Annotated in this window: 55 protein-coding genes and 2 riboswitches (1 of these 57 cut by a window edge); of the genes, 39 read left to right on the top strand and 16 right to left on the bottom strand. The window is 74.6% G+C overall.

Annotation, left to right across the window (positions count from 1 at the left end; genetic code table 11):
* The 5 genes from eboE to CLV70_RS00775 all read left to right on the top strand — a co-directional run.
* Positions 1-488, top strand: partial view of a metabolite traffic protein EboE gene (gene eboE, locus CLV70_RS00795; protein WP_106124364.1) — the final stretch only. It extends 664 nt beyond the left edge of the window; 488 of the gene's 1,152 nt are visible here — the last part of the coding sequence; the start codon falls outside the window, past its left edge; its stop codon occupies positions 486-488.
* Positions 485-1,867, top strand: a complete 1,383-nt coding sequence (locus CLV70_RS00790) for an alkaline phosphatase family protein (RefSeq protein WP_106124363.1) — start codon at positions 485-487, stop codon at positions 1,865-1,867. The genes eboE and CLV70_RS00790 overlap by 4 nt, the downstream gene beginning before the upstream one ends.
* Positions 1,864-2,934, top strand: a complete 1,071-nt coding sequence (locus CLV70_RS00785; RefSeq protein WP_106124362.1) for a polyprenyl synthetase family protein — start codon at positions 1,864-1,866, stop codon at positions 2,932-2,934. The genes CLV70_RS00790 and CLV70_RS00785 overlap by 4 nt, the downstream gene beginning before the upstream one ends.
* 26 nt (positions 2,935-2,960) lie before the next feature.
* A complete protein-coding gene (locus CLV70_RS00780; RefSeq protein ID WP_106124361.1) occupies positions 2,961-3,647 on the top strand; it encodes an MBL fold metallo-hydrolase in 687 nt (228 codons plus the stop codon).
* Positions 3,648-3,710: 63 nt separating this feature from the next.
* Positions 3,711-4,364 (top strand): class I SAM-dependent methyltransferase, encoded by a 654-nt coding sequence (locus CLV70_RS00775; RefSeq protein WP_106124360.1) that lies wholly within the window; start codon positions 3,711-3,713, stop codon positions 4,362-4,364.
* Between the two features lie 130 nt (positions 4,365-4,494).
* On the opposite strand, the gene CLV70_RS00770 is transcribed toward CLV70_RS00775, so the two are convergent.
* Complete coding sequence (locus CLV70_RS00770; protein ID WP_106124359.1) at positions 4,495-5,211, bottom strand: nicotinamide mononucleotide transporter family protein; 717 nt, start codon at positions 5,209-5,211, stop codon at positions 4,495-4,497.
* A gap of 68 nt (positions 5,212-5,279) precedes the next feature.
* Positions 5,280-5,410: riboswitch (FMN riboswitch) on the bottom strand.
* A 257-nt stretch (positions 5,411-5,667) separates the two neighbouring features.
* On the opposite strand from CLV70_RS00770, the gene CLV70_RS00765 reads away from it, so the two are divergent.
* From CLV70_RS00765 to CLV70_RS00695, 15 genes are all read left to right on the top strand, one after another.
* The gene (locus CLV70_RS00765) at positions 5,668-7,509 is read left to right on the top strand and encodes a serine/threonine-protein kinase (protein ID WP_158277670.1); all 1,842 of its coding nucleotides are present in this window, start codon (positions 5,668-5,670) and stop codon (positions 7,507-7,509) included.
* A 195-nt stretch (positions 7,510-7,704) separates the two neighbouring features.
* A complete protein-coding gene (locus CLV70_RS00760; protein WP_106124357.1) occupies positions 7,705-8,463 on the top strand; it encodes a dihydrodipicolinate synthase family protein in 759 nt (252 codons plus the stop codon).
* Between the two features lie 315 nt (positions 8,464-8,778).
* Complete coding sequence (locus CLV70_RS00755) at positions 8,779-9,402, top strand: hypothetical protein (RefSeq protein WP_106124356.1); 624 nt, start codon at positions 8,779-8,781, stop codon at positions 9,400-9,402.
* A gap of 306 nt (positions 9,403-9,708) precedes the next feature.
* On the top strand, positions 9,709-10,095 hold the full coding sequence (locus CLV70_RS00750; RefSeq protein ID WP_106124355.1) for a hypothetical protein: 387 nt from the start codon (positions 9,709-9,711) through the stop codon (positions 10,093-10,095).
* A gap of 204 nt (positions 10,096-10,299) precedes the next feature.
* Positions 10,300-10,755, top strand: coding sequence for an SMI1/KNR4 family protein (locus CLV70_RS00745; RefSeq protein WP_106124354.1), 456 nt, complete (start codon positions 10,300-10,302; stop codon positions 10,753-10,755).
* A gap of 324 nt (positions 10,756-11,079) precedes the next feature.
* Positions 11,080-12,690 (top strand): ABC transporter substrate-binding protein, encoded by a 1,611-nt coding sequence (locus tag CLV70_RS00740; protein WP_245907938.1) that lies wholly within the window; start codon positions 11,080-11,082, stop codon positions 12,688-12,690.
* The gene (locus tag CLV70_RS00735) at positions 12,690-13,607 is read left to right on the top strand and encodes an ABC transporter permease (protein WP_106124353.1); all 918 of its coding nucleotides are present in this window, start codon (positions 12,690-12,692) and stop codon (positions 13,605-13,607) included. Before CLV70_RS00740 ends, CLV70_RS00735 begins: the two co-directional genes overlap by 1 nt.
* Positions 13,607-14,416, top strand: coding sequence for an ABC transporter permease (locus tag CLV70_RS00730; protein WP_245907937.1), 810 nt, complete (start codon positions 13,607-13,609; stop codon positions 14,414-14,416). The genes CLV70_RS00735 and CLV70_RS00730 overlap by 1 nt, the downstream gene beginning before the upstream one ends.
* Positions 14,413-15,936, top strand: a complete 1,524-nt coding sequence (locus tag CLV70_RS00725; protein ID WP_106124351.1) for a dipeptide ABC transporter ATP-binding protein — start codon at positions 14,413-14,415, stop codon at positions 15,934-15,936. Before CLV70_RS00730 ends, CLV70_RS00725 begins: the two co-directional genes overlap by 4 nt.
* Complete coding sequence (locus tag CLV70_RS00720) at positions 15,933-17,078, top strand: LLM class flavin-dependent oxidoreductase (protein ID WP_106124350.1); 1,146 nt, start codon at positions 15,933-15,935, stop codon at positions 17,076-17,078. Before CLV70_RS00725 ends, CLV70_RS00720 begins: the two co-directional genes overlap by 4 nt.
* A complete protein-coding gene (locus tag CLV70_RS00715; RefSeq protein WP_106124349.1) occupies positions 17,071-18,378 on the top strand; it encodes an NtaA/DmoA family FMN-dependent monooxygenase in 1,308 nt (435 codons plus the stop codon). The genes CLV70_RS00720 and CLV70_RS00715 overlap by 8 nt, the downstream gene beginning before the upstream one ends.
* Positions 18,375-19,406, top strand: a complete 1,032-nt coding sequence (locus CLV70_RS00710; protein ID WP_106124348.1) for an LLM class flavin-dependent oxidoreductase — start codon at positions 18,375-18,377, stop codon at positions 19,404-19,406. The genes CLV70_RS00715 and CLV70_RS00710 overlap by 4 nt, the downstream gene beginning before the upstream one ends.
* A gap of 2 nt (positions 19,407-19,408) precedes the next feature.
* Positions 19,409-20,533 carry an LLM class flavin-dependent oxidoreductase gene (locus CLV70_RS00705; RefSeq protein WP_106124347.1) on the top strand — a complete coding sequence of 375 codons (1,125 nt, stop codon included), beginning with the start codon at positions 19,409-19,411 and terminating at the stop codon, positions 20,531-20,533.
* Positions 20,534-20,636: 103 nt separating this feature from the next.
* Positions 20,637-21,746, top strand: a complete 1,110-nt coding sequence (locus CLV70_RS00700) for an RNA ligase RtcB family protein (RefSeq protein ID WP_106124346.1) — start codon at positions 20,637-20,639, stop codon at positions 21,744-21,746.
* Between the two features lie 42 nt (positions 21,747-21,788).
* On the top strand, positions 21,789-24,041 hold the full coding sequence (locus tag CLV70_RS00695) for a catalase (RefSeq protein ID WP_106124345.1): 2,253 nt from the start codon (positions 21,789-21,791) through the stop codon (positions 24,039-24,041).
* 3 nt (positions 24,042-24,044) lie between these two features.
* On the opposite strand, the gene CLV70_RS00690 is transcribed toward CLV70_RS00695, so the two are convergent.
* From CLV70_RS00690 to CLV70_RS00680, 3 genes are all read right to left on the bottom strand, one after another.
* Entirely contained in the window at positions 24,045-25,166 is a 1,122-nt protein-coding gene (locus CLV70_RS00690; RefSeq protein ID WP_106124344.1) for an FAD-dependent monooxygenase, read from the bottom strand.
* A 74-nt stretch (positions 25,167-25,240) separates the two neighbouring features.
* The gene (locus tag CLV70_RS00685; RefSeq protein ID WP_146163912.1) at positions 25,241-25,489 is read right to left on the bottom strand and encodes a hypothetical protein; all 249 of its coding nucleotides are present in this window, start codon (positions 25,487-25,489) and stop codon (positions 25,241-25,243) included.
* A gap of 185 nt (positions 25,490-25,674) precedes the next feature.
* The gene (locus CLV70_RS00680; RefSeq protein ID WP_425440100.1) at positions 25,675-26,568 is read right to left on the bottom strand and encodes a helix-turn-helix domain-containing protein; all 894 of its coding nucleotides are present in this window, start codon (positions 26,566-26,568) and stop codon (positions 25,675-25,677) included.
* Between the two features lie 367 nt (positions 26,569-26,935).
* Here CLV70_RS00680 and CLV70_RS00675 point away from each other — a divergent pair, with 367 nt between their 5' ends.
* Positions 26,936-27,727 (top strand): SAM-dependent methyltransferase, encoded by a 792-nt coding sequence (locus CLV70_RS00675; RefSeq protein WP_106124342.1) that lies wholly within the window; start codon positions 26,936-26,938, stop codon positions 27,725-27,727.
* On the opposite strand, the gene CLV70_RS00670 is transcribed toward CLV70_RS00675, so the two are convergent.
* The gene (locus CLV70_RS00670; protein WP_106124341.1) at positions 27,700-28,602 is read right to left on the bottom strand and encodes a universal stress protein; all 903 of its coding nucleotides are present in this window, start codon (positions 28,600-28,602) and stop codon (positions 27,700-27,702) included. The genes CLV70_RS00675 and CLV70_RS00670 overlap by 28 nt on opposite strands.
* A gap of 182 nt (positions 28,603-28,784) precedes the next feature.
* Between CLV70_RS00670 and CLV70_RS00665 the strand changes: the two genes are divergently transcribed.
* From CLV70_RS00665 to CLV70_RS00645, 5 genes are all read left to right on the top strand, one after another.
* Positions 28,785-29,234, top strand: coding sequence for a hypothetical protein (locus CLV70_RS00665; RefSeq protein ID WP_106124340.1), 450 nt, complete (start codon positions 28,785-28,787; stop codon positions 29,232-29,234).
* A gap of 92 nt (positions 29,235-29,326) precedes the next feature.
* Positions 29,327-30,895 carry a glycoside hydrolase domain-containing protein gene (locus tag CLV70_RS00660; RefSeq protein ID WP_106124339.1) on the top strand — a complete coding sequence of 523 codons (1,569 nt, stop codon included), beginning with the start codon at positions 29,327-29,329 and terminating at the stop codon, positions 30,893-30,895.
* Positions 30,896-30,981: 86 nt separating this feature from the next.
* Positions 30,982-32,652, top strand: a complete 1,671-nt coding sequence (locus CLV70_RS00655) for an aminotransferase class V-fold PLP-dependent enzyme (protein ID WP_106124338.1) — start codon at positions 30,982-30,984, stop codon at positions 32,650-32,652.
* Positions 32,653-32,764: 112 nt separating this feature from the next.
* Positions 32,765-33,112 (top strand): hypothetical protein, encoded by a 348-nt coding sequence (locus CLV70_RS00650; RefSeq protein WP_106124337.1) that lies wholly within the window; start codon positions 32,765-32,767, stop codon positions 33,110-33,112.
* Between the two features lie 133 nt (positions 33,113-33,245).
* Entirely contained in the window at positions 33,246-33,641 is a 396-nt protein-coding gene (locus CLV70_RS00645; protein WP_106124336.1) for an Hsp20/alpha crystallin family protein, read from the top strand.
* A 57-nt stretch (positions 33,642-33,698) separates the two neighbouring features.
* On the opposite strand, the gene CLV70_RS00640 is transcribed toward CLV70_RS00645, so the two are convergent.
* Positions 33,699-34,172 (bottom strand): universal stress protein, encoded by a 474-nt coding sequence (locus tag CLV70_RS00640; protein WP_106124335.1) that lies wholly within the window; start codon positions 34,170-34,172, stop codon positions 33,699-33,701.
* Between the two features lie 194 nt (positions 34,173-34,366).
* On the opposite strand from CLV70_RS00640, the gene CLV70_RS00635 reads away from it, so the two are divergent.
* The 5 genes from CLV70_RS00635 to CLV70_RS00615 all read left to right on the top strand — a co-directional run bounded on the left by CLV70_RS00635 (position 34,367) and on the right by CLV70_RS00615 (position 38,578).
* Positions 34,367-34,642, top strand: a complete 276-nt coding sequence (locus CLV70_RS00635; protein ID WP_106124334.1) for a hypothetical protein — start codon at positions 34,367-34,369, stop codon at positions 34,640-34,642.
* A gap of 44 nt (positions 34,643-34,686) precedes the next feature.
* Positions 34,687-35,640 (top strand): RNA polymerase sigma factor, encoded by a 954-nt coding sequence (locus tag CLV70_RS00630; protein WP_158277669.1) that lies wholly within the window; start codon positions 34,687-34,689, stop codon positions 35,638-35,640.
* A 78-nt stretch (positions 35,641-35,718) separates the two neighbouring features.
* Positions 35,719-36,840: an acyl-CoA dehydrogenase family protein gene (locus CLV70_RS00625; RefSeq protein WP_106124332.1), complete on the top strand. Its 1,122-nt coding sequence runs from the start codon at positions 35,719-35,721 to the stop codon at positions 36,838-36,840.
* 106 nt (positions 36,841-36,946) lie between these two features.
* Positions 36,947-37,945 (top strand): Acg family FMN-binding oxidoreductase, encoded by a 999-nt coding sequence (locus CLV70_RS00620; protein ID WP_106124331.1) that lies wholly within the window; start codon positions 36,947-36,949, stop codon positions 37,943-37,945.
* 60 nt (positions 37,946-38,005) lie between these two features.
* Positions 38,006-38,578 (top strand): HD domain-containing protein, encoded by a 573-nt coding sequence (locus CLV70_RS00615; RefSeq protein WP_106124330.1) that lies wholly within the window; start codon positions 38,006-38,008, stop codon positions 38,576-38,578.
* Here CLV70_RS00615 and CLV70_RS00610 read toward each other — a convergent pair.
* Entirely contained in the window at positions 38,554-39,372 is an 819-nt protein-coding gene (locus CLV70_RS00610; RefSeq protein WP_106124329.1) for an alpha/beta fold hydrolase, read from the bottom strand. The genes CLV70_RS00615 and CLV70_RS00610 overlap by 25 nt on opposite strands.
* A gap of 17 nt (positions 39,373-39,389) precedes the next feature.
* On the bottom strand, positions 39,390-40,769 hold the full coding sequence (locus CLV70_RS00605; RefSeq protein WP_106124328.1) for an APC family permease: 1,380 nt from the start codon (positions 40,767-40,769) through the stop codon (positions 39,390-39,392).
* A 123-nt stretch (positions 40,770-40,892) separates the two neighbouring features.
* Between CLV70_RS00605 and CLV70_RS00600 the strand changes: the two genes are divergently transcribed.
* The gene (locus CLV70_RS00600) at positions 40,893-41,315 is read left to right on the top strand and encodes a universal stress protein (RefSeq protein ID WP_106124327.1); all 423 of its coding nucleotides are present in this window, start codon (positions 40,893-40,895) and stop codon (positions 41,313-41,315) included.
* 9 nt (positions 41,316-41,324) lie between these two features.
* On the opposite strand, the gene CLV70_RS00595 is transcribed toward CLV70_RS00600, so the two are convergent.
* The 5 genes from CLV70_RS00595 to CLV70_RS00575 all read right to left on the bottom strand — a co-directional run bounded on the left by CLV70_RS00595 (position 41,325) and on the right by CLV70_RS00575 (position 45,833).
* The gene (locus tag CLV70_RS00595; RefSeq protein ID WP_106124326.1) at positions 41,325-41,657 is read right to left on the bottom strand and encodes an STAS domain-containing protein; all 333 of its coding nucleotides are present in this window, start codon (positions 41,655-41,657) and stop codon (positions 41,325-41,327) included.
* 82 nt (positions 41,658-41,739) lie between these two features.
* Entirely contained in the window at positions 41,740-42,573 is an 834-nt protein-coding gene (locus tag CLV70_RS00590; protein ID WP_106124325.1) for a cyclase family protein, read from the bottom strand.
* Between the two features lie 107 nt (positions 42,574-42,680).
* The gene (locus tag CLV70_RS00585; RefSeq protein WP_106124324.1) at positions 42,681-44,246 is read right to left on the bottom strand and encodes a serine/threonine-protein kinase; all 1,566 of its coding nucleotides are present in this window, start codon (positions 44,244-44,246) and stop codon (positions 42,681-42,683) included.
* A gap of 76 nt (positions 44,247-44,322) precedes the next feature.
* Entirely contained in the window at positions 44,323-44,565 is a 243-nt protein-coding gene (locus CLV70_RS00580) for a PspC domain-containing protein (RefSeq protein WP_106124323.1), read from the bottom strand.
* Between the two features lie 41 nt (positions 44,566-44,606).
* Positions 44,607-45,833: an aminotransferase class V-fold PLP-dependent enzyme gene (locus CLV70_RS00575; RefSeq protein ID WP_106124963.1), complete on the bottom strand. Its 1,227-nt coding sequence runs from the start codon at positions 45,831-45,833 to the stop codon at positions 44,607-44,609.
* Between the two features lie 87 nt (positions 45,834-45,920).
* A riboswitch (SAM riboswitch) is annotated at positions 45,921-46,037 on the bottom strand.
* A 172-nt stretch (positions 46,038-46,209) separates the two neighbouring features.
* On the opposite strand from CLV70_RS00575, the gene CLV70_RS00570 reads away from it, so the two are divergent.
* The 4 genes from CLV70_RS00570 to CLV70_RS00555 all read left to right on the top strand — a co-directional run bounded on the left by CLV70_RS00570 (position 46,210) and on the right by CLV70_RS00555 (position 49,964).
* Positions 46,210-46,440, top strand: coding sequence for a chaplin family protein (locus tag CLV70_RS00570; protein WP_106124322.1), 231 nt, complete (start codon positions 46,210-46,212; stop codon positions 46,438-46,440).
* Positions 46,441-46,615: 175 nt separating this feature from the next.
* Positions 46,616-48,220, top strand: a complete 1,605-nt coding sequence (locus CLV70_RS00565; protein WP_106124321.1) for a methyl-accepting chemotaxis protein — start codon at positions 46,616-46,618, stop codon at positions 48,218-48,220.
* 8 nt (positions 48,221-48,228) lie between these two features.
* Positions 48,229-49,266 carry a BMP family lipoprotein gene (locus CLV70_RS00560; protein WP_106124962.1) on the top strand — a complete coding sequence of 346 codons (1,038 nt, stop codon included), beginning with the start codon at positions 48,229-48,231 and terminating at the stop codon, positions 49,264-49,266.
* Positions 49,267-49,340: 74 nt separating this feature from the next.
* Positions 49,341-49,964 (top strand): DinB family protein, encoded by a 624-nt coding sequence (locus tag CLV70_RS00555; RefSeq protein WP_106124961.1) that lies wholly within the window; start codon positions 49,341-49,343, stop codon positions 49,962-49,964.
* 17 nt (positions 49,965-49,981) lie between these two features.
* Here CLV70_RS00555 and CLV70_RS00550 read toward each other — a convergent pair whose 3' ends face one another.
* Positions 49,982-50,962 (bottom strand): DUF6461 domain-containing protein, encoded by a 981-nt coding sequence (locus CLV70_RS00550; protein WP_106124320.1) that lies wholly within the window; start codon positions 50,960-50,962, stop codon positions 49,982-49,984.
* Between the two features lie 75 nt (positions 50,963-51,037).
* Between CLV70_RS00550 and CLV70_RS00545 the strand changes: the two genes are divergently transcribed.
* From CLV70_RS00545 to CLV70_RS00535, 3 genes are all read left to right on the top strand, one after another.
* Complete coding sequence (locus tag CLV70_RS00545; RefSeq protein WP_106124319.1) at positions 51,038-52,690, top strand: serine/threonine-protein kinase; 1,653 nt, start codon at positions 51,038-51,040, stop codon at positions 52,688-52,690.
* A gap of 135 nt (positions 52,691-52,825) precedes the next feature.
* Positions 52,826-53,662 carry a GAF domain-containing protein gene (locus CLV70_RS00540; protein WP_106124318.1) on the top strand — a complete coding sequence of 279 codons (837 nt, stop codon included), beginning with the start codon at positions 52,826-52,828 and terminating at the stop codon, positions 53,660-53,662.
* 41 nt (positions 53,663-53,703) lie between these two features.
* The gene (locus tag CLV70_RS00535; RefSeq protein WP_106124317.1) at positions 53,704-53,901 is read left to right on the top strand and encodes a hypothetical protein; all 198 of its coding nucleotides are present in this window, start codon (positions 53,704-53,706) and stop codon (positions 53,899-53,901) included.
* Between the two features lie 9 nt (positions 53,902-53,910).
* On the opposite strand, the gene CLV70_RS00530 is transcribed toward CLV70_RS00535, so the two are convergent.
* Together CLV70_RS00530 and CLV70_RS00525 are read right to left on the bottom strand one after the other, a co-directional pair.
* Positions 53,911-54,993, bottom strand: coding sequence for a glutamate-cysteine ligase family protein (locus CLV70_RS00530; protein ID WP_106124316.1), 1,083 nt, complete (start codon positions 54,991-54,993; stop codon positions 53,911-53,913).
* Between the two features lie 134 nt (positions 54,994-55,127).
* A complete protein-coding gene (locus tag CLV70_RS00525) occupies positions 55,128-55,835 on the bottom strand; it encodes a hypothetical protein (RefSeq protein ID WP_146163910.1) in 708 nt (235 codons plus the stop codon).
* Positions 55,836-55,852 lie beyond the last annotated feature (17 nt).

The raw sequence follows: 55,852 nt of genomic DNA, 5'->3' as shown, positions 1-55,852 counted from the left end.
TCGCCCTGGGCCGGCTGCGCGAGGCCGGGCTGCCGGTGGTCAAGACCCAGGTGTCCGCGGCGCTGGCCAGCACCGACCCGCACCGCGACGCCGCCGTCCTCGGCGAGTACGTCGAACCCCGCTTCCTGCACCAGACCCGCGGGCCGTTCGGGCTGTCCACCGACGACCTGGACGAGGCGCTGGCCACGCCGGGCGGCGACGAGCAGCCGTGGCGCATCCACTACCACGTCCCGCTGCACGAGGCGCCCGTGCCGCCGTTGCAGACCACGGTCTCCGTGCTGGCCACCGCGCTGCGCGAGCTCGCCGGCGGCGACACGGCCGAGTGCGACCACTTCGATGTCGAGACGTACACGTGGCACGTGCTGCCGCCGGCGTCGCGGCCCGCCGGTCCCGCGGAGCTCGCCTCCGGGATCGCCGCAGAGCTCTTCTTCGCCCGGGCCCAGCTCACCGCGCTCGGGCTCGCGACCGCACAGGGGGTGTCGTCATGAAACCGGTGGTGGTTCTCGACGTGGTCGGCCTGACGCCGCGGCTGCTGCGGCACATGCCCCGGCTGTCCCGGCTGGGCGAGACCGGCTTCCGCGCCCCGCTGGGCACGGTCCTGCCGGCGGTCACCTGCTCGGTGCAGTCGACGTTCCTCACCGGCGCCCCGCCGTCCGGCCACGGCATCGTCGGCAACGGCTGGTATTTCCGGGACCTCGGCGAGGTGTTCCTGTGGCGCCAGCACAACGGCCTGGTCGGCGGCGAGAAGGTCTGGGAGGCGGCGCGCGCGGCGGCCCCCGGCTACACGGTCGCCAACGTCTGCTGGTGGTACGCCATGGGCGCCGACGTCGACTGGACGGTCACGCCGCGGCCGATCTACCACGCGGACGGGCGCAAGGATCCGGACTGCTACACGTACCCGCCGGGCCTGCACGACGAGCTGACCGCCAAGCTCGGGACGTTCCCGCTCTTCAGCTACTGGGGCGCGAACGCGGGGCTCACGTCGTCGGCGTGGATCTGCCGGGCGGCCGAGCAGATCATGGCCGCCCACGACCCCGACCTCACCCTGGTCTACGTGCCCCACCTCGACTACGACCTGCAACGGTACGGGCCCTCGTCGCCGCAGGCCGCCGCGGCCGCCGCCGAGCTGGACGCCCTCCTCGGCCCGCTGCTCGCGGCGGCGACGGCCCGGGGCGCGACCGTGGTGGCCCTGTCCGAGTACGGCATCACGGACGTGTCCCGCCCGGTCGACATCAACCGGCTGCTGCGCGCCGAGGGCCTGCTGAACGTCTACACCCAGGCCGGGATGGAGTACCTCGACCCGTGGACCTCCCGCGCCTTCGCCGTCGCCGACCACCAGGTGGCGCACGTGTACGTCAGGTCGGCCGACGACGTCCCGGCGGTCGCCAAGCTGTGCGCCGCGCTGCCCGGGGTCGCCGAGGTGCTGGACCGGCCCGCGCAGGCCGCGCACGGGCTGGATCACGAACGGTCCGGGGAACTGGTCCTGGTCGCCGAGCCGGACTCGTGGTTCACGTACTACTACTGGCTCGACGACGCGGCGGCCCCCGACTTCGCCCGCCTGGTCGAGATCCACCGCAAGCCCGGGTACGACCCGGCCGAGCTCTTCTTCGACCCGGCCGGCCCGAACGCCGCCAAGGGCCGCGCGGCGCTCGCCCTGGCCCGCAAGAAGCTCGGCATGCGCTACTCGATGAGCGTGGTCGGCCTGGACGCCGGCGCGCGGGCGGTCCGGGGCTCGCACGGGCGGCTGCCCGCCGACCCGGCCGACGCGCCGGTGCTGCTCTGCTCCGACGCGTCGGCCGCCCGGGAGACGGTCGCCGCCACCGACGTGAAGGGACTCCTGCTCGAGCTGGCGGGGCTCCGCTCATGACCCTGGAGATGGCCCCGGAGACGGACGCCGCCGGGCTGGCGCGGCGGTGCGAGTCGGCGCTGATCGCGTACCTGGACCGGCAGCGTCCGCACTGGCCGGACGGCACCCCGCGCGGGGTGCTCGATGCCGTCCGCCGGTTCGTGCTGGCCGACGGCAAGCGGCTGCGGCCGATGTTCTGCTACTGGGGCTGGCGTGGCGCCGGCCAGCCCGACGGGCAGCCGATCGTCGCCGCCGCCGCCGCGCTCGAACTGTTCCACGCCTTCGCCCTCATCCACGACGACATCATGGACGGCAGCAACCTGCGCCGCGGGCAGCCGACCGTGCACCGCCACTTCGCCGACGTGCACACCCGCCATTCCTGGAAGGGCGAGGCCGTCCGGTACGGCCAGAGCGCCGCCCTGCTCTCCGGCGACCTCTGTGCCGCCTGGGCCGACCACATGTTCCACGAGTCGGGGCTGCCGATCGAGTGGATCCACCGCGGCTACAAGCTGTTCACGGTGATGCGTACGGAGGTCATCGCCGGCCAGTACCTCGACCTGGTCTCCGGGGTGGGCGACGGCTCGGTGGCCGGCGCCCTCACCGTGATCCGGATGAAGGCGGCCCGTTACACCGTCACCCGGCCGTTGCAGATCGGCGCCGCCCTGGCCGGCACGTCGCTGAACCTCCAGGCGGCGCTGCAGGCGTTCGGCGACCCGCTCGGCGACGCGTTCCAGCTCCGCGACGACGTGCTCGGCGTCTTCGGCGACCCGGTGATCACCGGCAAGCCGGTCATCGACGACCTGCGGGAGGGCAAGCCGACCGTGATGGTGGCGATGGCCCGCGACCGCGCCGACCGGGCCCAGGCCGCCCGCATCCGCGCCCTGTTCGGCAACCCCGAGCTCGACGACGACGGCGCCGCGGAACTGCGCGCCGTGATCGAGGCGACCGGCGCGCGGGAGGGGATCGAGGACCTGATCAGCCGCCGGGCCGCCGCCGCGACAGCCGCCCTCGAGCAGGCCCCGGTGACCGCGGAGGCGCGCACGGCCCTCGCGGCGCTGGCGTCCTCGGTCGTGTCCCGGCGCCGCTGACGCCCGATTTTCGGCATTATCGTGCCATGCGCGAAGTGGTGGACGGGGTCTTCGAGGTCGGCATCGGGTACGTCCACGTGCACCTGGTGGTGACCGACGACGGCGTGGTGCTCGTCGACACCGGGCTGCCCGGCCGCTCCGCGCGCATCGGGCGGGCGCTGCGCGACCTGCGCCGCTCGATCGGCGACGTGACCACGATCCTGCTCACCCACCACCACCCCGACCACACCGGCGGCCTCGCCGAGGTGCGCCGCCGGTCCGGCGCGCGGGTGGTCGCGCACCGCGACGACGTCCCGTACGTGACAGGCGAGGCGCGCGCGGTCGTCCGGCATCCGGTGGTCAGGCTCGCCGGCCTGGTCATGGGCCGCCCCGAGCCCGCCGCCGTGGACGAGGTCGTCACCGCCGACGGCACCTCGCCGCTGCCCGGGTTCACCGCGCTGCACACCCCCGGCCACACCCCGGGACACCTGTCGTACCTGCTGGACCGCGCGGGCGGGGTGCTGTTCGCCGGGGACGCCGCCGCGGGCCGCCGGGGAGGCCGGATCGGCAGTACGCCCGCCATGGTCTCGGCCGACCTCGAGGAACAGCGCCGCAGCGTGACCCGGCTCGCCGGGCTCGACTTCGCGCACGCCGTCTTCGGCCACGGCCCGGCGGTCACCGGGCGCGCGGTCGAGGCGTTCCGGGCGTACGCGTTTGCCGGAACGGCAAGATAGTTTGTCGTCCCGCCCCGGTCCCGCCGATGCTGGGAGCGACCCGGCGATGGAAGGAAACGCGTGATGAGTGGACACCAGCACCAGCTCACCGACGAGGAGGCGGCGGCCATGTTCGAGCCGCCGAGCTGGGACGAGCGCTACTCCGGCGCCGAGAAGATCTGGAGCGGGGACCCGAACCCCCAGCTGGTGGCCGAGGCGGCAAAGCTGGCACCGGGCACCGCCCTCGACGTCGGCTGCGGCGAGGGCGGCGACGTCATCTGGCTGGCCCGCCACGGCTGGACGGTCACCGGCGCCGACTTCTCCGCCAACGGCCTGGCCCGCGCCGCCCGCCACGCCGAGCAGGCCGGGGTCGCCGGCCGCGTCGACTGGTGGCAGGTCGACGCCCGCGCCTTCACCGCCGGCGACCGCTCCTACGACCTGGTCACCAGCCACTTCCTGCACGCCCCGGACGGCGGCATGGTCGACGTCACCCGCCGGCTCACCGAGGCGGTCGCCCCGGGCGGCCACCTGCTGGTCGTGGGCCACGCCCCGTCCGACATGTTCGCCCACCTGACCGCGGCGCACCGCAAAGCGATGTTCCTGGCCGCCGACCTGCTGCCGGCGCTGCCGGACACCTTCGAGGTCCTCGTCGCCGAGCAACGCCCCCGCACCACCGTCCGCGACGGCGTGACCTACGACATCGACGACTCCACCCTCCTGGCCCGCCGCCGCGCCTGAGGTCTCAGCGCGCCCGGACGCCGGCGAGGGCGGCGAGGCTCGGCCGCACCGTCGTCGGCGCCCGCGTCCCGGAGGCCGGCCGGCTCGTCGACCGCCGCGGCGAACTCGCCTGGTCCTGACCGCCGGGTGCTCAGCCGGCCGGCTGGACGGCGGCGGTGCTGAGCCGCGGCGGCGGTGCCGTGCGGGAGATCCGCAGCCACACCACGAAGCCCCAGATCACGAACGCCGCGTAGACGGCGTACAGGATCGCCGAGGGGTAGTAGCGGAAGTGCAGGAGTTCCGGCACGCCGACCAGGTCCACCGCGATCCAGCAGAGCCAGAACTCCACCCAACCCCGGGCCATCGCGTACGTGGCCAGGATCGACCCGACGAAGATCCACGAGTCGGCGAGGTAATACCACCAGGGGACCGGGAAACCGGCGCCCACCGCACGGAAGACGAAGAAGCACAGCACGACCGCGCCCAGCGCCAGCGGCAGCATCAGCGTCCGCTGCCGCCGGGTGGCCCAGTGCGGGGTGACCGCGGCGCCGCCCGGGGCGTGGCGGTTGCGGCGCCAGCGCCACCAGCCGTACACGCTCGTGGCGATGAAGAAGACCTGGCGCGACGCCTGGCCGTAGAGCGGGGTGCCCTGGTCGTTGCCGAGCGCCTGGCCCAGGAAGACGGTGAACAGCAGCACGTTGCCGACGATGCCCACCGGCCACGCCCACGCGTTGCGGCGCAGGCCGAACAGGGCGGAGCCGAGGCCGAAGGCGTTGCCGACGATCTCCCGGTAGTAGATCGCCTGGGATTCGGTGACCTGCCACTTCGCGTCGTAGAACGCGGTCAGCAGGGTGTCGAGCCAGTGCATGCGGGCCCACCTCCGTGTACGACGAAGGTGCACGCCGGGGCGAGACCGCGCACGCGGATGGTGAGCGTCCGCGTGCTGCCTCCCCTCCGGACTTTCACCGTCGGTCCCGGAATTCCACCGGGTCAACCGGCCGCCGGCTGCGGTCGGGTCGCGGACTGTCACCGCCGGTTCGGACTTTCACCGACCCCGGAGCACGCTGAACGATGGTGCTGAATCGGATGCTAGCCAAGTTTCGGGCCCGCGCCCGGCCGAGCGACGAACGCCACACCGCGCCGGCTCCGCACCCCTGCCCAACGAACCGGGAAGCGCGCGGTGACGGCCGGGGCCGGGCCCTCGCGGTTGCTGACAGAACGGGCGGACCGGCCTTGCCGCTCGCCGCATCGACGGCAACCATCGTCGACGCCCCGGGCGGACAGGAGCCGCGGCTCGCACAACACCGGAAGGACCCCGCTGCACGTGTCGCACATCCCCCCAGCGCCCGGCGACGAGGCCGCGACGATCGACCTCAGCGGGCGCTGCGTCGGGAACTCGTACGTCCTGATCTGCCCGGTGGGGCACGGTGCCACCGGCACGGTCTGGCGCGGGTTCGAGCAGACCACCGGCGACCAGGTGGCGGTGAAGCTCCTGCACGAGGGGCTGCTGCGGCAGCCGAAGCTGGTCACCCGCTTCGTGCAGGAGCGGTCGATCCTCAAGATGCTGCGGCACGAGCACATCGTCCGGGTCCGCGACCTGTTCAGCGTGGGCGAATCGCTGGGCCTGGCGATGGACTTCGTCGGCGGCGGGAGCCTGCGCGAGCGGCTGCGTGCCGCGGGAACCCTGGAACCGGCCGAGGCGGCGCGGCTGCTCGGCCAGGTGGCGGCGGCGCTGACCCAGGCGCACTCGCTCCAGATCGTGCACCGCGACGTGAAGCCGGACAACATCCTGCTGCACGTACGCGCGGACCGCACCGATGTGCGGCTGACCGACTTCGGCATCGCCCGGGTCCTGGACGCGCCGGGCGTCACGACCCCGCACGCGGTGATCGGCACCCCGCACTACATGGCGCCCGAGACGATCGGCGGCGGCGACGCCACCCCCGCCGCCGACGTGTACGCCCTGGGCATCGTCCTCTACGAGCTCGTCTGCGGGCGTACGCCGTACACGGGCGAGCCGTTCGCGGTGCTGCGCGGCCACCTCGACGCACCGCCGCCCCGCCCGGACGGCATGCCCGATCCGGTGTGGCGGGTGATCGGGCGGTGCCTCGGCAAGGACCCGGCCGGCCGCCCGTCCGCGGCCGACCTGGAGCTGCTCCTGCGCGCCCTGCGCGACGAGATGGCCGGCGTGCCCGCGCTGCCGCGACCTGCCGTGCCGGGGCCCGGCGCCGGGTCCGTCCTGCCGCCCGGTGCCGGGCCCGCCTCGCGGTCCGATCCCGATGCCTTGTCCGCGCCGCGGTCCGGGGCGGAGGCCGGGCCCGCCTCGCGGTCCGATCCCGATGCCTTGTCCGCGCCGCGGTCCGGGGCGGAGGCCGGGTCCGTGCCGCGGTCCGGGGCGGAGGCCGTGTCGGTGGTGCCGGCGTCCGCCGCGCGGGCGCGGAGGAGACCGCCGAACCGGCCGCGCACCTGGGTGTGGGGACGCCGGGCCGCGCTGGCCGTCCTGGTGGCGGGGGCGCTCGCCGGCTCGGGGATCAGCGGCTTCCGCGCCTGGCAGGAGAGCGGCAACCGGACGGCCGGCCGGGAGGCGGCGCCGCCCGGGACGGCCCCCGCGGCCCCGGACCGGTCCCCGCTCCCGCCGGCGAACGCGGCCACCGGTTCGGCACCCCCGAAGGCGGCCCCCGCCGGCACCCCGAGCCTCGCCGCCGGCGGCCCCGGACGGCGTGACGGGGCTCAGCCGCGTACGGAAGTCTCCGCGGGGATTGATCTGGCGGCCGGCGGCGGAAAGGCCGAAGCCCAGGCCGAGGCGGGGTTCGGACCCTACAGGTGCGGCGAGGAGTACGAATGGGACGTCGGCCACCCGGTGCTCGCCCAGCCATGCCACTCCCTCGGGGCGAAGGTGCGCGTCCTGGGCCGGATGGAGGCGTCACCCGGGGTGCAGGCCGACATCTCCCTGACCGTGCGCGACGCCCGGACCGACGAGGTGGTCGCGGGGCCGCACACCTGCCGGGCCGTGATGTTCACGGACTTCACGCTCGAGCACACGTGCGGACCGGTCGACCTGGCGGTGCCGACAGGTGGTCGCTACGTGGTGGTGGAGACGTGGGAGTACACCGGGCGGCCCCTGATCCCGGCCGGCACGGCCCGGGGCCAGGAGTTCACCTGGTGAGCGCGGCGGGTGCACCGGTTCACCCCGTGAGCGTGTGCTCCGGTCTACCTGGTGAGCGCGTGGTCCGGTTCATCTCCTGAGCGCGTGGTCCGGTTCACCTGGTGAGCGCGTGGTCCGGCTCACCCTGTGAGCGCGTGGTCCGGTTCACCTGGTGGGCGCGGGCGGGCCGGGGCGAAACGGGCATAGTCTGGCGGCATGACGGACGCGCTGTGGCACGGGCCGGCGGTCGCGCTGGTCAACCTGTTCGACCCGGACGGGGGCGTGGACGCCGCGGCGACGGCGGAACACGCCGCCCGGGTGGTCGCGGCCGGCATCCGCGCGGTCCTGGTGAACGGCAGCACCGGCGAGGCGTCCACCCTGACCGACGACGAGCGCGTCACCCTGGTCGCCGCGGTGCGCGAGGCCTGCCCCGGCGTGCCGGTCCTCGCCGGAACATCCGGTGAATGGCACGGACAGGCGGCGGCCCGGACCCGGGCGGCGGTGCGGGCCGGCGCGGACGCCCTGCTCGTGGCCCCGCCCCGCCTCGGCGGCGACCTGGGCGACTACTACACGGCGGTGGCCGCGGCGGCGGGCGGGCAGCCGGTGCTGGCCTACCACTACCCGGCGGTCGCGGGCGGCCCGGTGCCGGTCGGCGCGCTGGCCACGCTGCCGGTGACCGGGATCAAGGACTCGAGCGGCGACGCCGCCCGGCTGGGCCACGAACTCGAGGCCGGCTGCGACGTCTACGTGGGCGCCTCCGCGCTCCTCGGGTACGCCGGCTGGCTCGGCGCGACGGGAGCGATCGTGGCGGCGGCGAACCTGGTGCCCGAGGACTGCCTGGCCGCCTGGGAGCGGGACGTGGCCGCCCAGCGCCGGGTCATGCGCGCCGAACGGGAGGCGAAGGCCGGCCCGGGCGGCCTCAAGGCGGCGATCGCCGCCCGCTACGGCACCTCCCCCCGCCGCCGCGCGGGCTGAGCCCCGGGTCGCCGGGCCGGTTGCCCGCCGATCGGCCGGGCCCCCGTGCGGGCTGAGGTTCGCCCCGCGTTGCCGAGGCCGGTTGCCCGCCGATCGGCCCGGCCCCCGTGCGGGCTGAGGTTCGCCCCGGGTCGCCGAGGCCGGTTGCCCGCCGATCGGCCCGGCCGCCGCGCCGGTGGAGGGTTTGTCCGGCCGGGCATGAGGAATGTCCGGCCGCGCACCGTCACCGCTTTCCGGCGGAGCGCCCGCCCTCGCGCTCCTAAGATCCACATTGGGCGCCGGGCTTCCGGACGCGGTGGCGGATCGGGAGGACTCATGGACGAGACGACGGCGGTTTCCCCGGGGAATCCCTGCCCTTTCCTGCGCGCCCTCGTGGCGCAGGGCCACCTCGCCGGCGATGTCCAGCCCGTCTCGGCCGTCGACACCACGATCCGCCGGGTCGCCGCGGCGGGTGACGGCTCGCCCTCGCTCCCGGGAGCGGCGATCCGCCTCATCGCCACGGTGTCCAACGGGCTGGGGCCGGGGCGGCTGCTGCGCACCCGGCGGCACGGCGTCCGTCTCGACGAGCTGCGCGGCGGCCCGCTCGACAAGAAGGGGGCCGGCTCCGGCATCCTCGATCAGCGGGCGAACCTCGTCGCGGCGGAGCTCGACCGGCTGGACGGCTTCGCCGGCGAGAAGCGCCTGCCGGACGGCACGACGGAGCGCGGCCTCGACGCCGACGACCTGAACCGCTACATGGACGCCAACTTCGCACGTGCGGCCGGGCGCCGCCGCGGGATCGACCGCAAGCTCATGAACGGCGAATGGCCGGTCCTCCTGAAGGTCCTCGGCCGCGACGGCGCGGACGGTCGCTACCTTCCGGTCGCGGACGTACGGCGGCTGTTCGCGGAGCAGGCCCTCCCGCAGCGGATCCTCGATCGCCTCGCCGCGGTCTCCTGACCGAGCGGCCACAGCGGCGACGTCGAACTGCGCCCTCCGCCGCGCCGGCCGTCGTCGCCGGGCTCTCGGGGTGCGCCCGTGAGCGGCGCCGGCTGTCGTCGCGGCGCCGCCGGGCTCTCGGGGTGCGCCCGTGGCGGCGCCGGCCGGCCCGGTGCGCCGGTCGGTGGCGCGGCCCGGGCCCGCGCTGATCGCTGGGCCGCGGTCGCCGGGTGACTGCTCACCGGCTGACGGGGACCCGGGGCGGGTTGTCCACAGCCGGCGCCGAGGGGCGGGCCGATCACGGCGTGCCGGTGCTAGCTTGCTGGGGTGTCCGAGGACGACCGCGACCGCCTGCTGACCGAGTATGAGGCGGTTCGCGCGGACATCGCCAGGCGTGCCGTCGCCCGGGACGCGGCGACCAGCGAGGCGTTGCGGGCCCAGCAGGCCGCCCACCGCGAGGAGAAGGCCGCCTGGGACCGGCTGACCGGGCTGCGGGAGGCGCGCCGCGACGAGCCGGGCGACCTCTCCCTCGTGGCGCGGGCCGACCAGGCGGAGGCGGCGTACGAGGACGCCCGGAACGTCGCCGAGGAGGTGAACCGCACGGCCGCCGCGATCGCCCGCCGCGCGTTGGAGGAGTCCGAGGAGGACGGCCGGCGGCTCTTCGAACTCGGCATGCGCGTGCGCGCGGCCCGGGGCGCCCCACCCCGCCGGTGAGCGGCCCCGCGTGCGCTGGCGGCGGTCCCTCGCCGCGGCGGTGACCGGCCCAGCGTGCGGTGCCGGCGGTCCCTCGCCGCGCCGGTGAGCGGCTCCGCGTGCGCTGCCGGCCGTTCCTCGCCGCGCCGGGGAGCGGCCTGGGTGGTCGGCTCGCTCCCGGGCCGGCGCCGGGGGCCGGTGTCTCGGCATCGATAGGATGCCATCATGCTGGCTGTGTTCTGGCGGGACATCGTCCTCGCGGTGCTGCCCTCCGCCACCCTCTCCGACGGCGCGGCGCCGGGGGCGGTCGCGGCGGCGCAGGAGCGGCTCGGCCAGCTCTTCCCGGAGGACCTCGCGTCGTTGCTGGCGGAGACCGACGGCGTGCGGGGGGCGTGGGGGCTGGACGCGGTCTGGCCGGTGGAGCGGATCGTGCGCGACAACGTCGAGTTCCGCACCTTCCCGGATTTCAAGGATCTGTACGCGCCCTTCGACGACCTGCTGTTCTTCGGCGACAACGGGGGCGGGGACCACTTCGGATTCGTGCCCGGCGACCCCTCGCGCGGCGTCGTCGTCTGGGATCACGAGACGGACGAGCGGCGCACCGTGGCCGACGGCCTGGCGGACTACCTGACCCGCGTCCTGCCCTCGGGCGGCGACGAGTGGTATCACCCGAGCGCCTGAACCCGGCCCCCCGCCGCCCGCGCGTCGAGCGAGGCAGCGTAGGCGCGACCGGGCATCGGTCTGACCGGTCCGAGGAGTCCGCGCCGCAGGGGAGCATCCAAGGGACGGGACGAGCGTCACCTATCCCTTGAGAAATTCCTAGTTTGGCTATAGGAAATAGGTATGGCCGCACCGGTGCTTCTCACCCGGCGACTCAGCATCGATCTGTGTCGCAGTGCCGGCATGTGCTGTCGCCGCTGACAGGACGCCGACCCGATCCCACGCCGTAACGCCCGGCCCCGCCGGGTGCGCCGCCGCATGCCCGGACCGCGACTGGAGACCTCCGTGCGCAGATTCGCCGCAGCCCTGTTCCTCACCGTCACCCTCACGCTCGGCGCCTGCTCCGGCGGCGGAGGCGGCGCCCCGGCCGCCGACGCCGGGCAGCCGGTCAGCGGCGGCTCCCTGATCTGGGGTGTCGAGACCGAGCCGATCACCTTCAACCCGCACCAGTACGCGCAGGCCAAGGCCCGGCTGCTGGTCGGCAACACCTTCGAGGGCCTGCTCACCCACGACGCCGAGGGCGGCTACACGCCCCGGCTCGCCACCGGATACGAGGTGTCCGCCGATGGGAAGTCGTACACGTTCCACCTGCGTGGCGGGGTCGTCTTCAGCGACGGCACCGGCTTCGACGCGGCCGCCGTCAAGGCCAACGCGGACCAGCTCCGGGCGCCCGGTTACGCCCCCGCCGTCGCCGCCGTGCAGCTCCGCAACCTGAGCGGCGTCGAGACCCCGGACCCCGCCACCGTCGTCTACCGGCTGACCCGGCCCGACGTGCTGCTGCTCGACTTCCTCGCGTCGCCGCAGGGCGCGATCGTGTCGCCGAAGTCGCTGCGGGAGGCGCCCGACCTCAAGGCCGGCGGGCCCGCGCTGGCCGGCACCGGGCCGTTCGTGCTCGACCGCTACAGCGCCGGGCAGGAGGTGCATTTCACCCGCAATCCCCGCTACTGGGGCGAGCGGCCGGCGTACCTCGAGCAGGTCACGTACCGGTTCCTGAAGGAGTCGTCGGTGCGGGTCGGCGCGCTCACCTCGGGACAGGTCCAGGTGATCGAGGGGGTGCCGGCCACCGACCAGGCGCTGATCACCGCCGACCCGCGGCTGCGCTTCACCCGGGCGCTGAACTCGGGTTCCGCGTACGCGTACTACCTGAACGTCTCCCACGCGCCGTTCGACGACGTCCGGGTCCGTAAGGCGTTCCGGGACGCGGTCGACGTGGACACCGTGCTGAACGCCGTCTACCGCGGCACCGCCACCCGGGCGTGGAGCGTGCTGAGCCCGTCCGGCCCGTTCTACGACAAGAGCATCGAGGGCGGCTACGGCAACGATCCGGTGGGCGCCAACCGGCTGCTCGACGAGGCCGGCTGGTCCACGCGCGACGCCGAGGGCTTCCGGACCAGGGACGGCAAGCGGCTCACCGTACGCTTGGTGCAGTCGGCCCCCTTCGTCCGCGACCGCCGCGACGTGCTGGCCCAGACCGTGCAGGCGGCGGTGAAGCGGAGCGCCGGCATCGACCTTCAGGTGTCCCTGGTGGACCAGGGCACCGCCACCAAGGCCCTCGAGGACGGCGCGTACGAGGTCTTCGACAACTCCCGGGCCGACACCGACGCGGGCGCGGCCCTCAACCTGCTGCTGCACTCGCAGGGGGCGATCAACCGGACCGGCCACCGCGACCGCTCCCTGGACCGGCTGCTCGACCAGGGCCAGGCCACCGGCGACGCGGCCCGGCGCTCGGCGGCGTACCGGCAGGTCCAGCGCAAGGTCGTCGCCGACGACGCCCTGGTGCTGCCGCTGTACGCCCCCGCGGACCAGCTCGCCGCGAGCCGTTCGGTCGGCGGGCTGGGTTTCGAGCCGACCGCGGGCGTGCCGGACCGGGCGTACGGCGTCTGGGTGGCCCGGTGATGCTGCGACCGGTGCTGCGGCGGGTGGCGACCGGCCTGGTGGTGCTCTGGGCCGCCGCGACGGCCGCGTACCTGGCCCTGCTCGCCGCGCCCGGGGACACGGTGGACAGCATCGTCGGCGACGGCGCGGATACCCCGCAGATCCGCGCGCAGATCATCGACGAGTGGGGCCTCGACCGCCCGGCCCTGGTGCAGTACCTCGACTACCTGGCCCGGGCCGCCCGGGGCGATCTCGGCCGGTCGTACCTGCTGCACCGGCCGGTGAGCGCGATCGTCGGCGAGCAGGTGGGCCCGACGCTGCGGCTGGCGGTGCTGGCCGCCGCGCTCGGCATCGCGCTCGCCCTGGTCCTGGCCGTCACCACCCGTCGGCCGTGGGCCCGGCGGGTCAGCTCGGCGGCCGAGCTGGTGCTGGTCTCCACGCCGCCGTTCCTCATCGGCATCGTGCTGCTCAGCGTGTTCTCGTTCCGGCTCGGACTGTTCCCGGTCTCCGGCGACCGCGGGTTCGCCGCCCTGGTGCTGCCCGCGGTGACCCTCGCCCTGCCGGTGGCCGGGGTGCTCACCCAGGTGCTGCGCGACGGGCTCGACCGCGCGCTCGACGAGCCGTTCGCGGTCACCGCCCGGGCGCGGGGCCTGCGGGAGGGCGCGGTGCTGGTCCGGCACGCCCTGCGGCACGCGCTGCTGCCGGCGGTGACCCTGGTCGGCTGGCTCTTCGGCATCCTGCTCGGCGGCGCGGTGATCGTCGAGCAGGTGTTCGGGCGGCCCGGCCTGGGCCAGGTCACCCTTGCGGCGGTCACCGCGAAGGACCTGCCGGTCGTGCTCGCCGTCGTGGTGCTGTCCGCGCTGGTGTACGTGGTGCTCAACACCGCCGCGGATCTCGCGTACCTGATCGTCGATCCCCGGCTGCGAGGGAGCAGATGATGCGTCTCCCCGGACCGGGTGTCGCCGCATCGGCGGCGTTCCTGGCCGTCGCCGTGCTGGCGGCGGCCCGGCCCTCGTGGCTGGCGGCCGACCCGCTCGCCGCCGACCCGCTGCACGTGCTGGAGGCACCCGGTGCCGCGCACTGGTTCGGCACCGACCAGCTCGGCCGCGACGTCTTCGACCGGGTCGTGCACGGCGCGCGGCACTCCCTGGCGATCGGTCTGGCCGCGACCCTGATCGCGGTCACCGCCGGCGTCACGCTGGGCGTCCTGGCGGGCCTGGCGCACCGGTACGCCGACGAGGCGCTCACCCGCGGCTTCGACGCGCTGTCCGCCTTCCCGCTGCTGCTGCTCGCCCTGTTGTTCATCACGATCGCCGGGCCAGGCACCGCCGGGCTGGTCGGGGCTATCGGCATCGCGACCCTGCCGCACTACGCCCGGGTGGTCCGCGCGCAGACCTTCGTGGTGCGCCGCGCCGGATACGTCACCGGCGCGGTGGCGTACGGCGGCACCCGCCTGCGCCTGGTCGCGCGGCACGTCCTGCCGAACGTCCTGGGCCCGGTCCCGGTGCTCGCCATGATCGGCCTGGGGGAGGCCGTCCTCGCCGCCGCCGGGCTCAGCTTCCTCGGCATGGGACCGCAGCCGCCGTCGCCGGAGTGGGGCGCGATGCTCGCCGACGGCCGCAACTACCTGCGCATCGCCTGGTGGGCGTCGATCCTGCCGGGCGTGGTCGTCACCCTGACCGTGGTCTCGCTGACCGTGGTCGGCCGGCATCTCCAGCACCGTTTCGAGGGGCGGGACCCGCGATGAGCACCCTGATCCGGGTCGAGGACCTGCACGTCGCGTTCGCCGCCGGCCGGGACCGTGTCGAGGCCGTCCGCGGCGTCGGGTTCACCGTGGCGGCCGGCGAGTGTGTCGCCATCGTGGGGGAGTCCGGGTCCGGCAAGAGCGTCACCGCCCGTACCCTGGTCGGCCTCGCCGGGCCGGGGGCCGAGGTGCGGGCCGCGACGTTCGAGGTGAACGGCCGGGACGCCCGCCGGTACGCAGACCGCGACTGGCGGCGGCTGCGCGGCGGCTTCGCGGGCCTGGTGCTGCAGGACGCGCTGGTCTCCCTCGACCCGCTGCGGACCGTCGGCGCCGAGATCGGCGAGGCGCTGCTGGCGCACCGGCGCGCGGACACCCCGGAGCGGCTGCTCGCCGAGGTGCACGTCCCCGAGCCCGGGCGGCGGGCGAGGCAGTACCCGCACCAGCTCTCCGGCGGGCTGCGGCAGCGGGCGCTGATCGCCTCGGCCATCGCGGCCAGGCCGCCGCTGCTGATCGCCGACGAGCCCACCACCGCGCTCGACGTGACGGTGCAGGCGCAGATCCTCGCGCTGCTCGCCGAGCGCCGGGCGGCGGGGGAGGCGCTGCTGCTGATCAGCCACGACCTGGCGGTGGTCTCCCGGCTCGCCGACCGGGTGCTGGTGATGAAGGACGGCGTCATCGTCGAGTCCGGGCCCGCCCGCGAGCTGCTCGCCGCGGCGCGGCACCCGTACACGAGGAAGCTCGTGGCCGCCGCGTCCCTGGACCGCCGGGCGGGCCCGCCGGTCCGCGACGAGGTCGTGCTCAGCGCCGCCGGCCTGCGCAAGGACTACGGCCGCCACACCGCCGTCGGCGACGTGAGTTTCGACGTGCGCCGGGGCGAGGTGCTCGGCGTCGTGGGGGAGTCCGGCTCCGGCAAGAGCACCGTCGCGCACCTGATCCTCGGGCTGACCACGCCCACGGCCGGGCGGGTCACGCTCGAGGGGGAGCCGTGGTCGGGCGTGCCGGAACGCCGGCGCCGGCCGCGGCGCCGGCGGCTGCAGCTCATCTCGCAGGACCCGCTGTCCTCGTTCGACCCCCGCTGGACCGTGCGGCGCATCGTCGGGGAGGCCCTGCCCCGGGGCGACTCGCCGCTCCCGCTGCTCGAACGGGTGGGCCTCGGCGCGGCGGTGCTCGACCGCTATCCGCGCCAGCTCTCCGGCGGGCAGCGGCAGCGGGTGGCGATCGCCCGCGCGCTGGCGCCCCGGCCCGCCCTGATCGTCTGCGACGAGCCGGTCTCCGCCCTCGACGTCTCGGTCCAGGCCCAGATCCTCGACCTGCTCGCCGACATCCGTACGACGGACGGCACGGCCCTGCTGTTCATCTCGCACGACCTCGGCGTCGTGCACCACCTCGCCGACCGGCTGCTCGTGATGCGCGACGGCCGCGTGGTGGAACAGGGGCCGGTGGACGAGGTGTACGCCCGTCCCCGGCACGAGTACACCCGCGAGCTGCTCGCCGCGGTGCCCACCTTGGAGGTTTCGCCGTGACCCGACCCGCACCGCATCTGGCCGTCGCGCTGGACGGCCTGGGCTGGCATCCCGCCGCCTGGCGGACGTCGCCGGTCGACGCCGCCGCCGTGTTCACGCCCGGGTACTGGACCGGCCTGGTCGCGGAGGCCGAGGCCGGCCTGCTCGACCTGGTCACGTTCGAGGACACGTTCGGTCCGCCCACCGCCGCGCCCGGCGAGATCAACGGCCGGCTCGACGCCGTGCTGGTGGCGTCCCGGGTCGCGCCGTCGACCCGGCACATCGGCCTGGTGCCGGTGGCCACCACCACCCACACCGAACCGTTCCACCTGTCCACGGCGCTGGCCACGCTGGACTATCTGAGCGGCGGCCGGGCCGGCTGGCAGGCCCGGGTGTCGGCCCGGCCGGAGGAGGCGGCGCTGCTGGGCCGCCGCCCGGCGCCGGATCTCGGGGCCGGCCTGCGGGACCTGTTCGACGAGGCCGCCGACGCGGTCGAGGTGGTCCGGCGGCTCTGGGACAGCTGGGCGGACGACGCGGTCATCAAGGACGCCGCCACCGGCCGGTTCATCGACCGCGACCGGCTGCACTACATCGACTTCGCCGGGAGGTGGTTCTCGGTGAAGGGCCCGTCGATCGTGCCGCGCCCGCCGCAGGGCCAGCCCGTCGTCGCGGCCCTCGCACACTCCGCGGTGCCGTACGCGTTCGCCGCCGGCAGCGCCGACGTGGTGTTCGTGACCCCGACGGACGCCGCCGCGGCCGGGGAGCTGGCCGCCCGCCTGCGCACGGCGAACCCGGCCCTGAAGGTCTTCGCCGACCTCGTGGTCTTCCTCGACGAGCACGGCCGCGACGCCGTCGCCCGGCGGGCCCGCCTCGACGAGCTGTACGGCGCACCCTGGAGATCCGACGCGCTGATCTTCGCCGGCTCTCCGGAGGAGCTGGCCGGCCTCCTCGCCGCCTGGCACGCCGCCGGGATCGACGGCTTCCGGCTGCGGCCGGGCGCGCTGCCGTACGACCTGGAGGCGATCACCCGCCTGCTCGTCCCCGTCCTGCGGGACCGTGGCGTCTTCCGCACCGGGCCGCCGTCCGGCACCCTGCGCGAGCGGCTCGGCCTGCCGCCCGCGGTCAACCGGTACGAGGCCGCCGAAGGAGCCCGCGTTGCCTAGGCAGATCATCCTCGCCGCCCACTTCCCGGGCGTGAACAACACCACCGTGTGGAGCGATCCGGCGGCCGGCAGCCAGATCGAGTTCAGCTCCTTCGCGCACCTCGCCCGCACCGCCGAGCGCGGCAGGTTCGACTTCTTCTTCCTGGCCGAGGGGCTGCGGCTGCGCGAACAGCGGGGTCTGATCCACGACCTGGACGTGGTGGGCCGCCCCGACACCCTGACCGTGCTGGCCGGCCTGGCCGCCGTGACCACCCACCTCGGCCTGGCCGGGACGCTGAACGCGACGTTCCACGAGCCGTACGAGCTGGCCCGGCAGCTGGCCACGCTGGATCACCTGTCCGGCGGCCGCGCGGCCTGGAACGTCGTCACCTCCTCGGGGCCGTTCTTCGGGGAGAACTTCCGCCGCGGCGGCTTCCTCGATCACGCCGACCGCTACCGCCGCGCCGGGGAGTTCATCGACACGGCCCGGGAGCTGTGGGACTCGTGGGGGCCGCTGCACCCCGACCGCGACACCGGCTACTTCGCCGACACCGGATCGTTCGCGCACACCGGCCCGCAGTTCACCGTCTCCGGGCGCTTCGGGGTCCCGCGCAGCCCGCAGGGCCACCCGGTGATCCTGCAGGCCGGCGACTCCGAGGGCGGCCGGGAGCTGGCCGCGGCGAAGGCCGACGCGATCTTCTCCCGCCACCACGAGATCGAGGACGCGCGGGCGTTCTACCGCGACGTCAAGGCCCGGTTGCCGCGCCACGGCCGTACCCCGGACAGCCTCAAGATCATTCCGGGGGTGTCGTTCGTGCTCGGCGCCACCGAGGCCGACGCGCAGGAGCGGGCGCACCACATCCGCCGCCAGCAGGTCAGCCCGCAGACCGCCATCCTGCTGCTGGAACAGGTCTGGAACCGGGACCTGTCCGGCTACGACGCCGAGGGGCCGCTGCCCGAGATGGAGCCGGCCGGCGACGAGGAGAGCATCATCCAGGGCCGCGCCGGGCAGTTCCCGGACCGCTTCGCCACCGCCCGGGAGTGGCGCGCCCGCGCGGGGCAGAAGAACCTCAGCATCCGCGAGCTGATCATCGAGGTCACCGGGCGGCAATCGTTCGTCGGTACGCCCGCCCGGGTCGCCGCCGAGCTCAACGAGTACGTCCAGACCGACGCCTGCGACGGCTTCATCCTGGTCCCGCACCTGACCCCCGGCGGGCTGGACGAGTTCGTCGACACCGTGGTGCCGCTGTTGCAGGAACGCGGCGTCCTGCGGAGCGAGTACACCACCTCGACGCTGCGCGGACACCTGGGGCTGGCATGAAATTCCTCCTGATCACCCTGATCACCCACGTCGACCCGGCGCGCAGCACCCGGCAGCGCTTCCGCGAGGTGGTGGAGAACGCCGTGCTCGCCGAGGAGCTGGGCTTCGACGGGTACGGCGTCGGCGAGCGCCACGAGCGCCCGTTCATCTCGTCGTCGCCGCCGGTGGTGCTCAGCCACATCGCGGCCCGTACGTCGCGGATCCGGCTGTTCACCGCGGTCACCACGCTCAGCCTGCTCGACCCGGTGCGGGCGTACGAGGACTACGCCACCCTGGACCACCTCTCCGACGGGCGCCTCGAACTGATCATCGGCAAGGGCAACGGCGCCGCGCAGGCCCAGCTCTTCCACGTCACCGCCGCCGACCAGTGGGACCGCAACCGGGAGAGCTACGAGCTGTTCCGGCGGCTCTGGCGCGAACCGAAGGTGACCTGGTCGGGGCGCTTCCGGCCGCCGCTGACCGGCGCGGAGACCTGGCCGCGGCCGTTCCAGCAGCCGATCCGGGTCTGGCACGGCAGCGCCACCAGCCGCGAATCCGTCGAGCTGGCCGCGCTGCACGGCGATCCGCTGTTCTCGGCGAACGTCACCAACCCGATCGAGCCGTACGCCGAACTGGTCCGCCACTACCGCGAACGCTGGGCGCAGCACGGCCACGACCCCGCGGACGCGCTGGTGGGCGCGGGTTCGGCCGGCTTCTACGCGGCCCGTACGTCGCAGGAGGCGATCGCCACGTACCGGCCGATCTTCGAGGCGCGGCTGGCGCTGGGCCGGCGGATGGGCCTGGATCCGGTGTTCCCGACCCTGGAGGACGCCATCGCCCGCAGCTCCCTGCTGGTCGGCAGCCCGCGGCAGATCGTCGACAAGGTGCACCGCTACCACGCCGAGCTCGGCCACGAGGTCATGCACCTGCACGCCGACGCGGACGGGCTCACCGACAAGCAGCACCGGGCCGCCCTCGAGCTGTTCCAGAGCGAGATCGCCCCGGTGCTGCGCCGCGACATCCCCAGCCGCCCGCTGGGTGAGGAGTGATCATGGGAGTACCGCTGTCCGTCCTCGACCTGGCCCCGATCCTGGCCGGCGGCACCGCCGGGGACGCCCTGCGCCGCACCCTCGACCTGGCCCGGCGCGCGGAGCAGTTCGGGTACGCCCGCTACTGGGTGGCCGAGCACCATTTCACCCCCGGGGTGGCCAGCTCGCAGCCGGCGCTGCTGCTCGGCCAGATCGCGGCGGTGACCGACCGCATCCGCCTGGGCTCCGGTGCGGTGCAGACCGGCCACCAGACCCCGCTGTCCATCGTGGAGCAGTTCGGGCTGCTCGACGCCCTCTACCCGGGCCGCTTCGACCTGGGCCTGGGCCGCTCCGGCCAGCGCCGCACGGAAGCCGCCGCCGAGCTGGCCGGCCCGGCCGAACCGGCCGGCGAGCGGGTGGTCGACGGGCTGCTGATCCCGAAGCCGTTCTCGTTCGCGCCGCTGCTGGTCTCGGCGCGCGCCGCCCTCTTCGGCCGGCTGCTGCAGCAGCCGGGTGCGCAGGCGCCGGACCTCACCGGCGTGCTGGACCAGATCACGGCGCTGCTGGCGGGGCCGGTCACCGACGGGCACGGCAACGAGGCCCGGGCCGTGCCGGGCGAGGGCGCCGACCTGGAGCTGTGGATCCTCGGCAGCAGCGGCGGGGAGAGCGCGCGGGTGGCCGGGCGGCGCGGGCTGCCGTTCGCCGCGAACTACCACGTCGCCCCGGCGAAGGTGCTCGAGGCGGTGGAGGCGTACCGGGACGCGTTCCGGCCGTCGGCGGTGCTGTCCGGGCCGCGGGTGATGGTGTCGGCCGACGTCGTGGTCGCCGCCGACGACGCGACCGCCCGGGAGCTGGCCTCCCCGTACGGCCTGTGGGTGCACAGCGTGCGCACCGGGGAGGGCGCCATCCCGTACCCGTCGCCGCGCGACGCCGCCGCGCACGAGTGGACGGAGGCGGAGCGCGACCTGGTGGCGGACCGGGTGGCGACCCAGTTCGTCGGGTCGCCGCGGACCGTGGCCGGGCAGCTGCGGGCCCTGCAACGCGCGACGGGGGCCGACGAACTGCTCGTCACCACGGTCACGTTCGACCACGCCGACCGGGTGCGCTCCTACGAACTGCTCGCGAAGGAGTGGCTGACCGCGCCGTAAATCCGTTGCCGCACGCCGGTCACCCGGCCAGAGTGTGGTCATGACGTTCTGACGGACACCACCCGCGCAGCCATCGTCCGTACCCTTCTCCGGGAGAACGTTCTTGTCCACCGTGACCGTTTTCGCGTCGCCGTCCAGCTGGATCGAGTCCGACGCCGTCGCGCAGTGCCACCGGGTCGCCGCCCTCGACGGGATGACGCACGTCGCCGGGATGCCCGACCTGCATCCCGGCAAGGGCGCCCCGATCGGCGCCGCCATGACCTCGGCCGTGCTCTACCCGTTCCTCGTCGGGTCCGACATCGGGTGCGGCATCGCCGTGTTCCCGATCCGGATCAAGCGGCCGGTGCCGGAGCGGCTCGCCGCCCGCTTCCCCGACCTGGACCGGCCCGTCGAGGCCGGAGACCTTCCCGGGTACGGGTGGGACGGCGAGATCCCGGCCGGCCACACCGAGGGGCTCGGCACGGTCGGCCGCGGCAACCACTTCGTCGAGCTCGCCCGGGTCGGCGAGGTGCTCGACGCCGGCCACGCGCGGCGCCTCGGGCTCGCCGGCGGGGACCTGCTGCTCATCGTGCACAGCGGCTCCCGCGGCCTGGGGGAGCGGATCCTGCGGGCGCACACCGAGGTACACGGCGCCGGCCCCGCGCCCGCCCCGGAGGCCTACCTCGCCCGGCACGACGAGGCGGTGCGGTGGGGTTCGCTGAACCGGCGGCTGATGGCGGCGCGGGTCGCGGACGCCCTCGGCGCCGCGCCGGCCGAGCCGATCGTCGACGAGTGCCACAACCTCGTCGAGGTCCGCGAGGGCGCCTACCTGCACCGCAAGGGCGCGGCGCGCGGTGACGGCCGGGACGTGCTGGTCGCCGGCACCCGCGGCACCCCGTCGTACCTGGTGGCGGCCCACGCGGGCGCCGACGCCGGGTATTCGGTCGCGCACGGCGCCGGCCGCAAGATGTCCCGCGCCGACGCCCTGCGGCGCGGCAGGGCGAAACACACGGTCGAGGAGCTGCGGCGTACGCCGGTCGGCTCGGTCGTGGTCTGCGGCGACCGGCAGCTGCTCTTCGAGGAGGCGCCGACCGCGTACAAGCGGATCGAGCAGGTGATCGGCGACCTGGCGGGGTTCGGGCTGGCCACCCCGGTGGTCACGACCGTTCCCCTGGTCACGTACAAGACGGTGGCGCGCGGGCCGAAGTCGTTTACCCCGCGGCGGACCGGGTAGCCCCTGAGCGCTGGACGAACCCGCTCACGGAGGACACGTCACATGGATTCGAGCAAGCCGGTCAAAGCGGTCAAGGACGCCGTCGGGGCCGCCGCGGCGAAGGTGGCGGAGGCCCTGACGTCCGAGATCCCCGGCAAGCCGGGCAGCGCTCCCGCCACCGTCGAGGAGCCGACCACCCCGCACGAGCCGTTGCCTCCGAAGAAGGAACAGGGCACGCCCGACGCCCGTACGCCCACCGGCGCCGGGACCGGCGTCCCCGCGGCCCTCAAGGCACAGCAGGGCGCCTATCTCACCACCTCGCAGGGCGCCAGGCTGCGCGACACGGACCACTCGCTGAAGGCCGGGCCGCGCGGGCCCATCCTGATGCAGGACCACCACTTCCGCGAGAAGATCACCCACTTCGACCACGAGCGCATCCCCGAGCGGGTCGTGCACGCGCGCGGCACCGGGGCGCACGGCGTCTTCACCGGGTACGGCACGGCGGAGGGGGTGACCCGCGCGGGCTTCCTGGCCAAGGGCAAGGAGACGCCGGTCTTCGTCCGCTTCTCCACGGTGCTGGGCTCGCGCGGCTCCGCCGACACCGTCCGCGACACCCGGGGCTTCGCGACCAAGTTCTACACCGACGAGGGCACCTTCGACCTGGTCGCCAACAACATCCCGGTCTTCTTCATCCAGGACGCCATCAAGTTCCCGGACATCATCCACGCCGGCAAGCCGCACCCGGACCGGGAGATCCCGCAGGCGCAGAGCGCGCACGACACGTTCTGGGACTTCGTGTCGCTGCACACCGAGGCGCAGCACCACACCATCTGGAACATGTCCGACCGGGGCATCCCGCGCTCGTACCGGACGATGGAGGGTTTCGGGGTGCACACGTTCCGGCTGGTCAACGCGGCCGGGGAGACCTCGCTGGTGAAGTTCCACTGGAAGCCGAAGCTGGGCGTGCACTCGCTGGACTGGGAGGAGGCCCAGATCGCCGCGGGCGTCGACCCCGACTTCCACCGCCGCGACCTCTACGACGCCATCGAGGCCGGCGCGTTCCCGGAGTGGGAACTCGGCATCCAGGTCTTCCCGGACACCCCGGAGGAGACGTTCGCCGGCATCGACCTGCTCGACCCGACGAAGATCGTGCCCGAGGAACTCGCCCCGGTGCAGCGGATCGGCAAGCTGGTGCTGAACCGTACGCCGACCAACTTCTTCGCCGAGACCGAGCAGGTGGCGTTCCACCTCGGGCACCTGCCGCCGGGCATCGACGTCACCAACGACCCGCTGCTGCAGGGGCGGCTCTTCTCGTACGTCGACACCCAGCTCACCCGGCTCGGCGGGCCCAACTACCCGCAGATCCCGATCAACCGTCCGCACGCACCGGTCAACGACATGCTCCGCGACGGCTTCCACCAGCACGCCGTGCACGCGGGGGTGGCGCCGTACAGGCCGAACTCGCTGGACGGCGGCAACCCGTTCACCACCGAGGAGAACGCGTTCGCGGACCTGCCGGTGGTGGTGGCCGAGGCGCCGAAGGTCCGCGCGAACCCCGTCTCGTTCGACGACCACTACAGCCAGGTGCGGCTGTTCTGGCTGAGCATGTCGCCGGTGGAGCGGGAGCACATCATCCGGGCGTACACGTTCGAGCTCGGCAAGTGCTACGAGCAGGCGATCAAGGAGCGCCAGCTGCGCTGCCTCGCCAACGTCGACCCGGTGCTGTGCGCGGAGGTCGCGAAGGGCCTGGGCCTGCCCGCGCCCGAGCCTGCCGTCCCGCTCGCCGAGGCGCAGCCCAGCCCGGCGCTGTCGCAGGTCGGCGGCGCGTGGCCGCCGGACGGGCGGCTGATCGGCATCGTCGTCGACCCGGCGGCCGGGCTCGGGGACGTGGCCGAGGTACGCCGCGCGGTGTTCGCCGCCGGGATGGTGCCGCTGCTGATCGCCCCGCACGGCGGCGAGGTGGACGGCACGCCGGTGCAGCGCACGTTCGCCACCGCCCGCTCGGTCGAGTTCGACGCGATCCTGCTGGCCGGCGCACCGGTCCCGGCGCCGGACGCGCTGCCCGCCCGCGACGCCAAGGCCGGGGCCGCCGGTCCGGCCACGGTGGACCCGCGGGTGCTGCTGCTGGTCGAGGAGGCGTGGCGGCACGCCAAGGCGATCGGGGCGTGGGGTGCCGGCGAGACGGTGCTCCGGGAGGCCGGCGTGGCCGGCACCCCCGGGGTCGTCACCGCCGGGTCCGGGGCGGACGCCCTGGCCGCGGTGCAGGAGCTCCTCGCCGCGCACCGGGTCTGGGAGCGGTTCCCCGCCACGGTCTGACGGTCACTTGTGCGGCCACGACCGCAGCGGTCCGTACGCGGCCCGGTAGCCGGCCGGCCCGGCCACCGGAGCGGTGAACCGGCGCAGCCACTGCGGCGCCGCCGCGTTGCGGGAGAACCGGTCGGTCTGGGTCTGCACGTGGGTCACCCGGACCCGTCGCGCCTGCTCGAAGCGTGCGGCGGCGTCCGGGGCGGCCACGCCGGCGGCGAGCAGGCCGGCCAGCACCTCGGCGTCCTCCAGGGCCAGCGCGGCGCCCTGCGCCCACACCGGTGCGGTGGCGTGCGCGGCGTCGCCGATCAGCACGGCCCGGCCCTGCGACCAGCGCGGGATGCGGATCTCCTCGACGGGGGAGTGGTACAGCCGTTCCGGGTCGGCGAGCGCGGCCTTGACGGTCTGGCGCACCGGCTCGGGGAAGCCGGAGAAGGTCTCCTCCAGCCAGGCGAGGTCCGGTTCGGCGGGACCGCCGCGGGTGGCCGCCGCGAACGCGTACACCTCGTCGCCGGAGACCGGGATCAGCAGGTAGTTGCCGAACTTGCCGCCCCAGGCCGCCCAGTGGTCGATGCCGGGGTTCGGCGCCATGAAGCGGTAGCTGGCCGCCGCGAGCAGGGCGACGCGCACGCCCTCCTCGCCGAACGCGGCGCGGCGCACCGTCGAGCGGACCCCGTCCGCGCCGACGATCAGGCCGCCCCGGGCGGTCGAGCCGTCGGAGAGCTCCACCTCGACGCCCGCCTCGTCCTGGTGGACCGCGGTCACGCCGACGCCCCAGTGCAGGCTCTGGGCGGGAAGCCCGGCCTGGAGCATGGCGTAGAGGTCGGCGCGCCGGGCGCAGCGCGGTTGTGCCTCCCGCCCCCAGAATGCGGTCTCGTCGACGCCGAACAGCAGGCCGCCCTGCTCGGTGCGGTACTCGCGGCGGGTCACCGGGTACGCCGTGGCCGCGATCTCGTCGCCGAGACCGGTCCGGCGCAGGGCGGTGATCGCGTTGCCCGGCAGGTTGACGGCCAGCCCGGCGTCGGCGGCCTCCGCGCGGCGTTCGTAGATCGCGTACGGGATGTGCTCGCGGTGCAGCGCGCGGGCGAGGGCCAGACCGGCGATGCCGGCGCCGATGATCAGGACAGGCTGGTTCATGCCGCCGATGGTGGTGGCTGCGGCGGGTACGCGCCAGGGTCCGGCGTACAGGAAAACGTGCCCTTTTCTGTCCGTTACGGACGGGCGTTACGCGGCAGTGACGCGAGGTTGCGGCCCCGGACGAGCGCCTGCCGCCGGCCGATCTCCCGGCCGTCGGCGGTGACCTCGACCCCGTCCACCTCGTACCAGCTGTCGTTGTCGTACTGCACGGGCCGGTTCCAGTCGACCCGCTCGACCCGCATCCGCAGCGGGCCCGCCCCGAAACGGTAGTCCGACTCCGGGAAGAGACTCACCGGACCGGCCGGGCCGCGATTCCTGTCCATCCGCCACTCCTCAGGTTGGCCGGCCCGCCCCGGGGCCGTCCGCGGGTCCACGCTCCGCACGTGCCCCAGCATGGCCATATGCCAGAGCCGATGCAAGAACTCCTGCACGTGCATATGCACATCGGAGTGAAGTCGGCAGGTTCGGATGTCTGAAGTGCACCGTTCGGTGGATACCGCCCAGCTGATCAGGTTTCGGAATCGTCGAGGTCGTCGAGGACCCGTCGCAGGATCGCGGGGGTGCGGTCCGGCGGCTCGGCCTCCAGGCAGGCGCGTTCCATGGTCTCGGCGTACAGGTCCACGTCGCTCGGCTTGTCGAGGTAGAGCGCGCTGGTCAGCTGCTCGACGTACACCACGTCGGACAGTTCGCTCTCGGCGAAGCGCAGGATCGCGAACGGCAGGCCGGCGGCGGCGTGCGTGGTGGCATGGAACGGCACGATCTGGATGTGTACGTGCGGCAGCTCCGCGGCCTCGATCAGGGCCTCGAGCTGGCCCCGCATGACCGCCGGCCCCCCGAGGCGCCGGCGCAGCACGGCCTCGTCCAGCACGGCCCACACCTGCGGCGGGTCGGGGCGCCGCAACACCCGCTGGCGGTTGCGGCGCAGCGCGATGCGCCGGTCGATCTCCGCGGGCGGGGCGTCGGCGTGCCCGTGCGCGATGACCGCGCGGGCGTAGTCGTGGGTCTGCAACAGCCCGGGGACGAAGTGCACCTCGTACGCCCGGATCAGCGACGCCGCCTCCTCGAGGCCCAGATAGGACAGGAACCACGGCGGCGCGACATCGGCGTACTCCTGCCACCAGCCCGGCGCGCTCGCCTGCCGGGCGAGGTCCAGCAGCTCGCCGCGCTCCGCCTCCGGTACGCCGTAGAAGGTGAGCAGGTCGGCGACGTCCCGCTCCTTGAACGGCACCCGGCCCAGTTCCATCCGGCTGATCTTCGACTCCGACGCGCGGATCTCCCAGCCGGCCGCCTCGCGGGTGATCTGCCGCAGCTTGCGCAGCCGCCGCAGCCGGGTGCCGAGCCGGATGCGCAGCGCGGCCGGACCTCCGCCGGTGCCCTCGCGCGCCGCGATCAACCCGCTCACCCCGATCAGCCCTCGGTCCGCTCGGGAGTCTCCATTGCCGCATGCACGTGCATCCAAACGTGCACCTTCATCGCACGATGCGCAGTCACCTGCACGATCATAGAGCCGAACCGCGGTTGGTCCAGCCACAGTCACCCGGTCGTCAGTCCGGGAGCCCCGCCGCGCACTGTCCCACCGCCGACGCCGGCCCCTCGGCGAACCCGATCGACAGCAGGAAACCGAGGTCGTCGGCCACCAGATCCACGGCAGCTCCCGGCTCGGCCGGTCGCTCCGCCCCGTCCGGCTCCTGTTCACGCGCATAGGCGAACCGGCGGCGTCCGGTGAGGACATACAATGCCCGCTACTGTCGCCGGACCGGGGAGAAGAGATGGCGGAACCGCTGGACACCGGACGGCCGCACCCCGCCCGCGTGTACGACTACCTGCTCGGCGGCAAGGACAACTTCGCCGCGGACCGGGCGGCCGCCGCCGAGGGGCTCAAGGTGAACCCGAACGCGGCCACCGCGCCGCTGCAGAACCGGGCGTTCCTGCGGCGTGCCGTGCGGTTCCTGGCCGCGGAGGCGGGCGTCCGGCAGTTCCTGGACATCGGTACGGGCCTGCCGACCTCGCCGAACGTGCACGAGGTGGCCCAGGGCGTGCGGCCCGGCGCGCGGGTCGTCTACGTGGACAACGACCCGATCGTGCTCACCCACGCCCGCGCGCTGCTCACCAGCACGCCGGAGGGGCGCACCGCGTACGTCGACGGCAACCTGTACGACGTCGACGGGATCCTCGGCTCGCCGGAGCTCACCGGGACGCTCGACCTGCGGGAGCCGGTGGCGGTGCTGCTGCTCGCGATCCTGCACTTCCTCGACGACGACGCCGACCCGTACGCGATCGTCGCCCGGCTGATGGACGCCCTGCCCGCCGGCAGCTACCTGGTGCTGTCGCACATCACGGCCGACCACGACCCGGAGTCGTGGGCGCGGTTCGCCGAGATCATGCGCCGCCAGGGCATCACCACGCGGCTGCGGGACAGGCCGGAGGTGGCGCGCTTCTTCACCGGGCTGGAGCTCGTGGAGCCGGGCGTGGTGCCGATCCTGCGGTGGCGCCCCGACGCCGACGAGCCCCTGACCGACGCGCAGGTGGCCCTCTACGGCGGGGTGGCCCGCAAGCCCTGAGCGTCCCGCCGCGCGGGGACGACCAGCGTGGGGCAGCCGGCGTGGAAGATCAGGTGCCGGCTGACCGGCCCGGCGAGCCGGGACCGGTCGTGGTCGCCGATCACCACCAGTTGCGCGGTCTGCGACAGCTCGCTGAGCAGCGGCCCGGCGTGCCCGCGGACGACCCGGCGGCGCACCGGCACGTCCGGGTAGCGGTCGCCGGTGCCCGCCATCGCCTCGGCCATCACCCGCTGCTCCTGCGCCTCGCCCGACCAGAACTCGTACGTCATCGGCAGGCCGCTGTTCAGCTCCGTCCAGTCGCTGCCGCTCCACGCGTGCAGCGCGATCAGCGTCGTGCCGCGCAGCGACGCCTCCCGCAGCGCGGCATCGAGAACGGCAGCCGACGCCGGGGAACCGTCCACGCCGGCCACGACCGGGCCGGTGGGGCGGGGCTCGCCGCGGACCACGAGCACCGGGCAGGCCGCGTGCGCCACCACGTGCCCGGCCACCGAGCCGAGCAGCATGCCGCCCAGCCCGTGCGCGCCCACCACCAGCAGACTCGCGTGCCTGCTCTGCTCCTCGAGCACCGCCGTGGGACGCCCGGTGACCAGCGCGGTCTCCGTCACCACGCCCGGCACCGCGTCGGCGGCGTACTTCACGGCGTCGTACAGGCACTGCGCGGCCCGCTCCCGCGCGGCGGCCGGGGAGACCTCGGTGAGCCCCGGCGGCAGCGCCACCGGCAGGGCCGGCCAGGTCAGTGCGTGCACGATCCGCAGCGGCAGGTGCCGGCGTACGGCCTCGGCCGCGGCGGTGACGACGGCGTCCCGGCCGCGGGCCGACCCGTCGGTGCCGACCACCACGGCCGGGCGGGACGAGGGACGTGCGGTGGCGGTCATGGCGGCCTCCCTGACGGTGGCAAGGATCCGGGCACTCTTCACACTGCCTCGCGGCCCACCCCGCGGACAGGGCCGTTGGTCCCGGCCGGGCCGGGCCGGGACCCTCCCGGCGTACGGAATTCCGGCGCTGCCGTTGCGCCACCGGGCGGACCTAGCGTGAGGGCACGTGGAGGGAGACAGCCATGTCCGCCGCAAAGCCCCGCCCGTCGCCCGCCGCCCGCCGGGCGGGCTACACTGTCGCCGCCGTCGTCAACGTCGTCCTGCTGGTGCTGATCAACGGGCGGCCCGGCTGGAGCGCGGTGCCGTTCCTCACCGGGGGGATGACCGCGGTGCTGCCGCTGCTCAACGCCTCGCTGCTGATCGGCGTGGCGGTCGACCTCGTCCAGATCGTCCATGATCCGCGCTGGACGGTCGCGCTCGGCGGCATCGTCACCACCGCTGTCGGGATCGCCGTCCTCGCCCGGCTGTGGGAGGTGTTCCCGTTCGCGTTCACCGACCCGTCCACCGACTGGGCGATGGTTGTGCGCGTGGTGCTGGCGGTCGGGCTGATCGGCAGCGCGGCAGGGCTCCTCGCGCATACGATCTCCCTGCTGGGGGCGGTGCGGCAGCGTCTGCGCGCCGGTCACGCCTGAGGGGACTTCCGGCCCTTCACCGCGGGCGTACGGCTTGCTTCGCTCGGGGGATCCCCCGGCGTCTCGCCGGTTCCTCGCGGAAGGGGATCGCCATGGACCGCAGGTCCGGACTGCTCCGTACGCTCGCCGCGGCGCTGATCGCCGCCCCCCTGCTGATCGCCGCGCCCGCCGCCGCGGCGGTGCCGCCCCAGCCGGGGACCTACACCGGGTACGGCTTCGACGCCTGCGCGGCCCCGTCGGCCGCGACGATGACGGCGTGGCTGGAGTCGCCGTACCGCGCGGCCGGGATCTACTTCGGCGGCGACAACCGGGGCTGCACCCAGGCCAACCTCACCGCCGACTGGGTCGCCGCGCAGCAGGCCGCCGGCTGGCACCTCATTCCGCTGTACGTCGGCCCGCAGGCGTCCTGCACGACGTCGACGAAGAAGATCCTGATCGACGACACGCGGGCCGCCGCGCAGGGCCGGGCCGCCGCGGAGGACGCCGCCGCCCGGGCCGCCGCGCTGGGGCTGGCCGAGGACAGCGTCCTGATCTACGACATGGAGGCGTACCGCACGGACGACGCCACGTGCCGGGCCGGGGTGCTGGCGTTCATGAGCGCGTGGACCGCCCGCCTGCACGACCTGCGCTACCTGAGTGGCTTCTACAGCAGCATGAGCTCGGGGGTGGCGGACCAGGTGGCCGCGTACCCGACGGCCGGCTACGTGCGCCCGGATCTCCTCGACTTCGCCCGGTGGGACCAGGTCGCCACGGTCACCGACCCGGCGATCCCGGCCGGCTACTGGCCGTCGCACCGCCGGATCAAGCAGTACCGCGGCGGGCACGACGAGACGTGGGGCGGCGTCACGATCAACATCGACAACGACTATCTGGACGTCGCGCCGTCGCCGCGTACGCCGTTCGCCGACTTCACCGGCAACGGCTGGGCGGACGTCCTGGCCCGGACCACCTCCGGCGGCGAACTGTGGATCTATCCCGGCAACGGCGGGGCGATCGACACGGCCGCCCGGCTGCGCGTCGGCGCCGGCTGGGAGGCCATGAACGCCATCGTCCGCATCGGCGACCTCGACCGCGACGGCCGGGAGGACGTCGTGGCGCGGCAGAGCTCCAACGGCGACCTGTGGTTCTACCCCGGCACCGGCACCGCCCTGGCCGCCCGCAAGCGGATCGCCACCGGCTGGGGCGGCCTGCGGGAGATCACCGGGATCGGCGACTTCGACCGCGACGGCTACCCCGACCTGCTCGCCGTGCAGACCAGCAACAACAACCTCTACCTGTACCCCGGGCGGGCCGGCGCCGTGCTCGGGCCGCGGGTCCTGGTGGGCAGCGGCGGCTGGAACACGATGAGCGAGCTGGCCGGGGTCGGCGACTTCGACCGCGACGGCTATCGGGACATGGTGGCCCGGCTGACCTCCTCGGGCGCCCTGTACTTCTACGCCGGGCGCTCCGGTGGCTTCGCCGCCCGCCGGCAGCTCGGCACCGGCTGGGGCGCGCTGCGGGACCTGACCGGCGTCGGCGACTTCGACCGCGACGGCTATCTCGATCTCGCCGCCGTCCAGACGTCCTCCGGCCAGCTGCTGCTCTACCGGGGCAACGGGAGCACCATCGCCGCGGGCGTACGCATCGCGACCGGCTTCGGGGCCGTCACCCCTGTCCTCTGAGGCAGACCTGCCGCCGCTCACGTCTCGCCTCGTGGCGTCCCGGTTACCGTCCGAAAGGGAGGCCACGGAGGAAGGGGTGAGCGGCCATGCGGCAGACCCTGATCGCACGGATCCGCCGGGGGACCATCGGCGAGGGTACGGTGCTCGACGGCCCGTACGGGCGCCGCCGGATCACGTACGCGGACTACACGGCCTCCGGCCGCGCGCTGGACTTCGTCGAGGACTTCATCCGGCACCGGGTGCTGCCCCGCTACGCCAACACCCACACGGAGTCCTCCGGCACCGGGTCACAGACCGGGGTGCTGCGGGAGGAGGCCCGCCGCACCATCCACCGCGCGGTCGGCGGCGGCCCCGGCGACCTGGTGATCTTCTGCGGCTCGGGGGCCACGGCCGCGATCGCCAGGATGGTGGCGCTCCTCGGGCTCCGGCTGGCCGCGACCCTCGACGAGCGGTACGCCCTCAGCGCCCGGATCCCGCGCGAGCAGCGGCCGGTGGTGTTCGTCGGGCCGTACGAGCACCACTCGAACGAACTGCCCTGGCGGGAGAGCATCGCCGACGTGGTGGTGATCGACGCCGACGCCGACGGCCGCATCGACCTGGCCGGCCTGGAACGCGAGCTGATCCGGCACGCCGGGCGGCCGCTGCGGATCGGCAGCTTCTCCGCCGCCTCGAACGTCACCGGCATCCTGTCGGACACCGGCGCCATCGCCGCCCTGCTGCACGCCCACGGCGCGCTGTCGCTGTGGGACTACGCCGCCGCGGGCCCGTACGTACCGATCCGGATGGGCGAGTCGGCGCCGGGGCGGGGCGACCACAAGGACGCGGTGTTCCTGTCACCGCACAAGTTCGCCGGCGGCCCGCAGACCCCGGGCGTCCTCGTCGTGCACCGCGACCTGGTGCCCGGCCCGGTGCCGACCGCGCCGGGCGGCGGCACCGTCGTCTTCGTCGGCCCGCGGGGCCATCTGTACACCGGGGACCCGGTGGCGCGGGAGGAGAGCGGCACCCCGGCGATCGTCGAGTCGGTCCGCGCCGGCCTGGTCTTCGCCGTCAAGGAGGCCGTCGGCACCGACACCATCGCCGAACGTGAGGGGCGGCTCTGGGCCCGCGCCCGGGCGCGGTGGGCGGAGCACAAGAACATCGAGGTCCTCGGCGACCCGGACGCCGAGCGGCTGTCCATCGTGTCCTTCCGGATCCGGTCCGGCGGCGGCTACCTGCACCACAACTTCGTCGTCGCGCTGCTCAACGACCTGTTCGGGATCCAGGCCCGGGGCGGCTGCTCGTGCGCCGGCCCGTACGGTCACCGGCTCCTGGGCATCGGCGACGCCGAGTCGGAGGCCTTCCGGGAGGTGGCCGGCCGCGGCTACGAGGGGGTGAAACCGGGCTGGAGCCGGATCAACCTCAACTACTTCATCTCGGACACGGTGGCCGACTACCTGCTCGACGCCGTCGCGCTGATCGCCGCGCACGGCGACCGGCTGCTGCCGGACTACCTGTTCGACCCGCGCACCGGCCTGTGGACGCACCGTACGCCGCGACCCGTCCCCGTCCACCTGAGCGACCTGCTGGCCGGCGGTGCCGCCGCGGAGGCGGACCCGGTGCTGGGCGAGGACACGCTGGCGGGCTTCCTGGAGGAGGGGCGGCGGATCCTGGACGGCCGGCCGGACCTCGGCGGCGACGGGCCTTCCGGCCTGCCCCCGGACCTGGAGGAGTTGCGCTGGTACCGGCTTCCCGCGGCCTGCCTGGCCCGGCCGCGGTGACCGTGATGCCCGGTACGGGGTGAGTCGAAAGACCCTGTCGGCGGGCTCCGGCCCGGCCGATGATCTTCGTATCGGCCCTGCACGAGGGCAGGGCGAACCCGGGAGGTAGGCCATGAGGAACGACAGCCTGACCACCGCACCGCACGTCCGCACGCACGGCCCGGTCGACGAGCCGGCGCGGACCTACGCCGTCGAGAAGCTGGAAGCGGCCCTGCACCACGCCCCGGCGCCGGTGCTCCAGTCCTGGCTCACCCTCGACGCCGCGGCGCCCGGCGACCGCGTCGACGCCCACGTGAACGTCAACGGCGTGCCGGTCCACGTCCACGCGGTCGGCGTGACCCTCCAGGAGGCCACCGACCTCATGCAGAGCAAGCTGCGCTCCTGCCTGCGGCGCATCCGCCGCCGCCCGGACCAGGGCCCGGCCGCGCCCCCGCCGCCGGACCTCCTCGGCGCGCTCTGATATCACCCGGCCGGCCGGGACCGCCGCCACGGCCCCGCCCGGCCGGGGCCGGGACGGACGGGTCGTTCGGCCCTGAACGGCCGCGGGGTCCGCGAGGTGCGATGGAGGCAGCGGAGAAGAGAGGAGTGTCGCCATGGCTGCCCTGCTGCCACGCCTGTTCGGTGACGTCACCGACTGGTTCGAGATGGACTTCCCGCGGCCCACGCCGGCGATCCGGCTCGAGGACAAGATCACCGACAAGGAGTACGTGCTGCGCGCCGAGCTGCCCGGCCTGGTGCCGGACAAGGACGTGCAGATCACCACCCACAACGGGGTGCTGACCCTGAAGGCCGAGCGCCGCGAGGAGGAGAAGGGCCTGAACCGCTCCGAGTTCCGGTACGGCCTGGTCCAGCGCTCGCTGCGGCTGCCCGCGAACGCCGACGAGGCCGGCATCAAGGCGACGTACCGCGACGGGATCCTCGAGGTGTGCGTGCCGCTGAGCGCCCCCGAGCCGTCCGGGCGTCAGATCGAGATCACCACCGCCGGATGACGACGGCGCGAGGGCGGCGGGGTGTTCCCACCCCGCCGCCCTCGCGCGTGCGGCCGGTCAGTGGCGCAGGACCGGGTCGGCGGCGTTGCGCGGGTGCTCGGCCGGGACCGGGATGACCACGACCGGGCAGGCGGCCTTGCGGACGCAGTCCTCGCTGACCGAGCCGAGGACGGTGTGCCGGACCCGGCTGTGCCCGTGGCTGCCCAGGACCAGCAGGTCGGCGGAGCGCCCGGCGGCGGACAGCACGTCGGACGGCCGGCCCTCGATGACCTCGCCGGCGACCGGCAGGTCGGAGCCGCGGCGCTCGATCAGCGCCTTGATCTCGCGGTCGAGGACGGCGCCGGCCCGTTCGGCCTCCTCGCGGGGGCTGGTCGCGGCGACCGGCCCGTACTCGATGCCGTCCCAGGACCAGGCGATGACGGCCTGCACCGCCCCGCCGCGTGCGGCGGCTTCCCGGGCCGCCCAGTCCAGGGCCCGGCGGCCTCCTTCGGAGCCGTCGACCCCGACGACGATGAGATAGGTGGCGCTCATGGCTGCTCCTTCCGGTGATGAACGGCTCGTGGCACCCCCATTGACACTCCGGCGAAGAGGGCGCCGCCAGGGCCCAGGGTCCCGTCCGTACGGGACCAGCCGCTCCCCGGGACCGATGCCACCGCCATCCGCGACATAGGACCCTGCCGATCAACCGCGCCGGCGGCGAGGATGGGTGCCGGAGGTGATCCACCATGCTCTTGACCCTGGTGCTCACCGTGGCCCTGATCGGCGCGTGCGTCTCCGTGCTCTGGCCCTGGAACGGCGTGGAGCCGGAGGACAAGGGGGAGCCGGCGGCCCCGGTGCGCGAGCCCGAGACCCTCGAGGGCGCCCTGGTGGCCCAGCTCGCCGCCGGTGAGATCAGCCGCGGCCAGTACGCGCGGGCGATGGAGCGGCTGGCCGCCCGCGACGACGAGCGCCACCCGCTCGCCGTGCCGCCGGACAACGGCCCGGCCGGCGCGGGGGCCTGACCGGGCGCCCAAGCGGTGCGGCCGGCCCGGTTACAGTGGCGCGCGTGCGTGTGGAGACCCTGGCCGGCCCGGACTGCGACCTCGTGCGGGCGGCGCAGCGGGGCGACCTGTCCGCCTTCGCCGTGCTGACCGAGCGGCACCGGCCGGCGCTGCGGGCGACGGCGATCACCCTGCTCGGGTACGGCGACGAGGCCGACGACGCCGTCCAGGACGCGATCGTGCTCGCGCTGCGGCGGATCGGCCAGCTGCGCGATCCCGCGTCCGCCGGGTCCTGGCTGCGGGCCATCGTCCGCAACACCTGCCGGAGCCGGTTGCGGCTGCGCCGGCCGATGCCGGTGGCCGAGCCCGAGCTCTACCTGCCGCCGTCCGCCGAGCCCGGCCCGGAGGAGGTCCTGGACGGCGCCGGCGAACGGAGCTGGGTGCGGCAGGCGGTCGCTACGCTGTCGGACCCGGTCCGCGAAGTCATGCTGCTGCGGTACTTCACCGGGTTCTCGTCGTACGAGCAGATCGCGCGGCTCTGCGGCATCCCGGTGGACGTCGTCGGCGGCCGGCTGCGGGACGGCCGGCGGATCCTGGCCCGGCGGCTGCGGGAGAGCGCCGGCGACGCGTACGCCGCGACGGACGCCCAGGTCGCCATGCACCGGCGCACCGCGCGGCAGCACGTCGCCACGATGCTCGGCGGCGGCTACGGGCGGGTCATCGAGGACTGGTTCCGGCGGGACGCCTCGGTGGTGGTGATGGGCGGGTTGGTCGGCGACCGGGCGACGCTGGGGGCGCTGATGGACCTCACCCTGAACGACGGGGTCGGCCTGCGGCTGCACGATGCCGTGGGCAGCCGCGGGGTGCTCGTGTGGGAGACCGACTTCCTCAACCCGGCGTCGGATCCCGAGCACTGCCCGCCGACGATGGCCTGGCTCCTGCGGCTCGAGCAGGGCCGGGTGGTCCGGCTCGGGATCACCTACGGTGGCGCCCGGAATGAGAACTTGATCACAGGCTGACCGGCGCAGTTCCGGCGTTCCCGCCGCGTCCTGTCCCGCACGGCCCTGCCGAGGGGCCGGCGTGGAAGGAGACCGATCATGGAGATCGCGAAGCTGCCGGAGATACTGCGGCCCGCCATCGAGAAGTACCGCGACGCGGCCGAGGACCTGGGCCGGACCCCGCCCGCGCTGGTGGCGGAGCTGCGCGATCTGGGCGCCTTCGGCCTGCTCACCCCGCGGGAGCAGGGCGGGCACGAGGCAACGCTCGGCGAGGCGCTGGCGGTCTACGCCGCCGTGGCGCGCATCGACGGGCCGACCGCCTGGCTGCTCTGGAACTTCAACCTGGGGTTCGCGGCGGGCTGGTTCCCCGAGGCGGCGGTGGCCCGGATCTGGCCGGGCGGCCCCGACCCGCTGATCGCCAACTCGGGTCAGCCGGGCCTGCTCACGCCGGACGGCGACGGCTATCGGCTCACCGGCCGCTGGCGGATCGTGAGCGGCGCGCACGCGGCCGAGTGGTTCATGATCGCCGGCGCCGACCCGTCGGCCGGGCCGGGCTTCGCGGGGCTGCGCTTCTGCGCGGTGCCCCGGGCCGACGTCACCGTGGAGGAGACGTGGGACGTGGTCGGCATGCGCGCCTCGGACAGCAACACGGTCGTCGCCGACGAGGTGGCCGTACCCGGGGACATGACCGTGGGTCTCTTCGCGCCGCTCCGGCTGGACCGGCCGGCGTACCGGCACTCCTCGATCAGCCTGCTCTTCCCCGGCTGCGCCGCCGTGCTCATCGGCATCGCGCAGGCGGCGGTCGACGAGGCGGCGGAGCTCGCGCGGACCAAGGCCGGCTTCGACGGGGTGCGGCTGGCGGAGAAGGAGCACGTCGCCACGGCGGTGGGACGGGCGATGTCGCAGGTGGCGGCGGCCCGGGGCCTGCTCCTGGAGACCCAGCGGGAGCTCGACCGTACGGTCGCCGCCGGCGCGCAGACCACCGAGGAGCAGCGGGCCGCCGTACGCGGCGCGATGTGTCACGTCACCGAGACGGCCCGCGCGGTGCTGGTCGCGATGTACGAGATCGGCAGCTCCACGCCGCTCTACCGGGACAGCCGGCTCGGCCGGATCTTCCGCGACGGCATGGCGGCGGCCCAGGCCGCGAACCTGTCCACCACGCAGTGGACGATCCCCGGCCGGCTCGCGATGGGTGAGCCGTCGGGGTGGCCCTTCGTCTGAGCGTCCCGCGGTCCCGCCCGGCCCGTCCGGGCGGGACCACCGGCCCTGGCCCGGGGGACCCGCGTGGACCAGCGTGGGAGGTGTCCACCGGCGACAGGAGCAGCAGATGCCCGAGTCCCTCACCGGCGCGCGGGACGTTCTGTCCCCGGCGGTGCTCAGCGAATGCGTCCGCGCGGCCACGGCCGCACCCTCGCTGCACAACAGTCAGCCGTGGCGGTTCCGGCTGCGCGACGGCGGCGTCGACGTGTACGCCGACCAGCGCCGCCGCCTCGACGTCCTGGACCCGGCCGGGCGGGAGCTGCTCATCAGTGTCGGCGCGGCCCTGTTCACGCTGCGGCTGGCGATCCGCCGCGAGGGGTTCCTGCCCGGCGTGGCGCTCTTCCCCGACGCCGGCGACGCGGACCTGGTCGCCCGGGTGACCGTGGGACGCCCGGAGCCGGTGACCCCCGCGGTCGAGGCCCTCGCCGCGTCCATCGCGCACCGGCACACCAACCGGCGCCCGTTCGCACGGTCCATGGTGCCGGCCGACGTGCTCGAGCACCTGCGCGACGCCGCGCGGCGCGAGGGAGCGGTGCTGACCGTGGCCGACGCGCCCGCGCGCGACGCCATCGTCCGGCTCTCCCGGGCGGCCGACCGCCGGCTGCGGGCCCGCGGCGGCTACCGGGCGGAGATGTCGCGCTGGACGGCGCCCGGCACCGGCCGGCGGGACGGCGTGCCGTCGTCGGCGGTGGGCCCGTGGGACGCCCTGGAGACGGTGCCGATCCGCGACTTCGGGCTGCTGCGCCCGCTGCCGCCGGAGCCGGGCGGCTTCGAGCCGTACCCGACGATCATGGTGCTCGGCACCGAGGGTGACGGGCGCGCCGAGTGGGTGACGGCCGGGCAGGCGCTGCAACGGGTGCTGCTCGCCGCCACGTGGCAGAACCTGGCCACCACCCCGATCAGCCAGCCGGTGGAGATCCCGGCGGTCCGCCGGCTGCTCACCGCGACCGCCGGCGGCACGTGGGCCCAGATGGTGATCCGGGTCGGGTACGGCCGCCCCGCCGCGGCCACCCCGAGGCGCCCGCTCTCCCAGGTGCTGCTGCTGCCCGGCCCCGATCCCCGGTGATTCAGGGCGCGGCCACGGCCCGGCAAACTTCCGTTCACCCGGGGGCGACAGGATCCGCCCATGAGGGTACGAGGGTCGCTGCTGGTGACGGCCGCCCGCGAGGTGGCACAGGAACTGCTGGGCGGCATGGGGGACCGCTGGCGGCACACGTGCGGCGTGGCCGCCCGGGCCGATGAGCTGGCGTACGCGCTCGACCTCGACCCGGACGTCCTGGTCTCCTCGGCCTGGCTGCACGACATCGGGTACGCCACCCCGGCGCTGGTCACCGGCTTCCACCCGCTGGACGGCGCCGACCACCTCGCCGGGCGGGGCTGGCCGCTGTCCATCGCCGCCCGGGTCGCCCACCACTCCGGCGCCCGCTTCGTCGCGGCGGCGCGGGGGCTGGGGGAGTTGCTGTCGGCATACCCGTACGAGGAAGGCCCGATGTCCGACGCGCTGACCTACGCCGACCAGACGGTGGGGCCACGGGGTGACCGGGTGAGCCCGGCCGCCCGGCACGACGAGATGCTGCTGCGGCACGGCCCGTCGTCCTGGAACGCGAGGGTCGACCACCTCCGCGGCCCGTACCTGCTGGAGGTGGCCGACCGGGTCGAGCGGTGCCTGGCGGCTCACCCGGCCGGCACGCCCGCGTAGAAGTCCGCCAGCGCCCGCGCCACCAGTCCCGGCGCCGTCATCGTGGCGAAGTGCGACTGGCCGTCCCAGACGATCCGGTGCGCGCCGGGCAGGGCGGCGGCCAGGGCGTCCATCGTGGCCGGCACCGGGTCCCAGGTGTCGGCGCCCCCCATCAGCAGCGCCGGGACGGTGATCGACGACCAGCGGCCGACGTCCGGGTCGTCGCCGGCCAGCGCCTCGAGGTCGTGCAGCCAGCCGATCGCGGAGCGCCGCGCCTCGGCCGGGTCCGGCGGCCGGTCGCCCGCCGCGGCCGCGAACGCCGCGACGACCGCGGGCGGCACCCGGGTCACCTCGTTGAGCACGGCGGCCAGGCCCGCCGCGTCGTCGCGCCCGAGGGCCGCCCGATAGCGCTCGAGCAGGGGTTCCGTCGCCGGTCCGGCCGCGAACAGCGGCGGCTCGAAGACGGCCAGCGTCCGCACCCGGTCCGGCTCCGCGGCCGCCACGTGCAGCGCGAGCGTGGCGCCGTACGAGCCGCCGACCAGGTGCACCGGGCGCCCCGCCGCCTCGATCACGGCCGTCACGTCGGCGACCTCGTCCCGGAACGACTTGCGGCCGGGCGGTACGTCGCTGGGGCCGTAGCCGCGCCGGGCCGGCATCCACAGCTCGTACGGTCCGGCGAGGTGCTCCGCCACCGCCGCCCAGGAGTGCAGGCCGCCACCGGAGCCGTGCAGCAGGACCACGGGATCGCCCGCGCCCACCCGGCGTACGGTCAGGCGGGTGCCGTCCGCGGACCGGATCGACCGGTCGTCCGTCATGGGGTGCTCCAGAAGCGCTAGGTGTAGTGACCAGGACAGTTGCTCAGGCGGCGATGAGCGTACGTGGCCGCCCACAGCACCACGCCGATGAGCAGCAGCACGCCCGCCACGCGGTAGTCGCCGCCGGCGCGTCCGGACAGCGGGCTGGCCAGGTAGGCGCACAGGACCGCGCCGATTACCGGGATCACCGTCGGGGCCCGGAAGTGCCGGTGCTCCACCCGGTCGCGCCGCAGCACCAGCACCGCGATGTTGACGATGGTGAACACGCAGAGCAGCAGCAGCGATGTCGTCCCGCCCAGCGCCGTCAGGTCGGCGAACCAGATCAGCCCGAACGCGACCAGGGTGGTGAAAACGATCCCGACCCAGGGGGTACGCCGGGAGCGGTGCACCAGCCCGAGCACCCGGGGCAGCACGCGCTCGTTCGCCATGCCGTACAGCAGCCGGCTGGCCATCAGCATGTTGATCAGCGCCGAGTTGGCCACGGCGAACATGGTGATGAACGCGAAGACGGTCAGCGGGAACGCCGGCGCGCCCGCCGACACGACCTTGAGCAGCGGCGCGTCGCCCTCGCCGAGATCGGCGGGGGAGACCAGGGTGATCGCCGAGATCGCCACCAGCACGTAGATGACGCCGGTGATGCACAACCCGGTGAGCATCACCTTCGGGAAGATCCGGACCGGGTCCCGGGTCTCCTCCGCCATGTTGACCGAGTCCTCGAAGCCGACCATGGCGAAGAAGGCCAGCGCGGTCGCGGCGGTGACCGACAGGACCGCGTTCTCGCCCGGCGGGGAGTCGAACTCCACCAGCCGCGACACGTCGCCCTCGCCGCCGCCGATGGCCCACGCGCCGATCCCGATGACGATCAGCAGGCCGCCGAGCTCCACACAGGTCAGCAGGACGTTGACCTTGACGCTCTCGCCGACCCCGCGGAAGTTGACGAGCGCGATCAGGGTCATGAACGCCACGGCGACCGCGGTCAGGCCCAGCCCCTCGCCGAGGGACAGGTCGAACGCCTCGGCGAAGTTGCCCGCGAACGCCTTGGACGCGCTCGACGCCGAGGTCAGGCCGGAGCACATCACCGCGAAGGTGACCATGAACGTCAGGAAGTGCACGCCGAAGGCCTTGTGCGTGTACAGCGCCGCGCCCGCCGCCTTCGGGTACTTCGTCACCAGCTCCAGGTAGCTGAACGCGGTCAGCAGGGCCACCGTGAACGCGAGCAGGAACGGCAGCCACACCGCGCCGCCGACCTCGGCCGCGACCTTGCCGGTGAGGGCGTACACGCCGGTGCCGAGGATGTCGCCGACCACGAAGAGCAGCAGCAGCCCGGGCCCGATCACCCGGTTGAGCGTGGGCCGGCCGTCCTCCCCGGTCGCGTCCGTGGTGCCGGTCTCTGCCATGGCCGCGTACCTCCGCCGTTCGGGGGTGTCCTGGGCGAGCGTCCCGGTCCGAGCGTCGTACAGATTCTCCGATATGTCGAGCGTGTCTTGTCCTGGGACGTGTCGTGCAGCAGGATCGGGGCCATGCGCATCGTGCTGGCCGCGAATCCCGAGGCAGACCAGCCGTGGGTGGCCGACGCGGCCGCCGACCTGGCCCGGCAGACCGGCGGCTCGGTGGCCGTGGTCGCCGTCGACGAGGTCGAGATCGAACGGCTGGCCCCCGCCCCCCGCAGCGTCTTCACCGAGCGCGCCGAGCGGGCCGCGACGGCGGCGGCCGAACGCCTCACCGCCGCCGGCATCGAGGTGGCCGTGACGGTGGTGCTGCCCGGCCGCCCGCTGCAGCGGATCATGGAGTTCGCCGACGACCACGGCGCCGACCTGATCGTGGTCGGCTCCAGCACCAGGCCGCGGGTCGCGGAGCGGCTGCTCGGCAGCCTGCCGCTCGACCTCATCAAGCGCTCGCCGCGCCCGGTGGTCGTGGTGACCCACCCCCACCGCGCCGGCTGACCCGCCGGTTCAGTCGCCCGGCGGCAGGCCGAAGACGTCCGCCAGGCCGGTCACCTGGATCGCCTTGCGCACCGGCGGGGACGGGTCGACGAGGGCGAGCGTCACCCCCGCCGCCGCCGCGGAGTTGCGCGCGCTGACCAGCGCGCCGAGGGCGTACGAGTCGATGAAGGTCAGGCCGCTGACGTCGACGTGCAGATAGCGGCAGCCGGTGCCACGGGCCGCCGAGGCGAGGCTGTCGCGCACCTCGTCGGCGCAGTCGAGGTCGAGGTCTCCGTCGAGCGCCGCGAGGAGCACGCCGTCGGTGGAGACCGGCTCGTACGCGACCAAGGTGTTCCTGGACATCTGCCCGAGGATAGCCGCGATCGCCCCGGGCGGCTCGCCGGGAGCGGCCGGGAGCGCCCGGTTCGCCCGTCCGGGGTGCCGCCTACCAGGTCGCGAAGATCCGGGCCTGGCCGCCGGAACCCTCCTCGAACGGCAGCAGCCCGACGACCACGGTCGCGCCGTGACGGGGGATCGACGCGAGGTTCGCCAGGTTCTCCAGGCCGTACCGGTCGGCGCCGGTGAGGGTCACGTGCACGGGGAAGTCCTCGGAGCGGCCGGGGTCGATGCTCAGGGTGTCCACGCCCAGGCTGCGGACCGCCCGCTTCTCGAGCAGCCACTCGCAGGCGTCCGCGCCGAAGCCGGGGAAGTGCAGCACGCCGTCGCCGTCCGTACCCCGGTAGGCGGCGGCCGAGCCCACCTTCGCGCCCCACCCGGAGTGCATGAGCACCGCCGCGCCGCGGGGGATGCGGCCGTACCGTCGCTCGAAGGCCCTCAGATCACCCACGGTGACCTCGGCGTCGGGGTCGCCGGCGGCCCTGGCCGCGATGTCCACCACCACGGCGGGCACGATCAGCTCGTCGAGGGTCAGCTCCGTCGACAGCCGCCCGCCGGGGGTGAAGTGGCCGGGCGCGTCCACGTGGGTGCCGGTGTGCTCGACGAGGCGCCACTCCTGCATGTAGTAGCCGTCCTCCTCGATCGTCACGTAGGTGCGGCGGCGGGCCTCCTCACCGTCGGCGAACGACGGGAAGGACGTGGTCAGCGGGTAGGTCAGGTCCTGCAGGCCGCGGCGCCGGCCGGTCAGCGGGGCGGCCGGGGCCGCGGCGGACGCCGGTGCGGACAGGGCAAGCCCGCCACCCGCGGCGGCCGCGCCGAGCAGCGCCGCCCGGCGGCTCACCCGGGCGGTACGGGCCTGGCGGAGGCATTCCTCGGTGCACACTGACCTGCTCCTCTCGACGGCGCCCCCGGGCTGCGCGGAGGCCACCCTGCGAGGCGATCACAGCCGGCGGGCGGCCGCAAGGCCTTCACCGGCATGTCACCCGGGGGTCAGGCCGGGCCGCGGTCGACGAAGCTGAACGGGACCGAGTTCGGGTAGTCGCCGGCCTCCTCGACGTACACCTCCCGGTCGCTCTTGCTCCACTGCACGATGCCGTACTCCTCGTTGGCGATGGTGTAGGTCGGGCGGCCCTTGTCGTCCTTGCCGCCCTCCGCCGAGATCGAGAAGACGGTGGCCTTCGTGGCCGAGCAGTCCGTGCCGACCAGCGACGCCGAGCGGTTCGGGACCACCTTCACGCCGAGGCAGCGTTCGCGGCCCTGGGCGTCGGGGCGGACCGCCTTGATGAGGAAGTCGACGCCGTACGACTCCAGCCGGAAGAGGGCGTCGGGCCCGGTGCCGCCGGACGCCCGGGCCGGGCCGTCGGCGGGCAGGGCCAGGTCGCGGTCGATGTCGGCCATGTGCAGCAGGGTGCGGCGGCTGCCGGTGAGGATGGCGGCGGTGTTGCGGACCGGGTCCACCGACGCGGACGGCCGGGCCGGGACCGCCGAGGCCGAACCGGCGACCGTGACGGGCGGGGAGCCGCCCTTGTTGACGAGGTGCAGGCCGAGCAGGCCGGCGACCCCGCAGAGTGCGAGCACGGCGGCGCCCGCCACGACGAGCCGCCCGCGCCGGCGACGCGGGGCGGGTAGCGGCGCGGCCGGCGGGGTGTGCCACGCCTCCGGGAGCTCCCCGGGCCGGCCGGGCGGCGCCGGCGGCACCGCCGGCTCGGCGACCGGGCCCGGCGGCGAGGCGGCCGGCGGGGAGCCCGACAGCAGCGCGTCGAGCAGGTCGCGGGCGGTGGGGCGGTCGGCCGGGTTCCGCGCCAGCGAGCGGCGGACCAGGTCGTACAGGCCGGCGGGCACCCCGGCGAGCTGCGGTGCGCCGGTCAGGATCCGCATGGCGGTGGCCGGGGCGGAGTCGGCGGCGAACGGCGTGCGGCCCGTCGCCGCGTACGCGATCACCGCGCCGAAGGCGAAGATGTCGGCCGGGAAGCCGGCCGTCTGCCCGGGCCCCGGCTCGAGCCGCTCGGGGGCCATGTACGCGACCGTGCCGACCATCTGGTTCGTGCCCGTGTGCCGGCTGGTGGCCTCGAGCGGCCGGGCGATGCCGAAGTCGATGACCTTGACGCCGCCCCGGGCGAGCAGCACGTTGGCGGGCTTGAGGTCGCGGTGGATCACGCCGGCGCCGTGAATGGCGGTGAGCGCGGTGGCGATGCCGACGGCGAGGCTGTGCAGCGCGGCGCCGCCGAGGGGTCCCCGCTCGCGGACCACCGCGGCGAGGCTGGGACCGTCGACGTACTCGACGACCAGGTAGGGCGGTTCGTGGTCGGGGTCGGCGTCGAGCACCTCCGCGGTGGAGAACGGCGGCACCTGCTGCGCCCGGTTCACCTCGCTGCGGAAGCGGCCCCGGAACTCGGGGTCGTCGGCGAACTCCGGCCGGACCATCTTGATGGCGACCTCGCGGCCGTCCGGCCCGGCGCCCAGATAGACGGCACCCATGCCGCCCTGGCCGAGCCGGCCGAGCACCTCGTAACGGCCGAGCCGGCGCGGGTCACCGGGGAGCAGGGGCCGGCTCATCCATCCCTCACCTCACGTCGCGGGCACACCGACCCCGCACCCTACCGTCCGGGTGCGAAGCCGGTGCCCGCCGCGGTCAGGCGGGATACGACGGTGCGGCGTACGCGGGCCGCTCGGCCGGCATCAGGATCCACAGCAGCGGGTAGACGAGCAGCTGGCTGCCGGGGATCACCAGCAGCACCAGCACGAAGAGCAGGCGGGTGAGCCACGGGTCGAGCCCGAAGCGACGCGCCAGCCCGGCGCAGACACCACCGAGCATGCGACCGTGGCGGGGACGGACGAGGCCTTGTCGGGTCATGGAGTCGGAGAAGGCGTTCATGTCTCCATGGTGGTCGCCGGCCACCCCGGCCGGCATCGGGATCAGCCCCGGAGTTCCCCCTGAGACAGGGTCTCGGCCAGGGCGCGGGTCAGGCGGTCGAGGTCCTCGTCGCGGGTGCCCAGGCCGAAGCTGACGCGCAGCAGCCCGGCGGCGCCGGACCCGCAGGCGGCGGCGCGCGCCGAGGCGGTCAGGCGGCGGGTCAGCGGGTGGGCACAGAACTGGCCCGCGCGTACGCCGACCCCGTAGCGGTCCGCGAGGTGTGCCGCCACCGCGGCGGGGTCGTGGCCGTCCAGGGCGAGCGACACGATCCCGAGCTGCGGTACGGCGCCGCCGAACGCGCTGACCTCGACGGCTCCGGGCACCCCGGCGAGGCCCTCGCGCAGGCGGGCCAGCAGCTCCTGCTCGCGGGCGTGCAGCGCCGCACGGTCGGCCCGGCCCAGCGCCGCGCACACGGCGCCGAGGGCGACCGCGCCGAGCAGGTTGGGGGTCCCGCCCTCGTGCCGTGCCGGGCCGCGGACCCAGGTGACCTCGCCGGCGCGGTCGCCCACCACGCCACTCGCGCCGCCCCCGGCCAGGTACGGCGGCGCCGCGTCGAGCCAGTCGGCCCGGCCGGCCAGCACGCCCGCGCCGAAGGGGGCGTACAGCTTGTGGCCGGAGAACGCGAGGTAGTCCGCGCCGAGGGCGGTCAGGTCGACGGGAGAGTGCGGAGCGAGCTGCGCGGCGTCGACCACGACCCGGGCCCCGTACGCGTGCGCCACGTCGGCCAGGCGCCGCACCGGCCACACCTCGCCGGTGACGTTGCTCGCGCCGGTGACGGCGAGCAGGGCCGGGCCGCGTACGGTCCGCAGCGCCCCGTGCAGCGCGGCGACGGCCGCGTCCGGGCTGTCCGGGCAGGGCAGGCGCAGCTGCCGCGGCCACGGCAGCAGGTTGGCGTGGTGCTCGCCGTCGAAGACGACGGTGGTGGTACCCGGGGGCAGGGCGCGGGCGAGCAGGTTCAGCGCGTCGGTGGTGTTGCGGGTGAAGACGACGCTGTCGCCGGTGCGCGCGCCGGCGAACGACGCCACCAGGTCGCGGGCGCGCTCGTACTCCAGAGTGGAGGTCTGGGACCGCAGGCCGGTGCCGCGGTGCACGCTGCCGGCGAAGGGGAGCAGGTCGCGCACGGCGTCGGCGGCGGCGCGCACGCAGGGCGCCGAGGCGGCGTGGTCGAGATGGGCGAAGCGGACGGTCTCGCCGGTGGTCAGGCGCACCGGGGTGTCGTCGCCGACCACGTCGAGGTCGTGGTCGAGCTCGTGCCGCGGGTCGTGGTGCAGAGACAGGGTCACAGGAACCTCCGCGAGGTCAGGGACCCCGCCCGGGGTCCGCGCTTGCCCGCGTCGGTGCCGACGCCGGCCCGGTCCTCACCCGGGGCACCCCATCGCGAACGGAAGGGTTGCCGGCCAGCGAGCCGGGGCTTGTCGCTGGCGCTCATGACCTGAGCCGACGGTAGCAGATGATCAGCAGGGGCGCAGGAGCCGGTCGAGCACCCGGCCGCCGGGTCGCGCTCGGCCGGCGAATCGGAAGCGGACATTTGCGTCGTTTCGGCTACATGCGGTGATTTGATCACTACGGTGAGTCCTGCAATGTCGGAACGACGAAAGGTATGACATGAAGCTGGTCAAGGGCCTGCTGCTCGGTGCCGGGACGGTCGCCGCGGCGCTCGTGCTCACCGCCGGCCCCGCGAGCGCGTACGGGCACGACGACGACGGCGACACCAACGTCGGCGTGCTCAACGGCAACAGCGTGGTGGTGCCGGTGCACATCCCGGTGAACGTGTGCGGCAACGCCATCGCGGTGCTGGGCATCGCCGGTGCCGGGGCGATCTGCGGCAACGGCTGATCGTCCTCGACGAGGAGATTCCGCCGGCGGCGACCGGCGTCCGGTGCATCGGGTGGCACGCAGGATCACCCGCAGCCGGACGCCGGGCCGCGGAATCGCTCAGGAACCCGGTCCGCGCGTCGATCGAAGGGACGACCGGCGGCTGTGCCCGCCATCTACCGGAGGGACGGACCACGTGCGGCGGTTCACCATCGGCGCCCGGCTCTCCGGCGCGTTCGCCGCGGTTCTCGTGCTGCTGCTCGGCGTGGCGGCCATGGCCTTCGCCACCATCGTCGACCAGCGGGGCTCCGCCAACGACGTGCGGCGCCTCGAGGTGCTGACCCGGCAGGCGCAGGAGATCAAGACCCACGCCGCCACGCTGAACGGCTGGCAGTCCAGCTACATCAACGACATCTACCGGCTCGGTGCGGTGCGGGCGCTGGGCGGCGACTCGGTTGCGTACAAGGCCTGGCAGCAGGAGCGGGACACGTTCCGGGCCTTCCTGAACGGCGTCGATGCCGGGGCGTTCACCGGCACCGAGCGGGCCCTGTTCGACCAGGTCGGCAAGGAGCTGGGCACGTACGTCGCGGTCAACGACAAGCTCGTGGCCGCGTACAAGCCGGGCACGCCGCAGGCGCTGTGGAACGCCGACCAGATCGCCATGTACGACAGCTGGAACAGCTACTACCGGATCATGGTATCGGCGCAGAAGCTCGCCGCCTCGGTCGACCACCGCAGCGTGGAGGCCGTCCAGGTGTCCGCCGACGACGCGACGCGCGCCCAGTGGGCCATCGGCATCGCGACCGCGCTGGCCCTGCTGCTCGGCGCCGCGTCCGCCGCGGTGGTCACCCGCAGCATCGTGCGTCCCGTCGGCGCCGCCCGCGACGCCCTGCGCCGGGTCGCCGAGGGGGACCTGACCGAGACGCCCGCCAGCGCGTGGCGCGACGAGGTGGGGCAGATGGCCACCGCGCTCGGGCAGGCGGTCGGGTCCGTACGCGCCATCGTCTCCGACGTCGCCACCCAGGCCGACGCGCTGACCCGTACGTCCGCCGAGCTGGACGCCGTCTCGGCGGCCTTCGCCCGGGCGGTGGGCGACACCTCGCAGCAGGCCGAACTGGTCGCCGGCGCCGCGGAGGACGTGAACCGCAACGTCGACACGATGGCGGCGGGCTCGGAGGAGATGGGCATCTCGATCCAGGAGATCTCGCGCAACGCCACCGACGCGGCCGGCGTGGCCGCCGAGGCCGTCACCGCCGCCGAGACCGCCAACCGTACGGTGGCGAGCCTGGGCTCCTCGTCGTCGGCGATCGGCGACGCCGTGCGGCTGATCACCAGCATCGCCGCGCAGACCAACCTGCTCGCGCTCAACGCCACCATCGAGGCGGCCCGGGCCGGCGAGCTCGGCCGCGGCTTCGCGGTGGTGGCCGGGGAGGTCAAGGACCTGGCCCACGAGAGTGCCCGGGCGGCCGAGGAGATCGACGGCCTGGTCCGGGCGATCCAGGGCGACACCGAGGCGGCGGTGACCGCGATCGGGCACATCGGCGGCGTGATCGGCCGGATCAGCGACTACCAGACCAGCATCGCCGGGGCGGTGGAGGAGCAGACCGCCACGACCGGCGAGATGAACCGCGGCGCGATGGCCGCCTCCAGCGGCACGGCGAGCATCGCCGAGAACATCCGCGCGGTGGCCGCCGCCACGTCGGCCACCTCCGCCGAGGTCGCCCGTTCCCGCGAGGCCGCGGCCGAGCTGACCCGCATGTCCACCACCCTGCGCGACGCGGTCGGGCAGTTCCGGTACTGAGGATGCAGATGCGCAGAAGGATCACCGCCGCCCTGCTGGCCGCCGCGGTCGCGTCGCTGTCCGCGTGCACGGCGGCGCCGGTCACCGTCTCGTCGGACGCACTGACCGGGCTGGGCAGCGAGAGCGTCCACGTCGGAATCGCGTACGACAGCGCGGGCCGGGGCGACAAGAGCTTCAACGACGCGGCGGGCGCGGGCCTCGACCGGGCGAAGAAGGAACTGCTCGTCGGCGCGACCGAGGTCACCACGAAGTCCGAGGACGACGAGGGGCGGGTGGCCGCCCTGCGCGAGCTGGTCAGGGCCGGCAGCAACCCGGTCATCGCCGTCGGCTTCCTGTACGCGGGCGCGATCGGCACGGTCGCCAAGGAGAACCCGGGCACGCTGTTCGCCATCATCGACGACGACTCGGTGCAGGCGAAGAACGTGGTGTCCCTGCTGTTCTCCGAGGAGCAGGGCTCCTACCTGGTCGGCGTCGCGGCGGGGCTGGCGACCGAGTCGGGCCGGGTCGGCTTCGTCGGCGGCGTGGACGTGCCGCTGATCCACAAGTTCGAGGCCGGCTACACCGCGGGCGTGCACAGCGTCGACCCGGACATCCGGGTGACCGCGCGCTACCTGAGCAAGCCGCCGGACTTCTCCGGCTTCGGCTCGCCCGACAAGGGCAGGGCCGCCGCCGCGGCGCTGCTCGACGGTGGTGCCGACGTCGTCTACTCCGCGGCGGGCGGCTCCGGGCAGGGCGCCCTCGAGGCGGTGGCGGCCGTCCCCGGCGCGTGGGCCATCGGCGTCGACTCCGACCAGTACGCCGGCGCCGCCGGCGCGGTGAAGGAGCGCATCCTCACCTCGATGCTCAAGCGGGTCGACAACGGCGTCTTCCAGGAGATCCAGGCGTTCATCAAGGGCGACCGGGCGGGCGGGGCGAAGCGCTACGACCTGAAGGTCGACGGGGTCGGGTACGCCACCTCGAACGCGGCGATCGAGCCGTACGCCGACGGCCTGGAGCGCGCCCGCTACCGCATCCTCAGCGGTGCCGTGCAGGTCCCGTCGAGCTGACGGACCGAAGTCCGACCACCCGCCGACCCGGGGCGGGGTCGCCCCGCTCGCCCTCGGATGGCAGGCTCGTGTCCGTGCTCGACGATCTCGTGAAGGACCACCTGCACCGCCGGCTCGAGTCCACACGTCAGGCGCTGGTGTGGAAGCTCGATGACCTGTCCGAGTACGACGTCCGGCGTCCTCTGACGACGACGGGAACGAATCTCCTCGGACTGGTGAAGCACCTGGCGACGGTGGAGGCGTGGTATTTCGGCGAGGTCTTCGGCCGTCCGTTCCCCCAGCCGCTGGGACGATGGCAGGACGCGGACGGCAGCGACCTGTGGGCGAACCCGGCCGAGACCCGCGACCAGATCATCGGCTTCTATCACCGTGCCTGGGAACACGCGGGCACGACGATCAACGAGCTTCCCCTGGACGCGCCCGGCCACGTGCCGTGGTGGTCGCGGCCCGACGTCACACTGTTCACCGTCATGGTCCACGTCCTGCAGGAGACCGCCCGGCATGCCGGGCACGCCGACATCCTGCGTGAGCAGCTCGACGGCCGCACCGGGATGATGCCCGAGTACGAGCAACCGGTCGACGCGACGGCTCGCGAGGCGCACTGGGCGACCGTCGAGCGGGCCGCCCAGCAGGCGGTCGGCGATTCGTATCGCGCCGAGCTGCCCGGCACCGGCCGGCAGGGGGGCTCCGCGCGGTGATGTGCCGGTGGGGCCGGTCACCGGGCGCTGAGCGCCGCGACCAGCGCCGTCACGGCCTCGTCCGGGCCGGCGCCGGCGTTGCGCAGCGGCCTCAGCGCGGCCCGCAGCGCCACGTCGGCGTCGCGGTCCAGCACGCCCCGCAGCGCGATCGCGAACGCGCGCAGGCCCTTCTCCTCCGGGGCGTCCAGCCACTCGCGGACCTGGCGGCCCAGCGGGGAGCCGGCCGCGACCGGCTCCCCGCCCCCGCGCGCCGCCCGGTCCAGGGCGGCGTCGAGGCCCGGGGCACCGGCCACGCCCACGGCGGCGGCGCGGCGGCGCATCTCTGCCGCGGCGACCTCACGTTTCCGCTCGTCGGTGGCCTGCTCCGCGGCGGCGAACAGGGCCGCGAAGCGGGGACCGGGGCGCAGCAGATCGGCCGGGCGCGGCGGGCTGACGAACCACGGCTCGATCCGCGCCGACAGCCGGGGCGGGCCGAGCGGATCCTCCGGCAGGCGGGCGCCGGTCAGCCGCTGGGCGAGCACGAGGGCCCGGGCCTCGGCGTCGCGCCACGTCTCCTCGTCCTCGCCGCCGGGCTCCCGCAGCCCCACCGCCCCCATGAGATGCCGCAGCAGCTCCGGGTCGGAACCCCAGGTCAACTCCGGTGCCGGGTACGCCGGATCGAACGCCACCGCCGTGCCGCCGCGGACCGCGTACGTGAACCGGGGTGACGCCCTGTCGTCGCGCAGCACCGACATCGCCTCAGTGCCCCGGGACACCGCCTCCAGCAGCACGTGGTCGGACCCCTCGGCGCCGCCCGGCTCGATCACCACCGTCCAGCGGCCCAGGTCCACCGCGGCGGCGTGGCCGTCCAGCCGCGCGCCGGTGCGCTCGGCGACCGTGTCCTCGTACGCGCCCATCCGGTCCAGCGCGGCGCGCTCGCCGACGCCCTTGACGAAGGTGAGGCAGAACCGGGCGCCGAGCTCCGTCACGCGGGCGCGGGCGTACGCGAGGTCATCCACGCCGCGAACCTTAGCCCGGACCATCGCCGGGCCGGATCGGTGTGACGGATGGCGGCGCCGGGTATATCGGCCCGCATGACTGCGGGACCGGTGGGGGTGGCGGGGCGCTACCGGCTGGGCGAGTCGCTGGGCGCCGGCGGCATGGGCCAGGTGTGGGTCGCCCGGGACGAGGTGCTCGGTCGCGAGGTGGCGGTCAAGGAGATCGTGCTGCCGGAGGACCTCGTCGCCGGCGAGCGCGACTCGGTGCACCGGCGCATGCTCCAGGAGGCACGGGCGGCGGCGCGGCTCAGCCACCCCAACGTGGCGCAGGTCTACGACGTCTTCGAGGACGAGGGCCGGGCCTGGATCGTCATGGAGTACGTCGCCTCCCGCTCGTTGCAGGAGGTCATCCACGACGACGGGCCGCTGACCCCCGTACGGGCCGCGGAGATCGGCCTCGAGCTGGTCGCGGCGCTGGAGGCGGCGCACCGCAAGGGCGTACGGCACCGCGACGTCAAGCCGGCGAACGTGCTTCTGGGCCACGACGGCCGGGTGGTGCTGACCGACTTCGGGATCGCCTCCATCGACGGCGACAGCGTCATCACCACCACCTCCGAGGTGGTGCTGGGCTCGCCGCAGTACATGTCGCCGGAGCGGGCGACCGACGGCACGGCCGAGGCCTCGTCGGACCTGTGGTCGCTCGGCGCCACCCTCTACGCCGCGGTCGAGGGACGCTCGCCGTTCGCCCGCCCGTCGGCGATGGGCACGCTGACCGCGCTGGCCGCGGACGAACCGGATCCGGCGGTACGGGCGGGAGCGCTGCAACCGGTCCTCGACGGGCTGCTGCGCAAGGACCCGGCGGAGCGCATCGACATCGCCGAGACGCGGCGGCGCCTGCGCGCGGTGCTCGCCGGGAGCGCCCCGCCCCCGCGCGACGAGCCCGCCCCGGAGCCGGCCGCCGGCCCCACCGGCCCCACGGTCCCCACCGCCGCCGGGCCGACCGACCCCGCCGGCCCGACCGACCTGACCGGCCCGCGCCGGCGCCGGCGGCTCGTGCTGCTGGCGTCGGTGATCGTGGCGGTGCTGGTCGCGGGCGCGCTGATCTTCCGGCTGGCGACCCGTACCGGTCCCGGATCGGGCACCCGGGCGCAGGAGCCGCCGGCCACCACCGCCACCACGGCCCCGGCGGCGCCCGCGCCCGTACCCTCGGCACCGGGGTCGTCGCCGGCGAACGCCGGACCCGGGCGGGCGACCGCGAAGCCACCGGCGAAGACCACGGTCAGGAACACCGGCCGGGTCCTGCCGCCCCGCCCGTCCGGCTGGCGCGACTACCGGGACCCGACCGGTTTCGCCCTGTACGTGCCCGAGGGCTGGAACCGCTCCCGGGACGGCTCGATCGTCTACTTCCGCAACCCGCGCGGAGGCGGCACGCTCGGCATCGACCAGACCGACGAGCCGAAGTGGGACCCGGTGGCGGACTGGCGCGGCAAGCGAGACCACCGCGTCGGGGCCGGCGAGTTCCCGGGCTACAAGGAGATCCACATCCGCGAGGTGTCCTACTTCCGCAAGGCCGCCGACTGGGAGTACACCTTCAACGGCAGCAACACCCGCCAGCACGTGAACAACCGCGGCGTGGTGACCTCGGCGCACCAGGCGTACGGAATCTACTGGCAGACCCCCGACCGCGCCTGGGCCGCCGCGCGCAAGGATCTCCAATTGATTTTCGACAGCTTCCGCCCGGCGACCTAGAGTCGCGTTCCTTTCACGCCATTCCTGGTGCCGTTCTGTCGTGCCGCCGACCCGGTGAAGTCCGCGATTCGCGAACGGGCCTCACCGGTCTCGCTACGATTGAGCCGTAAGCCGGATGGCGGGCTGGAGGCAGCAGTGCCTGGTGCGGAACGCGAAACGCGGCTGTCCCACCTGCTGCGGCTGTCCGGATTCGCCGCGACCGCCGCGACGCCGTTGTTCGCCGCCGCGGCGAGCCAGGCGAGCGGTGCGGACCGCTGGAAATGGGCCGCCGCCTCCGCCGTGGCGGCGCTCTACGTCGCGGTTGCCACCTATCTGGTGCAGCGGCAGCTGAAGGCCGCGGCGACGGCCGCCGCCGACCGGCTCGACTCCGCCCTCGGCAAGGTGGCCCCGCCGCTGATCGACACCCTGCACGACCTGTGCCTCGCCCCCGACGTGGAGAGCCGCAGCAAGGCCATGGGCCACCTCCAGGCGGTCGTGCTGGACAGCGCCCGGACCTGCGGCGACGCGGACACCCGGGCAGCGCTCTATCTGCTGAGTAATCACCGGCCTCACCGGTCCGGCGAATGCCTCGTCCGCGAGAAGCACCGCGGCCGCAACGACCCGCCGAGAGAGCGATTCTGCAGCGCGAACGGCGATGAGGACAAAGAGGTCCTGAAAATGACGAACGGGACCCGGATAGAGCTCTATCCGGACATCCGGTCGAATCCGCCGCGGGGTGTCTACAACGCGAAGGAACGGGTCTACCGGTCCCTCATGTTCGTCCCGGTGCGGACCAGGAAGAAATCATTCGGAATGCTCTCGGTCGACCACCCCCGGCAGAAGGTGTTCACCGACAGCGACAAGGATCTGCTGATCGTGCTGGCGAACAGCCTCGGCGTGGCGATGGCGATCAACGAGGACGCCGCCGCGCGGGCCGGGCAGGAGACTATGAAGGCGCAGCCGGCGTCTTCCAGGCGACAGCCGCAACGCTGACGGCATTGCGGCCGCATGAGGGGGATGAAGTGGTGAGCGGTATGCAGAAGGTCCCGAGCAGTCCCGTCCGGAAGGAGATCTTCCGCGAGGACACCCAGCGCTATCTCCGCGGGGAGATCAGCGGCGACGAGTACTTCGCGCTCGGGACGGGGGACGACGATCCGGCACCCGGTGACTTCTTCCGGGGGATGCGCTCCGGCGGCGATCACCGGGAGGCCGGAGCTGCCGCCGCGCGCTGACCGCGCCGGTCACAGGCGGTGCGGGGCGGTGGCGCGCTCCAGCACGTCGTCGGCCGGGCAGCGGCCGCGCATGACGTAGCGCTCGACGAAGGCCGCGACCGCGTCCCGCAGGTCGCGCGACACCCCCTGCCGGGCCAGGCTCTCGTACGCGGCGAGGAAGCACAGCTTCGCGGCGGCGGCCAGGTGCGGATCGCTCAGGCCGTCGCGGGCGGCGCGCTCCCACAGGCCCGGGATCGTCCGCAGCGGCTCGGTGGCGGTGAGCGCCTGCACCGCCGCGCGCGGGTCGTCCAGGAGCGCGGCCGTGACCGCCACCGGGATCCGCCAGCCCGCGCCCGGCTGCCGGTCCGCGACGTCGATCTCGAGGTGCCGGCGGGCCGCGACCGGTGGCCGTACGCCGCGCAGATGCCGGGTCAGGTCGGCGATCCCCGGCCGGACGGCCGGCCCGGAGCGGGTCCACTGCCGCAGCGTGCGCCCGGTCGCGGCGACCTGCGCGTCCATCACGAGGGCGGTCCAGTCGGCGCGCGGGTCCGCCGTGCAGGGCCGCAGCCGCCGCAGCGCCTGACGGTTGCTGCGCCAGCCGGTGGGACGTCCCCGCCGCAGCGGCGAGTTGGCGAACGCGGCGGCGAGCACGGGCGCGAGGGCGTGCGCCAGCGCCCACCGCCGGCGCAGCCCGAGCAGGCCGTCCTCGTCGAGCCCCGCCTCCAGCGCCACCCGTACGCCGGCGGTGCCCCACGCCGGCGACGGGCCCGCCACTGCCGGATCGACATCGTCGGACGCCTCCTCCAGCACGGTGACACCCTGCCCGCCCAGCAACGGCAGGGGCAGCGGCAGATCCTCGGCCATGCGGGCGATCGCGACGTCGATGCCCGGCGACGGCGGCCCGCTGACCACGGCCACCCGCGCCGAACGGGCGGTGAGGAAGCCGTGCCGCAGCCGCGGGCGCTCGGCCACCAGCGACCCGGTGAACGGCCCCGGCAGACCCGGATGGGCCAGCAGCAGGTCGACGGCGACCCCGACGAACCCGGGCCGCGAGGGCGCGAACGCGGTGTCGGCCACAAGCAGCTCGGCGGCCCGTTCAGTCAGCGAAATCATGCCGCGCTCCCTGGTCGACGTGGGTCACCATCCTATCGCACCGATAGAATTTGTGGGTAACGCGGGGCGCGGACCGGGAGACGCGTCCGCGCGGGTCCGGTGACGGGCCCGCGCGGTCCGGGGTGGCGTGCGCTTCAGCCGCCCATCATCGAGCCGGACCTTCCGCCCATGAACCCGGCGTGCGGCATCTCGCCCGCTGCCCCGGCGCCGGGCATCCCGGCCGGTGTCCCGGCACGGGGCATGTCGCCCGGCGTCCCGGCGCCGGGCATCCCGGCCGGTGTCCCGGCACGGGGCATCTCGCCCGTGCTCGACGCGCCGAGGAGCAGGCAGGTGGGCCCGGCCTGGATCGACCCGACGCCGGGGCGGATCGGGTGGTCACCGAAGAGCAGCGCCAACCGGCCGGCAGGCACCAGATATCCCCGGCCGCCCCCGGGCAGCGTGACGAACCGCCCGGCCTTGCCGTACCGGGCCGCGACCTCGTCGAACGACATGCCGACCCGCGCGCCCGCCGCCGTACGGACGTCGCCGGTCGCCGTCTCGACCACCATGAGCGCGCCCCGGTGGAAGGTGAGCAGCAGCTGGCCGGCCCAGTCGCCGGTGGACACGGCGCTCGCGGTCCCGGGCCGGTCCGGATCGGTGGCGACCGCGTCGACCAGCCCGGCCTCGGTGAGCCGGGACAGCGCAACCCCGATACGGTACGGCCCCGCGCCCGTGACCCGCAGAACATGGTCGGCGGCGCCCGCGGGTACCCCGGCGGACGGGCCGGCACCCGCCAGGACGGCGGCTCCACCGAGGACGGTGCCCAGAACCAGGGCCAGAACCACCCGGATACGGTGTGCCATCGCGATCACCTCGCTCG

It is taken from the genome of Pseudosporangium ferrugineum (genome assembly GCF_003002065.1).
Taxonomy (GTDB): Bacteria; Actinomycetota; Actinomycetes; order Mycobacteriales; family Micromonosporaceae; genus Actinoplanes; species Actinoplanes ferrugineus_A.
The sequence above is the reverse complement of the archived record's forward strand: the minus strand, read 5'-3'. Positions and strand labels throughout refer to the sequence as shown.

Coding starts and splice junctions, on each gene's coding strand:
- CLV70_RS00735 (WP_106124353.1), top strand. CDS start 12,690: ATGCTGCGACCGGTGCTGCGGCGGGTGGCGACCGGCCTGGTGGTGCTC.
- CLV70_RS00760 (WP_106124357.1), top strand. CDS start 7,705: ATGACGGACGCGCTGTGGCACGGGCCGGCGGTCGCGCTGGTCAACCTG.
- CLV70_RS00545 (WP_106124319.1), top strand. CDS start 51,038: ATGACTGCGGGACCGGTGGGGGTGGCGGGGCGCTACCGGCTGGGCGAG.
- CLV70_RS00525 (WP_146163910.1), bottom strand. CDS start 55,835: ATGGCACACCGTATCCGGGTGGTTCTGGCCCTGGTTCTGGGCACCGTC.
- CLV70_RS00595 (WP_106124326.1), bottom strand. CDS start 41,657: ATGTCCAGGAACACCTTGGTCGCGTACGAGCCGGTCTCCACCGACGGC.
- CLV70_RS00560 (WP_106124962.1), top strand. CDS start 48,229: ATGCGCAGAAGGATCACCGCCGCCCTGCTGGCCGCCGCGGTCGCGTCG.
- CLV70_RS00615 (WP_106124330.1), top strand. CDS start 38,006: ATGAGGGTACGAGGGTCGCTGCTGGTGACGGCCGCCCGCGAGGTGGCA.
- CLV70_RS00660 (WP_106124339.1), top strand. CDS start 29,327: ATGGACCGCAGGTCCGGACTGCTCCGTACGCTCGCCGCGGCGCTGATC.
- CLV70_RS00770 (WP_106124359.1), bottom strand. CDS start 5,211: ATGCACTGGCTCGACACCCTGCTGACCGCGTTCTACGACGCGAAGTGG.
- CLV70_RS00710 (WP_106124348.1), top strand. CDS start 18,375: ATGAAATTCCTCCTGATCACCCTGATCACCCACGTCGACCCGGCGCGC.
- CLV70_RS00610 (WP_106124329.1), bottom strand. CDS start 39,372: ATGACGGACGACCGGTCGATCCGGTCCGCGGACGGCACCCGCCTGACC.
- CLV70_RS00605 (WP_106124328.1), bottom strand. CDS start 40,769: ATGGCAGAGACCGGCACCACGGACGCGACCGGGGAGGACGGCCGGCCC.
- CLV70_RS00775 (WP_106124360.1), top strand. CDS start 3,711: ATGAGTGGACACCAGCACCAGCTCACCGACGAGGAGGCGGCGGCCATG.
- CLV70_RS00790 (WP_106124363.1), top strand. CDS start 485: ATGAAACCGGTGGTGGTTCTCGACGTGGTCGGCCTGACGCCGCGGCTG.
- CLV70_RS00535 (WP_106124317.1), top strand. CDS start 53,704: ATGCAGAAGGTCCCGAGCAGTCCCGTCCGGAAGGAGATCTTCCGCGAG.
- CLV70_RS00730 (WP_245907937.1), top strand. CDS start 13,607: ATGCGTCTCCCCGGACCGGGTGTCGCCGCATCGGCGGCGTTCCTGGCC.
- CLV70_RS00650 (WP_106124337.1), top strand. CDS start 32,765: ATGAGGAACGACAGCCTGACCACCGCACCGCACGTCCGCACGCACGGC.
- CLV70_RS00620 (WP_106124331.1), top strand. CDS start 36,947: ATGCCCGAGTCCCTCACCGGCGCGCGGGACGTTCTGTCCCCGGCGGTG.
- CLV70_RS00640 (WP_106124335.1), bottom strand. CDS start 34,172: ATGAGCGCCACCTATCTCATCGTCGTCGGGGTCGACGGCTCCGAAGGA.
- CLV70_RS00755 (WP_106124356.1), top strand. CDS start 8,779: ATGGACGAGACGACGGCGGTTTCCCCGGGGAATCCCTGCCCTTTCCTG.
- CLV70_RS00580 (WP_106124323.1), bottom strand. CDS start 44,565: ATGAACGCCTTCTCCGACTCCATGACCCGACAAGGCCTCGTCCGTCCC.
- CLV70_RS00530 (WP_106124316.1), bottom strand. CDS start 54,993: ATGATTTCGCTGACTGAACGGGCCGCCGAGCTGCTTGTGGCCGACACC.
- CLV70_RS00670 (WP_106124341.1), bottom strand. CDS start 28,602: ATGACCGCCACCGCACGTCCCTCGTCCCGCCCGGCCGTGGTGGTCGGC.
- CLV70_RS00665 (WP_106124340.1), top strand. CDS start 28,785: ATGTCCGCCGCAAAGCCCCGCCCGTCGCCCGCCGCCCGCCGGGCGGGC.
- CLV70_RS00675 (WP_106124342.1), top strand. CDS start 26,936: ATGGCGGAACCGCTGGACACCGGACGGCCGCACCCCGCCCGCGTGTAC.
- CLV70_RS00780 (WP_106124361.1), top strand. CDS start 2,961: ATGCGCGAAGTGGTGGACGGGGTCTTCGAGGTCGGCATCGGGTACGTC.
- CLV70_RS00570 (WP_106124322.1), top strand. CDS start 46,210: ATGAAGCTGGTCAAGGGCCTGCTGCTCGGTGCCGGGACGGTCGCCGCG.
- CLV70_RS00695 (WP_106124345.1), top strand. CDS start 21,789: ATGGATTCGAGCAAGCCGGTCAAAGCGGTCAAGGACGCCGTCGGGGCC.
- CLV70_RS00600 (WP_106124327.1), top strand. CDS start 40,893: ATGCGCATCGTGCTGGCCGCGAATCCCGAGGCAGACCAGCCGTGGGTG.
- CLV70_RS00685 (WP_146163912.1), bottom strand. CDS start 25,489: ATGGACAGGAATCGCGGCCCGGCCGGTCCGGTGAGTCTCTTCCCGGAG.
- CLV70_RS00645 (WP_106124336.1), top strand. CDS start 33,246: ATGGCTGCCCTGCTGCCACGCCTGTTCGGTGACGTCACCGACTGGTTC.
- CLV70_RS00690 (WP_106124344.1), bottom strand. CDS start 25,166: ATGAACCAGCCTGTCCTGATCATCGGCGCCGGCATCGCCGGTCTGGCC.
- CLV70_RS00585 (WP_106124324.1), bottom strand. CDS start 44,246: ATGAGCCGGCCCCTGCTCCCCGGTGACCCGCGCCGGCTCGGCCGTTAC.
- CLV70_RS00625 (WP_106124332.1), top strand. CDS start 35,719: ATGGAGATCGCGAAGCTGCCGGAGATACTGCGGCCCGCCATCGAGAAG.
- CLV70_RS00785 (WP_106124362.1), top strand. CDS start 1,864: ATGACCCTGGAGATGGCCCCGGAGACGGACGCCGCCGGGCTGGCGCGG.
- CLV70_RS00745 (WP_106124354.1), top strand. CDS start 10,300: ATGCTGGCTGTGTTCTGGCGGGACATCGTCCTCGCGGTGCTGCCCTCC.
- CLV70_RS00725 (WP_106124351.1), top strand. CDS start 14,413: ATGAGCACCCTGATCCGGGTCGAGGACCTGCACGTCGCGTTCGCCGCC.
- CLV70_RS00655 (WP_106124338.1), top strand. CDS start 30,982: ATGCGGCAGACCCTGATCGCACGGATCCGCCGGGGGACCATCGGCGAG.
- CLV70_RS00705 (WP_106124347.1), top strand. CDS start 19,409: ATGGGAGTACCGCTGTCCGTCCTCGACCTGGCCCCGATCCTGGCCGGC.
- CLV70_RS00635 (WP_106124334.1), top strand. CDS start 34,367: ATGCTCTTGACCCTGGTGCTCACCGTGGCCCTGATCGGCGCGTGCGTC.